Annotated in this window: 50 protein-coding genes and 1 rRNA gene (2 of these 51 cut by a window edge); 27 read left to right on the forward strand and 24 right to left on the reverse strand. The window is 69.7% G+C overall.

The features are described 5' to 3' along the window. Positions 1 to 392: the 3' portion of a GbsR/MarR family transcriptional regulator gene (locus tag ACFW2Y_RS00265; protein WP_384871197.1), read on the forward strand. It extends 136 nt beyond the left edge of the window; 392 of the gene's 528 nt are visible here — the last part of the coding sequence; its start codon lies beyond the left edge, outside the window; the stop codon is at positions 390 to 392. 116 nt (positions 393 to 508) lie between these two features. On the opposite strand, the gene ACFW2Y_RS00270 is transcribed toward ACFW2Y_RS00265, so the two are convergent. Beyond that, entirely contained in the window at positions 509 to 1,333 is an 825-nt protein-coding gene (locus ACFW2Y_RS00270; RefSeq protein ID WP_384871199.1) for a diacylglycerol kinase, read from the reverse strand. A 143-nt stretch (positions 1,334 to 1,476) separates the two neighbouring features. Between ACFW2Y_RS00270 and ACFW2Y_RS00275 the strand changes: the two genes are divergently transcribed. After that, on the forward strand, positions 1,477 to 2,760 hold the full coding sequence (locus ACFW2Y_RS00275; RefSeq protein WP_093875340.1) for an adenylosuccinate synthase: 1,284 nt from the start codon (positions 1,477 to 1,479) through the stop codon (positions 2,758 to 2,760). Between the two features lie 165 nt (positions 2,761 to 2,925). Here the strand turns inward: ACFW2Y_RS00275 and ACFW2Y_RS00280 are convergent, their stop codons facing one another. Together ACFW2Y_RS00280 and ACFW2Y_RS00285 are read right to left on the reverse strand one after the other, a co-directional pair. Then, complete coding sequence (locus tag ACFW2Y_RS00280; RefSeq protein ID WP_384871202.1) at positions 2,926 to 3,441, reverse strand: hypothetical protein; 516 nt, start codon at positions 3,439 to 3,441, stop codon at positions 2,926 to 2,928. After that, the gene (locus tag ACFW2Y_RS00285) at positions 3,438 to 5,204 is read right to left on the reverse strand and encodes a substrate-binding domain-containing protein (protein ID WP_384871205.1); all 1,767 of its coding nucleotides are present in this window, start codon (positions 5,202 to 5,204) and stop codon (positions 3,438 to 3,440) included. Before ACFW2Y_RS00285 ends, ACFW2Y_RS00280 begins: the two co-directional genes overlap by 4 nt. A gap of 180 nt (positions 5,205 to 5,384) precedes the next feature. Between ACFW2Y_RS00285 and ACFW2Y_RS00290 the strand changes: the two genes are divergently transcribed. The 6 genes from ACFW2Y_RS00290 (at position 5,385) to ACFW2Y_RS00315 (ending at position 11,447) form a co-directional block, all read left to right on the forward strand. Then, positions 5,385 to 6,326: an NADP-dependent oxidoreductase gene (locus tag ACFW2Y_RS00290; protein ID WP_384871208.1), complete on the forward strand. Its 942-nt coding sequence runs from the start codon at positions 5,385 to 5,387 to the stop codon at positions 6,324 to 6,326. A gap of 199 nt (positions 6,327 to 6,525) precedes the next feature. Then, positions 6,526 to 7,176, forward strand: a complete 651-nt coding sequence (locus ACFW2Y_RS00295; protein WP_384871211.1) for an FMN-dependent NADH-azoreductase — start codon at positions 6,526 to 6,528, stop codon at positions 7,174 to 7,176. A 238-nt stretch (positions 7,177 to 7,414) separates the two neighbouring features. Next, complete coding sequence (locus ACFW2Y_RS00300) at positions 7,415 to 8,314, forward strand: glycoside hydrolase family 19 protein (protein ID WP_384871214.1); 900 nt, start codon at positions 7,415 to 7,417, stop codon at positions 8,312 to 8,314. 229 nt (positions 8,315 to 8,543) lie between these two features. Then, entirely contained in the window at positions 8,544 to 9,905 is a 1,362-nt protein-coding gene (locus tag ACFW2Y_RS00305) for an aspartate aminotransferase family protein (protein WP_384871217.1), read from the forward strand. 68 nt (positions 9,906 to 9,973) lie between these two features. Then, complete coding sequence (locus tag ACFW2Y_RS00310) at positions 9,974 to 10,672, forward strand: GntR family transcriptional regulator (RefSeq protein ID WP_384871219.1); 699 nt, start codon at positions 9,974 to 9,976, stop codon at positions 10,670 to 10,672. A 124-nt stretch (positions 10,673 to 10,796) separates the two neighbouring features. Then, positions 10,797 to 11,447 carry a hypothetical protein gene (locus tag ACFW2Y_RS00315; protein WP_384871222.1) on the forward strand — a complete coding sequence of 217 codons (651 nt, stop codon included), beginning with the start codon at positions 10,797 to 10,799 and terminating at the stop codon, positions 11,445 to 11,447. Positions 11,448 to 11,544: 97 nt separating this feature from the next. Here the strand turns inward: ACFW2Y_RS00315 and ACFW2Y_RS00320 are convergent, their stop codons facing one another. Further along, on the reverse strand, positions 11,545 to 12,249 hold the full coding sequence (locus ACFW2Y_RS00320) for an SLATT domain-containing protein (RefSeq protein WP_384871352.1): 705 nt from the start codon (positions 12,247 to 12,249) through the stop codon (positions 11,545 to 11,547). A 266-nt stretch (positions 12,250 to 12,515) separates the two neighbouring features. Between ACFW2Y_RS00320 and ACFW2Y_RS00325 the strand changes: the two genes are divergently transcribed. The 7 genes from ACFW2Y_RS00325 to ACFW2Y_RS00355 all read left to right on the forward strand — a co-directional run bounded on the left by ACFW2Y_RS00325 (position 12,516) and on the right by ACFW2Y_RS00355 (position 19,328). Further along, on the forward strand, positions 12,516 to 12,851 hold the full coding sequence (locus ACFW2Y_RS00325) for a YbaB/EbfC family nucleoid-associated protein (RefSeq protein ID WP_384871356.1): 336 nt from the start codon (positions 12,516 to 12,518) through the stop codon (positions 12,849 to 12,851). 71 nt (positions 12,852 to 12,922) lie between these two features. Beyond that, complete coding sequence (recR, locus tag ACFW2Y_RS00330) at positions 12,923 to 13,522, forward strand: recombination mediator RecR (protein WP_384871225.1); 600 nt, start codon at positions 12,923 to 12,925, stop codon at positions 13,520 to 13,522. A 47-nt stretch (positions 13,523 to 13,569) separates the two neighbouring features. Further along, positions 13,570 to 14,238, forward strand: coding sequence for a DUF5063 domain-containing protein (locus ACFW2Y_RS00335; RefSeq protein ID WP_384871227.1), 669 nt, complete (start codon positions 13,570 to 13,572; stop codon positions 14,236 to 14,238). A gap of 351 nt (positions 14,239 to 14,589) precedes the next feature. Then, the gene (locus tag ACFW2Y_RS00340; protein WP_384871231.1) at positions 14,590 to 15,870 is read left to right on the forward strand and encodes an aspartate kinase; all 1,281 of its coding nucleotides are present in this window, start codon (positions 14,590 to 14,592) and stop codon (positions 15,868 to 15,870) included. Further along, the gene (locus tag ACFW2Y_RS00345) at positions 15,867 to 16,925 is read left to right on the forward strand and encodes an aspartate-semialdehyde dehydrogenase (protein WP_384871234.1); all 1,059 of its coding nucleotides are present in this window, start codon (positions 15,867 to 15,869) and stop codon (positions 16,923 to 16,925) included. Before ACFW2Y_RS00340 ends, ACFW2Y_RS00345 begins: the two co-directional genes overlap by 4 nt. A gap of 262 nt (positions 16,926 to 17,187) precedes the next feature. Then, positions 17,188 to 17,919 carry a SigE family RNA polymerase sigma factor gene (locus ACFW2Y_RS00350; protein ID WP_384871237.1) on the forward strand — a complete coding sequence of 244 codons (732 nt, stop codon included), beginning with the start codon at positions 17,188 to 17,190 and terminating at the stop codon, positions 17,917 to 17,919. Positions 17,920 to 18,035: 116 nt separating this feature from the next. Beyond that, positions 18,036 to 19,328, forward strand: a complete 1,293-nt coding sequence (locus ACFW2Y_RS00355) for a hypothetical protein (RefSeq protein WP_384871240.1) — start codon at positions 18,036 to 18,038, stop codon at positions 19,326 to 19,328. Between the two features lie 52 nt (positions 19,329 to 19,380). Here ACFW2Y_RS00355 and ACFW2Y_RS00360 read toward each other — a convergent pair whose 3' ends face one another. Beyond that, a complete protein-coding gene (locus ACFW2Y_RS00360) occupies positions 19,381 to 20,121 on the reverse strand; it encodes an SURF1 family protein (RefSeq protein WP_384871242.1) in 741 nt (246 codons plus the stop codon). A gap of 23 nt (positions 20,122 to 20,144) precedes the next feature. Further along, positions 20,145 to 21,968 carry a prolyl oligopeptidase family serine peptidase gene (locus ACFW2Y_RS00365; RefSeq protein WP_384871245.1) on the reverse strand — a complete coding sequence of 608 codons (1,824 nt, stop codon included), beginning with the start codon at positions 21,966 to 21,968 and terminating at the stop codon, positions 20,145 to 20,147. A 71-nt stretch (positions 21,969 to 22,039) separates the two neighbouring features. On the opposite strand from ACFW2Y_RS00365, the gene ACFW2Y_RS00370 reads away from it, so the two are divergent. Then, positions 22,040 to 22,870 (forward strand): class I SAM-dependent methyltransferase, encoded by an 831-nt coding sequence (locus ACFW2Y_RS00370; protein ID WP_384871247.1) that lies wholly within the window; start codon positions 22,040 to 22,042, stop codon positions 22,868 to 22,870. A gap of 63 nt (positions 22,871 to 22,933) precedes the next feature. On the opposite strand, the gene ACFW2Y_RS00375 is transcribed toward ACFW2Y_RS00370, so the two are convergent. Beyond that, positions 22,934 to 23,233 (reverse strand): DUF6191 domain-containing protein, encoded by a 300-nt coding sequence (locus ACFW2Y_RS00375; RefSeq protein WP_384871250.1) that lies wholly within the window; start codon positions 23,231 to 23,233, stop codon positions 22,934 to 22,936. A 221-nt stretch (positions 23,234 to 23,454) separates the two neighbouring features. Here ACFW2Y_RS00375 and ACFW2Y_RS00380 point away from each other — a divergent pair, with 221 nt between their 5' ends. Continuing rightward, on the forward strand, positions 23,455 to 24,846 hold the full coding sequence (locus tag ACFW2Y_RS00380) for a tetratricopeptide repeat protein (protein WP_384871253.1): 1,392 nt from the start codon (positions 23,455 to 23,457) through the stop codon (positions 24,844 to 24,846). Positions 24,847 to 24,938: 92 nt separating this feature from the next. Then, positions 24,939 to 25,946 (forward strand): YdcF family protein, encoded by a 1,008-nt coding sequence (locus ACFW2Y_RS00385; RefSeq protein WP_384871254.1) that lies wholly within the window; start codon positions 24,939 to 24,941, stop codon positions 25,944 to 25,946. 39 nt (positions 25,947 to 25,985) lie between these two features. Here ACFW2Y_RS00385 and ACFW2Y_RS00390 read toward each other — a convergent pair whose 3' ends face one another. Beyond that, entirely contained in the window at positions 25,986 to 27,824 is a 1,839-nt protein-coding gene (locus ACFW2Y_RS00390) for an alkyl/aryl-sulfatase (RefSeq protein WP_384871257.1), read from the reverse strand. Positions 27,825 to 28,013: 189 nt separating this feature from the next. Between ACFW2Y_RS00390 and ACFW2Y_RS00395 the strand changes: the two genes are divergently transcribed. After that, the gene (locus ACFW2Y_RS00395) at positions 28,014 to 28,295 is read left to right on the forward strand and encodes a hypothetical protein (protein WP_384871258.1); all 282 of its coding nucleotides are present in this window, start codon (positions 28,014 to 28,016) and stop codon (positions 28,293 to 28,295) included. A gap of 111 nt (positions 28,296 to 28,406) precedes the next feature. Here the strand turns inward: ACFW2Y_RS00395 and ACFW2Y_RS00400 are convergent, their stop codons facing one another. Further along, positions 28,407 to 29,507 (reverse strand): protein kinase, encoded by a 1,101-nt coding sequence (locus ACFW2Y_RS00400; RefSeq protein ID WP_384871261.1) that lies wholly within the window; start codon positions 29,505 to 29,507, stop codon positions 28,407 to 28,409. 387 nt (positions 29,508 to 29,894) lie between these two features. On the opposite strand from ACFW2Y_RS00400, the gene ACFW2Y_RS00405 reads away from it, so the two are divergent. Both ACFW2Y_RS00405 and ACFW2Y_RS00410 read left to right on the forward strand, forming a co-directional pair. Beyond that, positions 29,895 to 30,773, forward strand: coding sequence for a glycosyltransferase family 2 protein (locus ACFW2Y_RS00405; RefSeq protein WP_384871264.1), 879 nt, complete (start codon positions 29,895 to 29,897; stop codon positions 30,771 to 30,773). Between the two features lie 22 nt (positions 30,774 to 30,795). Beyond that, entirely contained in the window at positions 30,796 to 31,509 is a 714-nt protein-coding gene (locus ACFW2Y_RS00410; RefSeq protein WP_384871266.1) for a 4'-phosphopantetheinyl transferase family protein, read from the forward strand. Positions 31,510 to 31,551: 42 nt separating this feature from the next. On the opposite strand, the gene ACFW2Y_RS00415 is transcribed toward ACFW2Y_RS00410, so the two are convergent. Further along, a complete protein-coding gene (locus ACFW2Y_RS00415) occupies positions 31,552 to 32,562 on the reverse strand; it encodes a helix-turn-helix transcriptional regulator (RefSeq protein ID WP_384871268.1) in 1,011 nt (336 codons plus the stop codon). A 367-nt stretch (positions 32,563 to 32,929) separates the two neighbouring features. On the opposite strand from ACFW2Y_RS00415, the gene ACFW2Y_RS00420 reads away from it, so the two are divergent. Next, positions 32,930 to 33,124 (forward strand): hypothetical protein, encoded by a 195-nt coding sequence (locus tag ACFW2Y_RS00420; RefSeq protein ID WP_384871271.1) that lies wholly within the window; start codon positions 32,930 to 32,932, stop codon positions 33,122 to 33,124. Positions 33,125 to 33,463: 339 nt separating this feature from the next. Here ACFW2Y_RS00420 and ACFW2Y_RS00425 read toward each other — a convergent pair whose 3' ends face one another. Both ACFW2Y_RS00425 and ACFW2Y_RS00430 read right to left on the reverse strand, forming a co-directional pair. Next, complete coding sequence (locus ACFW2Y_RS00425) at positions 33,464 to 35,407, reverse strand: hypothetical protein (protein WP_384871273.1); 1,944 nt, start codon at positions 35,405 to 35,407, stop codon at positions 33,464 to 33,466. 99 nt (positions 35,408 to 35,506) lie between these two features. After that, positions 35,507 to 37,486, reverse strand: a complete 1,980-nt coding sequence (locus ACFW2Y_RS00430; RefSeq protein WP_384871276.1) for an N-6 DNA methylase — start codon at positions 37,484 to 37,486, stop codon at positions 35,507 to 35,509. A 776-nt stretch (positions 37,487 to 38,262) separates the two neighbouring features. Here ACFW2Y_RS00430 and ACFW2Y_RS00435 point away from each other — a divergent pair. Both ACFW2Y_RS00435 and ACFW2Y_RS00440 read left to right on the forward strand, forming a co-directional pair. Next, complete coding sequence (locus ACFW2Y_RS00435) at positions 38,263 to 38,466, forward strand: restriction endonuclease (RefSeq protein ID WP_384871279.1); 204 nt, start codon at positions 38,263 to 38,265, stop codon at positions 38,464 to 38,466. Beyond that, positions 38,408 to 38,701, forward strand: a complete 294-nt coding sequence (locus ACFW2Y_RS00440) for a restriction endonuclease (RefSeq protein ID WP_384871282.1) — start codon at positions 38,408 to 38,410, stop codon at positions 38,699 to 38,701. Before ACFW2Y_RS00435 ends, ACFW2Y_RS00440 begins: the two co-directional genes overlap by 59 nt. A gap of 34 nt (positions 38,702 to 38,735) precedes the next feature. On the opposite strand, the gene ACFW2Y_RS00445 is transcribed toward ACFW2Y_RS00440, so the two are convergent. The 4 genes from ACFW2Y_RS00445 to ACFW2Y_RS00460 all read right to left on the reverse strand — a co-directional run bounded on the left by ACFW2Y_RS00445 (position 38,736) and on the right by ACFW2Y_RS00460 (position 45,668). Continuing rightward, complete coding sequence (locus ACFW2Y_RS00445; RefSeq protein ID WP_384871285.1) at positions 38,736 to 42,500, reverse strand: AAA domain-containing protein; 3,765 nt, start codon at positions 42,498 to 42,500, stop codon at positions 38,736 to 38,738. Then, positions 42,497 to 42,913, reverse strand: coding sequence for a hypothetical protein (locus tag ACFW2Y_RS00450; protein ID WP_384871288.1), 417 nt, complete (start codon positions 42,911 to 42,913; stop codon positions 42,497 to 42,499). Before ACFW2Y_RS00450 ends, ACFW2Y_RS00445 begins: the two co-directional genes overlap by 4 nt. A gap of 223 nt (positions 42,914 to 43,136) precedes the next feature. After that, the gene (locus ACFW2Y_RS00455; RefSeq protein ID WP_384871291.1) at positions 43,137 to 43,550 is read right to left on the reverse strand and encodes an HNH endonuclease; all 414 of its coding nucleotides are present in this window, start codon (positions 43,548 to 43,550) and stop codon (positions 43,137 to 43,139) included. A 51-nt stretch (positions 43,551 to 43,601) separates the two neighbouring features. Beyond that, positions 43,602 to 45,668 carry an ATP-binding protein gene (locus ACFW2Y_RS00460; RefSeq protein WP_384871294.1) on the reverse strand — a complete coding sequence of 689 codons (2,067 nt, stop codon included), beginning with the start codon at positions 45,666 to 45,668 and terminating at the stop codon, positions 43,602 to 43,604. A 366-nt stretch (positions 45,669 to 46,034) separates the two neighbouring features. Between ACFW2Y_RS00460 and rrf the strand changes: the two genes are divergently transcribed. Continuing rightward, a 5S ribosomal RNA gene (rrf, locus tag ACFW2Y_RS00465) occupies positions 46,035 to 46,151 on the forward strand. A gap of 59 nt (positions 46,152 to 46,210) precedes the next feature. Here the strand turns inward: rrf and ACFW2Y_RS00470 are convergent. Then, on the reverse strand, positions 46,211 to 47,188 hold the full coding sequence (locus tag ACFW2Y_RS00470; RefSeq protein ID WP_384871297.1) for a BsuBI/PstI family type II restriction endonuclease: 978 nt from the start codon (positions 47,186 to 47,188) through the stop codon (positions 46,211 to 46,213). Beyond that, positions 47,189 to 48,736 (reverse strand): Eco57I restriction-modification methylase domain-containing protein, encoded by a 1,548-nt coding sequence (locus ACFW2Y_RS00475; RefSeq protein WP_384871301.1) that lies wholly within the window; start codon positions 48,734 to 48,736, stop codon positions 47,189 to 47,191. Between the two features lie 635 nt (positions 48,737 to 49,371). Here ACFW2Y_RS00475 and aspS point away from each other — a divergent pair. Beyond that, entirely contained in the window at positions 49,372 to 50,688 is a 1,317-nt protein-coding gene (gene aspS / locus ACFW2Y_RS00480; protein ID WP_384871304.1) for an aspartate--tRNA(Asn) ligase, read from the forward strand. 63 nt (positions 50,689 to 50,751) lie between these two features. On the opposite strand, the gene ACFW2Y_RS00485 is transcribed toward aspS, so the two are convergent. The 5 genes from ACFW2Y_RS00485 to ACFW2Y_RS00505 all read right to left on the reverse strand — a co-directional run bounded on the left by ACFW2Y_RS00485 (position 50,752) and on the right by ACFW2Y_RS00505 (position 54,567). Beyond that, the gene (locus ACFW2Y_RS00485; RefSeq protein WP_384871307.1) at positions 50,752 to 51,534 is read right to left on the reverse strand and encodes a hypothetical protein; all 783 of its coding nucleotides are present in this window, start codon (positions 51,532 to 51,534) and stop codon (positions 50,752 to 50,754) included. A 15-nt stretch (positions 51,535 to 51,549) separates the two neighbouring features. Next, on the reverse strand, positions 51,550 to 52,428 hold the full coding sequence (locus ACFW2Y_RS00490) for a radical SAM protein (RefSeq protein ID WP_384871310.1): 879 nt from the start codon (positions 52,426 to 52,428) through the stop codon (positions 51,550 to 51,552). Next, positions 52,425 to 53,726 (reverse strand): radical SAM protein, encoded by a 1,302-nt coding sequence (locus ACFW2Y_RS00495; protein WP_384871312.1) that lies wholly within the window; start codon positions 53,724 to 53,726, stop codon positions 52,425 to 52,427. Before ACFW2Y_RS00495 ends, ACFW2Y_RS00490 begins: the two co-directional genes overlap by 4 nt. A gap of 4 nt (positions 53,727 to 53,730) precedes the next feature. Further along, positions 53,731 to 54,090: a hypothetical protein gene (locus ACFW2Y_RS00500; RefSeq protein WP_030025824.1), complete on the reverse strand. Its 360-nt coding sequence runs from the start codon at positions 54,088 to 54,090 to the stop codon at positions 53,731 to 53,733. A gap of 213 nt (positions 54,091 to 54,303) precedes the next feature. Next, positions 54,304 to 54,567 carry a hypothetical protein gene (locus tag ACFW2Y_RS00505; RefSeq protein WP_384871315.1) on the reverse strand — a complete coding sequence of 88 codons (264 nt, stop codon included), beginning with the start codon at positions 54,565 to 54,567 and terminating at the stop codon, positions 54,304 to 54,306. A 752-nt stretch (positions 54,568 to 55,319) separates the two neighbouring features. Between ACFW2Y_RS00505 and ACFW2Y_RS00510 the strand changes: the two genes are divergently transcribed. Further along, positions 55,320 to 56,339, forward strand: coding sequence for a DNA-binding protein (locus tag ACFW2Y_RS00510; RefSeq protein ID WP_384871317.1), 1,020 nt, complete (start codon positions 55,320 to 55,322; stop codon positions 56,337 to 56,339). A gap of 14 nt (positions 56,340 to 56,353) precedes the next feature. Here ACFW2Y_RS00510 and ACFW2Y_RS00515 read toward each other — a convergent pair whose 3' ends face one another. Next, positions 56,354 to 56,825, reverse strand: partial view of an NAD-dependent epimerase/dehydratase family protein gene (locus tag ACFW2Y_RS00515; RefSeq protein ID WP_384871320.1) — the 3' end only. The gene runs 551 nt beyond the window's last position; the window shows 472 of its 1,023 coding nt (coding positions 552–1,023); its start codon lies beyond the right edge, outside the window; the stop codon is at positions 56,354 to 56,356.

Genomic DNA, 56,825 nt, shown 5'->3' on the forward strand with positions numbered 1-56,825 from the left:
CCTCCGAGACCGCTTCCCTGACCGCGGCCGAGCTCGCCGAGCAGTTGCAGATCAGCCCGGCCGCCGTCTCCGGCGCGATCGGCTACCTCACCCGGGTCGACATGGTCAGCCGCGAGCGCGACCCCGGCACCCGCCGCGACCGGTACGTCCTCCACAACGAGCTCTGGTACGAGACCTTCACCCGGCGCGACCAGGTCCTCGTCCGCTGGGAGAAGGTCCTCCACGAGGGTGCCGAGGCCCTCGGCCCGGACACGGCGGCGGGCCGCCGCACGGCGGAAACCGCCGAGTTCTTCGCCTTCCTGCACACCGAGATGCTCGGGATCATGGACCGCTGGCGCGCCCACAAGGAGGCGCGGGCCGCGGACGGGCCCGGGTCCGCCCGGGCGTCCTGAGCCGTCGGCTGACGGACGCCCCGCCTTCGGCCCGCCGGCCCCGCGCCGGTCCGGGCCCCGCGCCGGTCCGGGCCCCGCGCCGGTCCGCACCTTCGACGGTCGCCCGCCCCCCCCGCTCACCGCGTCGCACGGACCTCGTGGGTGACCTCCCGGGGCAGGGTCAGCCCCCACGCCCCCGCCAACACCGTCCAGGTGCGGCGACGGACCGGGCCGGTCAGCCGGCCGTCCGCGCGGTAGCGGAAGTCGGGGCCCGAGACCGTGAGGGTGCGGGCGGTCGCCCGCCGGGGCGGAGCGGCCTGGGGGCGGACGGTCACCTCGGCCGCGCCCGAGACGGGCCGGACCGTCAGCCCCTCCACGGGGGCGTCGACATCGGCGAGCAGCACCCCGTCCGCCTCCACCCGCAACCGGTGGGTGCGGACGGCCAGCGTCGCCGGGTCCGGCCGGACCAGCGTGCGGACCAGGGAGCGGCAAGCGTCCCAGACGGACGGGGCCGTCGGGGCCAGGGCGGGCACGGCCGGCACCAACAGGTCGCCCAGGACGACGCCGTCGCTGTCGTCGACGAGCAGGTCCAGGCGGCGCACGGCCCCGCGCAGCACCGCTCGGGCGGCCGTGGGCGTGGAGCGCGGCACGCCGAGCGCATGGGCCACCTCCAGGGTGTCCGGGGCGCCGATCGGCACGAGCGAGAGGGCCCCGTCGGCGAGGTCCCGTCCCTGGTGCAGCAGGGCCACCGTGCGCAGCAGTGCGCGGTCGTCGCCCAGCACCACGAGCCGTCGGGAACCGCGTCGGGCCAGGGCCCGGGAGAATTCTTCGGGGCCGTCCGGCAGGCAGATCTTCGCCTCTGCGCCGGCGGACAGCACATCCTTCGCGATCCGTACGGACTCGCCGTCACTTCGGCGGGCGACCGGGTCGACGATGACCAGCAGCTGGTCGTGATCCGACACCTCGGTCCTTCCTCGGGTAGCATCTTTGTGCAAGAGCCCCTTGCGCTATTGCGCCAGGGGCTTCGTCTATTCCGGGGCACACCGGTGAGGCGGCGTACGCCCCCTGACCTTGGACATGCCCCACCCGGAAGGGGTGTACGCCTGTGCCCGCACTTGTGCTGCTCGGTGCTCAGTGGGGTGACGAGGGCAAGGGAAAGGCCACCGACCTGCTCGGTGGATCCGTGGACTACGTGGTGCGTTACCAGGGCGGCAACAATGCCGGCCACACGGTCGTCGTCGGCGACCAGAAGTACGCGCTCCACCTCCTCCCTTCCGGAATCCTCTCCCCGGGGTGCACCCCGGTGATCGGGAACGGTGTCGTCGTCGACCCGGCGGTCCTGCTCTCCGAGCTGAGCGGACTGAACGAGCGTGGCGTGGACACGTCCAAGCTGCTGATCAGCGGCAACGCTCACCTGATCACTCCGTACAACGTCACCCTCGACAAGGTGACGGAACGGTTCCTCGGCAAGCGCAAGATCGGGACCACCGGCCGCGGCATCGGCCCGACCTACGCCGACAAGATCAACCGCGTCGGCATCCGGGTCCAGGACCTGTACGACGAGTCGATCCTCACCCAGAAGGTGGAGGCGGCGCTGGAGGGCAAGAACCAGCTCCTCGCCAAGCTCTACAACCGACGGGCCATCGACGCCGCGCAGATCGTCGAGGAGATGCTCCAGTACGCGGAGCAGATCAAGCCGTACGTCGCGGACACCACGCTCATCCTCAACAACGCGCTCGACGAGGACAAGGTCGTGCTCTTCGAGGGCGGCCAGGGCACGCTCCTCGACGTCGACCACGGCACCTACCCCTTCGTCACCTCCTCGAACCCGACCGCGGGCGGCGCCTGCACGGGCGCGGGCGTCGGCCCCACGAAGATCTCCCGGGTCATCGGCATCCTGAAGGCCTACACGACCCGTGTCGGCGCGGGCCCGTTCCCGACCGAGCTCTTCGACGAGGACGGCGAGGCGCTGCGCCGCATCGGCGGCGAGCGGGGCGTCACCACCGGCCGTGACCGCCGCTGCGGCTGGTTCGACGCGGTCATCGCGCGCTACGCGACCCGGGTCAACGGCCTGACGGACTTCTTCCTCACCAAGCTCGACGTGCTCACCGGCTGGGAGCAGATCCCGGTCTGCGTCGCGTACGAGATCGACGGCAAGCGCGTCGAGGAGCTGCCCTACTCGCAGACCGACTTCCACCACGCGAAGCCGATCTACGAGATGCTGCCGGGCTGGTCCGAGGACATCACCAAGGCGAAGACCTTCGCGGACCTGCCGAAGAACGCGCAGGCCTACGTGAAGGCGCTGGAGGAGATGTCGGGCGCCCCGATCTCGGCCATCGGCGTGGGACCGGGCCGCACGGAGACGATCGAGATCAACTCCTTCCTCTAGGCGACCGCGCCTGCCCGCCCTTCCGCCCCGGCGGAACGGCGGGCAGACGTCACGGGGGCGACGTCCGGGATCCGGGCGCCGCCCCCGCGGCCTTTCCGCGGCCGAGCCCTGCGGCCCGCGGGCCCGGACCCCGCCGGGGAACGCGGGGACCCGTGGAGCCGCGGGCTAGTCGCGGACGAACTCGGCCGGCTCCCCGTCCAGGTCCATCCCGTACAGGTGGAGCTCCTCCTTGCCTTGGTGCTGGACGATGCGGAGGTTGCCGGAGCCGTTCTCGGCGCAGTCGGGGTCCCAGACGTCCCGGTCGCGGGTCTCCGGGCCGATGACGAGGAGCGTGCCGGAGCCGCCGACGACGGCCGTGGAGATGCAGTCGACGTTCTCGGCGAGCAGGTTGCCCTGGTCGTCCATGCGCGGGTAGGAGTGCTCGAAGCGCACCAGGGGGGCGCCGATCGGGCCCTGGCTGACGGTGAGCCGGTAGGACCAGCGGTCGGGTTCCGGCTGGGTCACCGTGTCGGGGTCCTGCGTCCAGGAGCCGACGAGGGCGGCGGGCACGACGTCCGCTCCGGCCCTGACCCGCTGGAAGGTGCCGGCGGCGACGCCCGATCCCCAGGACACGACGTCGGCGGAGAGCAGTCGCAGGCTCTGGCGGGCCGCCGGGGTGCAGCGCTGGGCGGGGACGCTCACGGTGACCTCCGCCTCCCCGAGGACCAGTTCGCCGTCGGTGGCGGAGAGCAGGGGGGCCCGGCCGATGCACAGCAGCTCGCCGGTGACGTGGGTGTAGACGGCCGTCCTGGCGCCCGCCGGGCCCTGGGCGATCTCGATCCGCCGGGTCTCCTTCGGGGCGTTCGGACCGCCCTTGAGGACGCCTTCCCAGCTGTCCCGGCCGTCCCTGCTGTCCCGGCGGGCCCTCCGCCCGCCCCGCACGCCCACAGCCCCTTCGGGGTCCCGCAGGGCAGGTGCCCGTGGGCTCCGATGACGTCCTGGCCGCGGCCCGAGCGGAGGTACGCGAGGAAGCTGGACGTTAGGGAGTCGACCTGGGGCACGCCCCAGGTGTAGGCGTACTCGACCTCCCGGTACGGATAGCCGGACTCGCCCAGCTCCTCCACGACGGGCCGGCGTCCGTCGACGGCCACCCGGTGCAGGCCCTTCCGGCCGTCGGTGGCCCGGAGCTCGGCGTAGCCGATGGCACCGGGGAGTTCGGCGACGGTGCTCAGGACCTGCTCGGTGGAGTCGAGCTCGCAGCGGACGACCGGTGAGGCGGGGTCGTCGAGGGTCCGGCAGTCCTGGGAGGAGTTCGCGGGTTCGTTGCGGTCGAGGACGCGGCGCTGGAAGACCTGCCGGGTGCCGGAGTTGGCGTCCCGGCTGATGAGGAGCACGGGCTGGTGGACGCCGGGGACGAGCTGGCCCCAGTCGGTGATCTCGCCCCGGTAGATCCGGCGCACCTGCTCCAGGGAGAGGTCTTCGACGGGCACTCCGTCGTGGACGACGAGGGTGAAGAGCGAGACGGCGACGGCGGTTTCCCGCAGCTCCGGGAAACCGCCCGGCTTCTGCCCGTCGGAGAAGGAGATCACGGCCGGCGAGCCCTTCCCGGCCTTCGCTCCCGCCTCGGCGAGCCTTCTCGTGCCGGCGGTGGAGCCGTGCACGTCCACGGCCACCGTCGAGCCCTCGCAGTCCTTCTCGTACTGCCGCGCGACCTCCCGCAGGGCGGGGGCGAAGGCGGTCGACCCGGTGAGGGTGACCCGGCCCCGGGCGCAGCCGATCGGCGGTGGGGTCCGCTCGCTGACGATGATCGCGGCCAGGGCGATGACACAGGTGGTCAGGACGACGGTGACGGCCCGGGCGGTCGGGCTGAAGCGGGCGGGCTTGTCATCCGGGGAGGCGCTCCTGTTGCGCCGGATCTTGCCGCCCTGGAGGCTCCCGTCGATCTTGACGTGCTTGTCGGCCACCCCGCCGGAGAGCTGGACGAGCAGCTTGAAGTACTGCCCGCGCTCCAGGGCGACCTTGGGGACGAGGACCGCGTTGCCGCTCCGGCCGAGCGCGGGGGAGCGCTCCAGGTCGTCCCGGATGGAGTCCCAACCGGCCGAGACGGTGGCGACGACGCCCTGTACGGTCCGGTCACCGAAGGTGACCTTCAGCCCGTGGGGTTCGGCGGCGGGCCCGTAGTCCTCGGAGCCGATGTCGAGTTCCCGGTCGTTCTCGATGCGCAGGAGGACGAGGGTGGAGCCGTCGGCGGGCGTCGCCATGCCCACCACCTGGCCCTCCCGCACGGTCATGACCTCGCTGTCCCGGTTCTCCTCCCGGTGGAGCGGGGTGTTGAGCTGCACCCGGTAGCCGAGCCGCTTGCGCTGCGGTGAGAACCGGTCGATCCAGACGACGGCGAGCGTGACCAGGACACCGACGAGGGCCGTTCCCACGGCGATCACGTTCTCTGCGGTTATCCACTCCATGGCCGGGACGGTACGGACGCCCGTGCGAAGACGGGGGCGGCGTAGCGGCTCGCCACGTGGGCTTCGTCGTTCGTTCAGATCGTTCGGCAGCACCTCCCCGGGTGGACGGACAGGGGTTGCCGGGCGTCTGGAGCGTGGGTGTAATGGCCAGCAGGGGGCCTTCCGTCTGAGGAGTACCCCATGCGTGTCGTCGAAGTGACCGCCTACGGCGGACCCGAGGTGCTCAGTATGGCCCGCCGGCCCGAGCCCGAGGCCGGGGACGTTCCGGGCAAGGTGAGGGTGCGCCTGAAGGCGGCCGGAGTGAACCAGGCGGACCTGCGCATCCGCGCGGGGCTGTACGCGGACGCGGTCGGCGCGCTCAAGCCGCCGTTCGTCCTGGGCACGGACTTCGCCGGCAGGCTGCTCGACCCCGTGCCCGGGATGGAGCCCGGGACCCGGGTGGCCGGTTTCCACCCCTGGTTCGAAGCCCTGACGGGCGACGGCACGTACGCGGAGGTCATCTGGGCCGAACCGGAGTGGCTGGCCCCGGTCCCGGACGACGTGGACTTCACCGTTGCCGCTTCCCTTCCGCTGGCCTCCGCCACCGCCCAGCAGGGCCTCGACCGACTCGCGCTCCCGACGGGCGCGACGCTGCTGGTGACCGGCGCGAGTGCCGTGGTGGGCCGCTTGGCGGTGCAGTACGCCTCGGCCGCCGGGCTGCGGGTGGTGGCCGTCGCCCACGAGGGCGACGAGGCCGAACTGAGGGTCCTCGGCGCGGAGCAGGTCGTGACGCGCGGCACCCCGGAGGACGTGGTGGCGAAGGTGCTCGCGGGCGAACCGGAGGGTGTGGACGCGGTCTTCGACGGGGCGATCGTCGGCGATGCCCTGCTTCCCGTGCTGAAGGACGGCGGCGTGTTCGCCGCGCTCGCCCCGGACCGGGTGCCGGTCACCGAACGTGACGTCCGCGTCGAGGTCGTTCGGGCCGTGCCGGACGCCGCCAGGCTCGCGGAGAGCCTGCGGAAGGTGGCGGACCGGGAGCTGATCACCAGGGTGGCCGATGTGATGCCGCTGGAGGAGGTCGCGGAGGCCCACCGCAGGGCGGAGGCGGGGCACCGACCCGGCCGGATCATCCTGATGATCTGACCAGACCGTCCCGTCATCACCCGTTTTCCCTTGCCCCGAGCGACGCCCCGGACGTTGCTCGGGGTTCGGCGGTCCGGTGCGCGGGACGCGAGGGGCTTCGTGATCTGAGTCACGGTCGCTGGACCTCAACTTTGGTTGAGGAAGCAGGATTTCCCCTGCCTTCCCAGAACACGCACCGTGAGAACCAGGAGACGGACCCATGGCCACCCTGCTGCACATCGACACCTCCTTCAGCGGCGAGGACTCCCACTCCCGTGCCGTCACCGCCGCCTTCCGCGAGGCGTGGGAGGCGGCGCATCCCGGGGGTGCGGTGATCTACCGCGACCTCGCGGCCGACCCGATCCCCCATCTGGGAGCCGCTGCCCACTACGCCGGCGACACCGCCCCGGCCGACCGGTCGCCCGGGGAACGGGCCGCGCTCGCGCTGCGCCGGCAGTTGATCGAGGAGGCCGAGCGGGCGGACGTGATCCTGCTCGGTGCCCCGATGTACAACTACTCGATCCCCTCCACCCTGAAGGCGTGGATCGACCACGTCTTCGTCGTGGGGCGCACCGCGCTGACCGAGAACCCCTCGCTGGCGGGGAAGCGGGCCGTCGTCGTCGCCAGCCGGGGCGGCTCCTATCGCGAGGGCACCCCGCAGCACGGCAACGACCACGTCGAGGGCTATCTGCGGCAGGCCCTCGGCGGCGGCTTCGGCCTGGACGTCACCTTCGTCCTGCCCGAGCTGACCATGGCCCCCTTCGTTCCGGCGATGGCCGAGCTCGTCCCGCTGTTCGAGGACTCCCGCGCCGAGGCCCTCGCGACCGTCGAGTCCCTCGCGAAGGGGCTGGCGCTGCAGCCGGTCGCGTAGCGGTCGGTCCCGTCGGGGGGCGGGACCGCTCCGGGGCGGCCCCGCGGTGGACGCGGGGCCGTCCCGCGCTTCCGCGGCACCGGGGACGGCCCGTGGGGGCGGTGTCGCCACCGCACCCGTCCGCAGGGTCCCATCCGTTCCATGTTTTGGTCTAGACCTTGACAGGTTCAGACCAATACCGCTTCGCTGTGCCTTCCCGCCCGGAATCCGCCCGGACCCCACCCGGAAGGAAGCACGCATGCTGCGCAAACTGGTCACCCTGATGGCTGCGCTCTGCACGGCCGTCGGTCTCGTCGCACTCCTCCCCGCCGCCTCGGCCGGAGCCGCCCCGGCCTGCGTCGGCACCTGGAACTCCGGCAGCGTCTACACCGGCGGCATGACCGCCTCGTACAACGGCCACAACTGGTACGCCAAGTGGTGGACCCTCAATGAGCGGCCCGGCTCCTCCGACGTCTGGCGCGACGAGGGCGCCTGCGGCACCGGTGGCGGTGGTGGTGGCGGCACCGACCCGAACCCCTCCGGATTCGTCGTCTCCGAGGCCCAGTTCAACCAGATGTTCCCGAACCGGAACCCCTTCTACACGTACGCCGGCCTCACCGCCGCCCTCGGCTCCTACCCCGGCTTCGCCACCACCGGCAGCGACACGGTGAAGAAGCAGGAGGCCGCGGCCTTCCTCGCCAACATCTCCCACGAGACGGGCGGCCTCGTCCACATCGTCGAGCAGAACACCGCCAACTACCCCCACTACTGCGACACGAGCCAGCCCTACGGTTGCCCCGCCGGCCAGGCCGCCTACTACGGCCGCGGCCCCATCCAGCTCTCCTGGAACTTCAACTACAAGGCCGCCGGCGACGCACTCGGCATCGACCTGCTCCACAACCCCTGGCGCGTCGAGCAGGACCCGGCCGTCGCCATGCAGACCGGGCTCTGGTACTGGAACACCCAGAACGGTCCCGGCACCATGACCGCCCACAACGCCATGGTCAACGGCGCCGGCTTCGGCGAGACCATCCGCTCCATCAACGGCAGCCTGGAGTGCAACGGCGGCAACCCGGCCCAGGTCCAGAGCCGGGTCACCACCTACCAGCGGTTCACCCAGATCCTGGGCGTCCCCACGGGAGCGAACCTGTACTGCTGACCACGCCCCCCCGCAGCCGGGAGGGGCGGTCCGCACGACTGCGGGCCGCCCCTCCCGCACGCCGGCCCGGCCCTGGTGCCACGCCCGCTTCCCGGCGCCCTCCCGTCCGCTTCCCGAGCTCCTTCCGCCCGGGCGACGAGGCGGACCGGCAACGTGTCGGGTCCGCCGCGGTCTCGGTGGACAAGATGGCCATGGCCCGTCCCACCTGCGGTTCCTTACCCTTCGATGCATGACCCCTCATGTCGAACCCGATCCCCAGGCCGGCGCGGCCGTCAAGGCCGCCGACCGCGCGCACGTCTTCCACTCCTGGTCCGCACAGGGACTGATCGACCCGCTCGCCGTCGCCGGCGCGGAGGGTTCGTACTTCTGGGACTACGACGGAAACCGCTACCTCGACTTCACCAGCGGCCTCGTCTACACCAACATCGGCTACCAGCACCCCAAGGTCGTCGCCGCCATCCAGGAGCAGGCCGGGAAGCTCGCGACCTTCGCGCCCGCCTTCGCCGTGGACGTCCGCTCCGAGGCCGCACGCCTCATCGCCGAGCGCACCCCGGGCGACCTGGACAAGATCTTCTTCACCAACGGCGGAGCCGAGGCCGTCGAGAACGCCGTCCGCATGGCCCGGCTGCACACCGGCCGCACCAAGGTGCTCTCCGCCTACCGCTCCTACCACGGCGCCACCTCCACGGCGATCAACCTGACCGGCGACCCGCGCCGCTGGCCCTCCGACACGGCCTCCGCGGGCGTCGTGCACTTCTGGGCGCCGTTCCTCTACCGCTCGCCCTTCTACGCCACCACCGAGGCGGAGGAGAGCGCCCGGGCCCTCCAGCACCTGGAGGACACGATCGCCTTCGAGGGTCCGGCGACGATCGCCGCGATCATCCTGGAGACCGTGCCCGGCACCGCCGGCATCATGACCCCGCCGCCCGGCTACCTCGCCGGCGTCCGCGAGATCTGCGACAAGTACGGCATCGTCTTCGTCCTCGACGAGGTCATGGCCGGCTTCGGCCGCACCGGCACCTGGTTCGCCGCCGAGCACTTCGATGTCGTGCCCGACCTGATGACCTTCGCCAAGGGCGTGAACTCCGGTTACGTGCCGCTCGGCGGCGTCGCCATCAACGCCGAGATCGCCGCCACCTTCGACAAGCGGCCCTACCCCGGTGGACTGACCTACTCCGGTCACCCGCTGGCCTGTGCCGCCGCCGTCGCCACCATCAACGTGATGGCGGAGGAGAAGGTCGTCGAGAACGCCGCCCACATCGGCGAGAACGTCCTCGGGCCCGGGCTGCGCGAACTCGCCGAACGCCACCCGTCCGTCGGCGAGGTCCGCGGCACGGGCGTCTTCTGGGCCCTCGACCTGGTGAAGAACAGGGAGACCCGCGAGCCCCTCGTCCCGTACAACGCGGCCGGCGAGGCCAACGCACCGATGGCCGCCTTCGCCGCCGCCGCCAAGAAGAACGGCCTCTGGCCCTTCGTGAACATGAACCGCACCCACGCGGTTCCCGCCTGCAACGTTTCCGAGGCCGAGGCCAAGGAGGGCCTCGCCGCCCTCGACGCGGCCCTCTCGGTGGCCGACGAGCACACCGCGTAAGCACGCAACGGAGAGGCCCCTTCCGTCTGGACTAGGGTGTCCGGAACCGGACGGAGGGGGCCGAAACCATGCCCGCGAGCGGAGCTGTCACCCGCAACACCTTGCGACAGCAGATCGCGGACGCGCTCCGTGACGAAGTGCTCGCAGGCCGTCTCCAGCCGGGCCGGGAATTCACCGTCAAGCAGATCGCCGAGCAGTACGGGGTCTCCGCCACGCCCGTGCGGGAAGCGCTCGTCGACCTCTGCGCACAGGGCCTCCTCGACTCCGACCAGCACCGCGGTTTCCGGGTCCACCAGTACTCGGTCGACGACTACCGGCGCATGGTCGAAGCCCGGATGCTCGTCGTCGACGGCATCTTCCGCCGGTACGCGCCCGCGACGATCCCCGCCCCGGAACCCGAGCGGGGCATCGGGGTCGCGCTCGTCTCGGTGCGCCGCCGCGGCGAGGCCGCCGCCCGCGCCGCCCGCGCCGGTGACCTCGACGTCCTCATCGGCTACGACATCCGCTACTGGCGCGAGCTGGGTCGGCTGGTCGCCGCCAACGACTACATCGCCGACTTCCTCCACCGGCTCCGCGTCCAGGCCTGGGTCTTCTCCGTGCCCCACCTGCGTTCCGAACGGGACCTCCTGGGCTGGCTCTGGGGCGGGCACGTGGACCTGGTCGACGCGATCGCCCGCGGTGACGCCGGGGCCGCGGTCCAGGTCGTCCGGGACTACAACGCGCACTCGATGGAATGGGCGGACCGCCTGGAGCAGCGGGCGCGGTGATCCGCACCGCGGCATCGGGCCGGGTTGAGCCCGGGCCTTCGGGGGCAGGTCCCCAGCGGGTGGGCCTCGCCGGCCCGGCCGACTACCCTGGCCGTCCCTGCAACTGACGGAGAGCGAGCCTCCCTTGGCCTGTGACCTGTGGCTGGTCCCCCTCGTCGACGTGCTGTGCCACAGCCCCGACAACCCCTTCGCGGAAGAGATCGCCGCCTACGACGCCGTGCTGACCGCCTCGGGCCTGCCGACCGTGCCCGTCTACGCGTACATGCCGGGGCTCTCCGGCGACGTCGCTCCGGTCGCCGGCTTCGACTACACCGCCCTGCACTTCCTGCGCCGCGCCTATCTACTCCAGATGTGCGGACTGCCGGTCGAGCCGGTCGGCGAGCTCGGCGGGGACTACGAGCAACTCCTGGAGATGTTCGAGGCGACCGCCCAACAGTCGCACCTGGTCTGGCACTACGACCATGCCGGCGCGTACGTGCCGGTGGACTTCCCGGTGCCGCTCGCCAGCGACGAACTCCTCGAGGGCGGAGGCCCGCTCGGCTCCTCGTACGGGCTGCTGCGGGAGCTGGAGTTCGTGGCGCCGGCGATAGGAATCGACCCGGCGAACCCGCCGGCGGCGCCCGAGCCGCCGGAGCGGCCGACCACCCTGGAGGAGCCGGCCGCGGCCGTCCCCCAGGACGACCACCCCTTCGCACGGGAACGGCACGTCTGGCTGGGCCTGCACGCGGCGGCGACCCGGAGTCTGGCCCAGGGATCGATGATCATCCTGAGCTGAGGCGTCGGGTTCCCCGGAGGCTTTCCGGCGGGCTCGGGGGCCGCCCCCCCAGGGGGGCGGGCCACGCCCCTAACCCGTCGGAGCCTCCGGGGCCGGTCTAACGTGCCTCCGGGGGGCGCTGGCGCGGCATGTTGGGACGCGTGCCCGGGGGCAGGGGGAAGCGACCCGAGGGGGGCGGGCTCTCCGCCCGGGGCGGCACCACGCCGACCGACTGGAGCGCCAGCGGCGCCGGACCCGAGCGGAACTCGACCATCCAGTCCGCGGTCTCCGCCCGGACCAGCTCCGTCACGTCCTCCGAGAAGCGCCGCAGCACCCCGAGGCACCGCCCGGCGGCCTCGCTCGCGGTTCCCTCCGTGGGACCCAGGACCTCGCGGACGCTCTCCGAGGCCCAGTCGAACTGCAGCGTCTGCAGTCGGCGCTGCACGGCCTGGGCCGTCGCCACGTCCCTTATCCAGCCGGACGTCAGTCCGAAGTACCGGTCACAGGCCATGCAGGCGGCACCGAGCAGCAGCGACAGATAGCCCCAGCCGGCGGTGCCCTCGGCGGCTCCGGTCAGGTCGAGCAGCGGGAGCGCGGCTCCCGCGATCACTCCGACGGCCGTGCCGACCCGCAGGATCCGGGCGCAGCGGCGCTTCCAGACGCGGTCGGAGAGGTACCACTCGACGGTGCGCAGGGCATTGCCCTCGACCCAGCGGTACAGCTCGTCGAGCCGCTCGGCCGGCTCTCCCCAATCGCCCAGGGGGAACGGCGTACCGGTCAGATCACGTTGGACGTCGCCCCCGGGCTGCCCCGGCGGCTGCATCTCCGGCTGCTGGCTCACCGGGGGACTCCTCTGTTCAGCTCAGCGCTCGTGTCCTTCTGTGACGTGCGGTGCACGTGGTGCCTGCCCTTCCTACCGCCGAATGGTGGGCGATGGGCCCGGAATCCCGGGATCTCCGCCCGCAAGAGGGTGTTGATCAGGTAGAGGAGCCCGCAGTTTCTCACTCGAAAGTGTTGCGTCGGCACCCCGGTCGGCAAGCACGTAGGCTCGGCGTACCGACGTCCGAAGACCCGTAGGAGTGAGTGACCGTGATCCCCGGTGGTGGCCAGCCCAACATGCAGCAGCTTCTCCAGCAGGCCCAGAAGATGCAGCAGGACCTCGCCCGGGCCCAGGCGGAGCTCGCCGCGACCGAGGTGGACGGCCAGGCGGGCGGCGGTCTGGTCAAGGCCACCGTCACCGGTTCCGGTGAGCTGCGCGGCCTGGTGATCGACCCCAGGGCCGTCGACCCGGAGGACACGGAGACGCTGGCCGACCTGGTCCTGGCCGCCGTCCAGGCCGCCAACGAGAACGCCCAGCAGCTCCAGCAGGCGAAGCTCGGCCCGCTGGCGCAGGGCATGGGCGGGATGCCGGGCCTGGGCTTCTGACCCGTACACCTTCTAAGGCTGGTTTCCAGCCACTACCGTAGGAATCAAGCACCTCCGAGAAGGGCGTTCCGTTGTACGAAGGCGTGGTTCAGGACCTCATCGACGAACTGGGCAGATTGCCCGGCGTCGGTCCCAAGAGCGCGCAGCGGATCGCCTTCCACGTCCTCCAGGCCGAGCCCACCGACGTCCGGCGGCTCGCACAGGCGCTCCTGGAGGTCAAGGAGAAGGTCAGGTTCTGCGCGGTCTGCGGCAACGTGGCGCAGCAGGAGCAGTGCAACATCTGCCGGGACCCGCGTCGCGACCTCGCCGTCATCTGTGTGGTCGAAGAGCCCAAGGACGTCGTGGCGATCGAGCGGACGCGCGAGTTCCGGGGGCGGTACCACGTCCTCGGCGGCGCGATCAGCCCGATCGAGGGCGTCGGCCCGGACGACCTGCGCATCCGCGAACTGCTCGCGCGGCTCGCGGACGGCACGGTCACCGAGCTGATCCTCGCGACCGACCCGAACCTGGAGGGCGAGGCCACCGCGACGTACCTGGCGCGGATGATCAAGCCCATGGGCCTGAAGGTCACCCGACTCGCCAGCGGTCTCCCGGTCGGCGGCGACCTGGAGTACGCCGACGAGGTGACCCTCGGCCGTGCCTTCGAGGGGCGGAGGCTGCTAGATGTATGACGACAGGGCCGGCGCGCTCCCCCGAGCGCTCTCAGGGAGGCTGCTCGATGTCTGACGCCACACTGCACTCCGTCACGCAGGATCCGGACGACTTCGCGGTCCAGATCGCCGACTCGATCGAGAGCTTCATCGTCGCGACCACCGAGGTCGCCAAGGGCGACGAGCCGGACAGTGCGGTCCCCTTCCTGCTCCTGGAGGTCTCCCAGCTGCTCCTCGCGGGCGGCCGGCTCGGTGCGCACGAGGACATCGTCCCCGACGAGCGGTACGAACCGGACACGGGCCCGGAGCCGGACGTGGACGAGCTGAGGGAGCGGTTCGCGGTCATCCTGGACCCGGTCGACGTCTTCTCCGAGGTCTTCGACCCCTACGAGCCGCGCAAGGCCCCCGTTCCGGCCCGGATCTCCGACAACCTCGCCGACATCATCACCGACCTGCGCCACGGCCTCGCCCACTACCGGGCGGGCCGTACCAGCGAGGCGCTGTGGTGGTGGCAGTTCTCGTACTTCTCCAACTGGGGTCCCACCGCCTCGGCCACCCTCCGCGCCCTCCAGTCCCTCGTGGCCCACGTCCGCCTCGACCAGCCGCTCGCGGCCCTCGACGGCCTCGACACGGACGAGGACCTCACCGAGGACGATCTCGCGGAGGAGGCGGGCCGCGTCATGCTGGAGGAGATCGCCGCCCCGCTGGGCCTGCGCGCCCGCACCGTCCGGAAGTAGCGGACCGCAAGGCCCGGACCCCGCCCGGGGCGGGGTCCGACACGCGCGTCCCGGCCCCTCGGCCCCCATCGCCCATCCGGCGGCGGGGGCCGGCGCCGTTCATCCGCCCGGCCGGTCACCGGTACGGCCTCCGCGGGCCGGTGCGAAGGGCCCTCGACGCCTCCGGTCGTGGCGAACCCGCGGCCGGGGGCCGGGCCCGGGAAACGGTCCGATGTTCGGAAGATCGGCTCATGTGATCACTCTCCGAGCACCTCATCTCAGCATGCGATATCACGCTGGCGTTTCCGGGGCCCTCGATAAACTGAGGCGATCGCAGCGCCGGCTGCGGCACAAACTGAGCGAGGAGCGCACGTGGGCCTTGTCGTGCAGAAGTACGGAGGCTCCTCCGTTGCCGATGCCGAAGGCATCAAGCGCGTCGCCAAGCGGATCGTGGACGCCAAGAAGAACGGCCACCAGGTGGTCGTCGTGGTTTCCGCGATGGGCGACACGACGGACGAGTTGATCGATCTCGCCGAGCAGGTATCCCCGATCCCTGCCGGGCGTGAATTCGACATGCTGCTGACCGCCGGAGAGCGGATCTCCATGGCCCTGCTGGCCATGGCGATCAAAAACCTGGGCCACGAGGCCCAGTCGTTCACGGGCAGCCAGGCCGGTGTCATCACCGACTCGGTTCACAACAAAGCGCGCATCATCGATGTCACACCGGGGCGCATCCGCACCGCCCTCGACGAGGGCAACATCGCCATCGTCGCGGGCTTCCAGGGCGTGTCCCAGGACAAGAAGGACATCACCACGCTGGGCCGCGGCGGCTCCGACACCACCGCCGTGGCGCTCGCCGCGGCGCTCGACGCCGAGGTCTGCGAGATCTACACGGACGTCGACGGCGTCTTCACCGCCGACCCGCGCGTGGTGAAGAAGGCGAAGAAGATCGACTGGATCTCCTTCGAGGACATGCTGGAGCTCGCCGCCTCGGGCTCCAAGGTGCTGCTGCACCGCTGCGTCGAGTACGCACGCCGCTACAACATCCCGATCCACGTCCGCTCCTCCTTCTCGGGGCTGCAGGGCACCTGGGTCAGCAACGAACCGCTCTCCGACGCAAAGGACCAGAAGGTGGAGCAGGCCATCATCTCGGGTGTCGCCCACGACACCTCGGAGGCGAAGATCACCGTCGTCGGCGTGCCGGACAAGCCGGGCGAGGCCGCGGCCATCTTCCGCGCCGTCGCCGACGCCGAGATCAACATCGACATGATCGTGCAGAACGTGTCCGCCGCCTCCACCGGTCTGACGGACATCTCCTTCACCCTTCCCAAGGCCGAGGGCCACAAGGCGATCGAGGCCCTGGAGAAGGCGAAGGTCGCGATCGGCTTCGACTCGCTCCGCTACGACGACCAGATCGGCAAGATCTCCCTGGTCGGCGCGGGAATGAAGACCAACCCCGGCGTCACCGCGGACTTCTTCCGCGCGCTGTCCGACGCGGGCGTGAACATCGAGCTGATCTCCACCTCCGAGATCCGCATCTCGGTCGTCACCCGCGCCGACGACGTCAACGAGGCCGTGCGCGCCGTCCACACCGCCTTCGGCCTGGACAGCGACTCGGACGAGGCCGTCGTCTACGGAGGCACCGGTCGATGACGCCGAAGCCGACGCTCGCGGTCGTCGGTGCGACCGGAGCCGTCGGCTCGGTGATGCTCCAGATGCTCACGCACCACGCGGACGTCTGGGGTGAGATCCGTCTCCTCGCCTCCTCCCGTTCGGTCGGCCTCAAGGCCTCCGTGCGGGGGGAGGAGTGCGAGGTCCTCGCACTGAGCGAGGAGAACCTGGAGGACGTCGACCTCGCCCTCCTCCTCGTGCCCGATGCCGTCGCGGAGCAGTGGGCACCGATCGCCGCCGCCAAGGGCGCCGTCGTCGTGGACACCTCCGCGACCTTCCGGGACGATCCCGACGTGCCGCTCGTCGTCCCCGAGATCAATGCGCACGCGGCCCGCGTCCGTCCTCGGGGCATCGTCGCGAGCCCCGGCTGCACCACCCTTGCGCTGATCGTCGCCGTGGGCGCCCTGCACGCCGAGTTCGGCCTCTCCGAACTGGTCGTCACCGCCCAGCAGGCCGCCGGTGGGGCCGGCGCCGGGCAGGCGGGCGTGGACGCGCTCCGCGCCCAGCTCGGCCTGGTGGCCGGCGACGGAGACCTGGGCACCCATCCCGGAGACGTGCGCCGCGTCGTCGGGGAGAACACCGGACCTTTTCCCGGCCCCCTCGCCCTCAACGTCCTGCCCTGGGCGGGCACCCCCGGCTCCGACGGAGCCTCCTCAGAGGAGGAACACGTCCGCGACGAGACCCGCCGGATCCTCGACCTCCCCGCCCTGCGGATCGCCGCCACCTGTGTCCGGGTGCCCGTCGTGACGGGCCACTCCGTCTCGGTGCACGCCCGTTTCGAACGCCCCGTTCCGGTCGGGCGCGCCCACGAGGTCCTGGCCACCTCGCCCGGCGTCGTGCTCTACGACGACCCGGCAGCGGGCGACTTCCCCACACCCGTGGACGTCGTCGGCACCGACCCCGTCTGGGCCGGTCGGGTCAGGCGTTCCATGGACGACGAGAAGGCGCTCGACTTCTTCGTCTGCGCCGACAACCTCCGCAAGGGCGCCGCCCTCAACGCGCTCCAGATCGCCGAATCGATCGCCACGACTTTGTAGGATCGGTGCACGTCCTGTGAGCAAAAAGGCGTCAAATAGCTCTTGAACTGCGGCGATGCCGTGTTCGACGATGCACTTCCCCCGTGCCGCAACCAGAGTCGGGCGGGGCGCGTCTCTGCGCGCACCCACAACCGTGTGGCGCAGGACACGCTGAAAACGGGGGCATCGGGGGAGAACGGTTACGCATGAGGACGAACGGATCGTCGTCGAAAAGCGTGGCGGACGCGTACAACCCTTTGGGGGGGACGCGTGTCCAACAGGCGTGGCAGAGGTACTCGACATCGCGACCATCGCCCCGCTGCGCCGCGCGGGCACGGCGGTGCTCCCCGTGCGGAGCGGCGCCGTCGGCCCCGTGCGCGGTTCCGCGGTCCGGCCGTCCCGGCGCCCGCGCGCATTCGGCGGCATGCCGGTGATCGCCCCCGTGCCCACCGAATCCCGCACCGTCGGGGCGGACGGCATCCCCGGGCCCCGGAAGAGCGCCGAGACGGCCGCACCGGCCACCGGCACCACCGTCGACCACCTGACGGAGACCTACCGCGCCCATTACCGGTCGCTGCTCGGCCTCGCGGCGCTCCTCCTCGACGACACGGCCTCCTGCGAGGACGTGGTCCAGGAGGCGTTCATCCGCGTCCACTCGGCCCGCAAACGGGTGCGCGAGCCCGAGAAGACGCTCGCCTATCTGCGGCAGACCGTCGTGAACCTCTCCCGGTCCGCACTGCGCCGCCGCATCCTCGGCCTGAAGCTGCTGTCCAAGCCGATGCCGGACATGGCCAGCGCGGAGGAGGGGGCGTACGAGCAACTGGAGCGCGAGGACCTGATCAAGGCCATGCGCGGACTTCAGCGGCGCCAGCGCGAGGTGCTCGCCCTGCGCTACTTCTCCGACATGACCGAGGTCCAGGTCGCGGAGACGCTCGGAATATCCCTGGGCTCGGTGAAGGCCTACGGCTCGCGTGGCATCGCGGCACTGCGCGTCGCCATGGGAGCGACCACGTGAGCCAGCGATCAGACAGGGACGGAGTCGCCCACGAAGGCCGTGGGGGCGACGACGTCCCCGAGAGGCGTGCCGTCGAAAGCGCGCCCGAGGGGGATCCTGTCCCTGGCGCGGAGCCGGTGTGTGACATCGAGAAGCCCGGTGGCGCAGAGACGGTGTGTGGTACCGGAACGGCGCGCGCCGCGGAAGCGGTGTGTGACGGGGGCGCGGTGGGGGAGGGCGAGCGCGATGCTGCCGTCCCCGCCGCAGATGAGCAGGACGCCCTGGAAGAACGTGACGAGCTGAGTGGACAGCGCATGGTGAAGATCGAGCCCGGGCCCGGCGAGGGCGACGAGGAGCTCGCGCTGCGGCGGCTTTTCCAGGACGCGGTGAGCGGCCTGGAACCCTCCCTCGGCTCGCTGGAGCACCTCCACCGTGCCGTGCCGGCCCGGCGCGCCCGCAGGCGGCAGGTGGTCGTCGGCGCCGCTGCTGCCGCCGTCCTCATCGGCACGGCCATCCCCGCCTTCGTGCACGTCGCCGCGTCCGGCGGGATCTCCGCCGCCAACCCCGTGAACGCCGGCCACGGCGAGCAGTCCCAGGGCGGCACCGGCATCGAGACCGGCACCGAAGGGGGCCAGAGCACCAAGGCCCCCACGAGCAGCGCATCGCACGGGCCCGGCGACGGCGCTTTCAGCGCCGGGAAGGCACAGAGCCCCGGCACCGGTGCCACCGGCGGGGGCCAGCCGGATTCGCAGGGTGAGAAGCCCAGCGACACCCCGCGGTGCGCCGTCGACCAGCTCGCGGTCACCGCGGTGCGCACCGCGGCTCCCGGCAGCGGGGGCAGGGTGCAGGGCAGTTTCCGCACGGTGAACGTCTCGGACCGGAACTGTCTGGTCGACGGCTCGGGCATCGTCGGCTTCGAGGCCCGAGGGGCGGCTGACCCGGGGCGGATCTCGGTGGTCCGCCACACCGCGGGGGACGGCGGCAGCGGACTGCCCGACCCTTCGCAGGAGCTGTCGTCCCTCGTGCTGAAGCCGAACGAGGGCTACGAGGTGAAGTTCGTCTGGGTGCCGAGCGACACCTGCCCGAGCTCCCCCGTGACGCCGACGCCCACCCCGACCGCTCCGTCCGAGCCGCCGGTCACGCCGACCCCGACGCCCACCCCGACGGGCGGGACGGCCACGCCGGAGACGAGCGCGGGCACCAATTCCGGAGGCACGGGCACGGGCACGGGCACCGGCACCGGACCGGCCGCCGAAGCGGAGGACGGCACGGGCCTCGGCCCCCAGCTCGTCCTCGACGACGGGGCACCGGCCGAGGGCAGCGTTCTGGTCAGCCACACCGCGGAGCCGGGTGGGCCGATGGCCGCGGCGACCATTCCGAACGCCTGCTCCGGGACCATCTACCGGACCGGGGTCCTGGCCGCCTCGTGAGCGCAGCGACCCCCGCCCCCACCGGGGCGGGGCCCTGCCGGCCCCGGGTGCGCTACAGGCCCAGCGCCTCGTCGCGGGAGGCCTCCGCCTCGCGGCGCACGAGACGGAACCACATGAAGACGACGAAGCCCGCGAAGACGAACCACTCCGCCGTGTAGCCGAGGTTCTGGAAGGCCTTCGCGTCCAGGCCCGTGCCCGCCGCGGCCACCGCCGGGACCGGGGTGAGCCCGGCGGGGGAGTCCGTGAGGGTGATCCACGCGTCGTAGACGTCGTCCGTGACCAGGTTCACGAGGGATGCCGCGCTGATCATGCCGAGCTGCCCCTCGGGCAGCCCGCCCGCCGTGCGGACGCCCTTCGTGCCGGCGTTCTCCGAGGCCTGGAGCGCGCCCACCACCGTCACCTCGCCGGTCGGCGGGGCGGGGGCCTCCGCGCCCTTGGGGAGCCAGCCCCGGACCACCGGCAGGGATCGGCCGCCGTCCGTCCTCAACATGGTCAGGACGTACGAGCCGGTCCGGCCGTCCAGCTCGCGGTCCGGCACGAGGAACTGCTCCCCGAACCGGCCGCTGGCCCGCGCCGAACGGCCCGAGGTCTCCTTGTCCACCGGCAGCAAGGACTCCAGCGACTCGGCCTCCAGGGCGCTCGCGGCCGGCCGCTGTTCGGCCTCCCGGTGGGAGTCGACGCGGTCCTCGAACTTGCCGAGCTGCCAGGTGCCCATGAACACGCAGAACGGGATCGCGAGGAGGACGAAGACGTTGATCCCCCACCAGCGGGGTGTTCTCAGGAACCGGTACACGCCCCCACGGTACGCAAGCGGACTCAGCCCCCTGCAGGCCGGGTCCCCAGGTGTCTGGCCGCGAAGTCCAGGTCCAGGGCGACCTGCTTGATCCGCTCCTCCACCACCAGGGAGCCGTGGCCCGCGTCGTACCGGTACACGTCGTGGGTCGCGCCCCGGGCCACCAGCCGGTCGACGTAGTTGTCGATCTGGCGGATCGGACAGCGGGGGTCGTTGACGCCCGCCGAGATATGCACCGGGGCCTTCACCGCGTCCACGTAGGTGAGCGGTGACGAGGCCGCATAGCGCTCGGGCACTTCTTCGGGGGAGCCGCCGAGGAGCGTCCGGTCCAGTGCCTTGAGGGCCTCCATCTCGTCCTCGTAGGCCGTCACGTAGTCCGCGACCGGGACCGCCGCGAGGCCGACCGCCCAGTCGTCCGGCTGGGTGCCCAGACCGAGCAGCGTGAGGTAGCCGCCCCAGGAACCGCCGGCGAGGACGAGCCGCTCCGGGTCGGCGAGGCCGCTGTTCACGGCCCAGGCACGGACCGCTGCGATGTCCTCCAGCTCGATCAGTCCGACCCGGTGCTTGAGCGCGTCCGTCCACTCCCGGCCGTACCCCGTGGAACCCCGGTAGTTCACCCGCACCACCGCGTACCCGTGGTCCACCCAGGCAGCCGGGCCGGACGCGAAGGCGTCGCTGTCGTGCCAGGTGGGGCCGCCGTGCACCTCGAAGACCGTCGGGAAGGGGCCCTCGCCCTCCACCGGCCGCTGCACGAGGGCGTGGACCCTGCCGCCGGGACCCTCCACCCACACGTCCTCCACCGGCACGGACGGCGGGGCCTTCGGGCCGGGCGGGTCCAGGACGACGCCACCGGCCGTGGAACGCACCACCGGCGGCTCGGCGGTGGAGGACCACAGGTACTCCACGGAGCCGTCCGGCCGGGCCGTGGCGCTCGACACCGAACCGGTCGGGGTGTCCACCCGGACCAGGGCGCCCGTCGAGATCTCGTACCGCCACAGCTCGCTGCGGGCCTCGAAGCCGTGCACGACCAGCAGGCCCGAGCCGTCCGGGTACCACTCCGCCGACACGTCGCCCGGCAGGTCGAGCCGCAGGTCCGTCTCGGCGCCCGTCGCCACGTCCCAGAGCATCGGCTCCCAACGGCCGCGCCGCTGGTGGCCCACGAGCAGTCGGGTGTCCCCGGCCAGCGGGGCGAAGCCGAGGACCGTCAGGCCCAGCTCCTCCGTACCGCCCTTGGTGTCGTCGAGCTCGGCCACCACCTCCACGCCCGGGCCGGTGACCCGCAGCACGCGCAGCGCGGAGTGCATCGCGTCCCCGTGCTCGGTGTGCTCGACCGCGACCAGCGAGCCGTCGTGCGACAGGTCGCCGACGCCCGCCGACTCCCGGTGCCGGTAGACCTCCACCGGTGCGGTGGCCCCCGGGCGCACCAGGTGGACCGTCGAACCGTCCTCGTCCGTGGACCGGCCGACGACGACCGTGCCCTCCCGGCCGAGGGCGAGACCGGCCGGATAGGAGGCGGCGAGACCGGGCACGGCGGGCTCGTCCGGGCCGCCCGCGAACGGCTGACGCATCCACACCCCGAACTCGTCCCCGTCGGTGTCCGCGAACCACCAGATCCACCTGCCGTCCGGCGACAGCGTGCCGTCCGTCGTCCCGTTCGGCCGGTCGGTGGCCTGCCGCTGCTCGCCGCTCGTCCGGTCCCAGGCGTACAACTCGTACGTCCCGGTCGCGTTCGACACGAACAGCGAACGGTCCGGGGCCTCCTCGGCCCACTCGGGCAGTGAGACGCGGGGCGCCCGGAAGCGCTGCTCCCACAGGGGGACGTCGATGTGCTTGCTCTCCGTGGTCATGGCTCCCATCATGCTCCGGGCGGCCGACAATCGGGTCGCGTCCCCCTCAACCTGTGGATAACCTCGCCGGCATGTACTCCCCGACCCCCGAGGACTGGCGCGAGGCCAACCGTGCGCGCTGGGACGAGCGCGTCCCGATCCACGCGGCGGGCGCGTTCTACGACCTCGACTCCTTCCGCGCGGGCAAGGACGCCCTGCGGGGGTTCGAGCTCGCCGAGGTCGGCGACGTCACCGGGCGCTCCCTGCTCCACCTCCAGTGCCACATCGGTCTGGACACCCTCTCCTGGGCCCGCCACGGCGCCGCCCGCGTCGTCGGCCTGGACTTCTCCGAACCGGCCGTCGAGGCGGCCCGCTCGCTCGCCGCCGACCTGGACCTCTCGCAGGACCGGGCCGCCTTCGTGGCCGCCGACGTGTACGACGCCGCGGAGGCCGTCCCGGACCGCGCGTACGACATCGTCTACACCGGCACCGGAGCCCTGTGCTGGCTGCCCGACATCGACCGGTGGGCCGAGACCGCGGCCTCCCTCGTCGCCCCGGGAGGCTTCCTCTACGTGGCCGAGTTCCATCCGCTGACCGATTCCCTCGACGACGAGACCGGCAGCCGGGTGGTGCACGACTACTTCGTCCGCGATCCATGGGTGGACACCACGCCGGGAACGTACGCCGACCTCGACGCGGTCACCGTCCACAACCGCAGCGTGGAGTGGGTGCACCCGGTCGGCGCGGTCGTCACGGCGCTCGCCAAGGCGGGCCTGCGCATCGAGTTCCTGCACGAGCACGACGTCTCGCTCTTCCCCCGCTACGGTGCCCTCCAGCGGCACGAGGACGGGTACTACCGCTTTCCCGTGGACCGGCCCCGGGTTCCCCTGATGTACTCGATCAAGGCCTCGCGCCCGGTCTGAGGCCGCTGCCGAAGACCGCCGGCGGGCGGTCCGGGCCGCTGCCCGGCCTTCCGGGGCCCTGGGTCAGGGGGCGCCGTCGGGCCCGAGCCTGATGACGGCCCGCCCGCTGCCGAGGTCCACCGTCGAATGGCGCGGCGGGGCCCCGTCCTCCTCGTCGTCGCGCACCAGCAGGGCGCTCTGCCGTTCCTTGAGCTCGTTCTTCCTGCCCTGCGAGAAGGTGGCGTGCAGCTGCTCGAAGCCCGTCGAGGAGACCTGTCCGGTGCGCTTGCCGCGCCCGGTCAGGCGCAGGAACTGATCGGCGAAGGCGATCGCGGTCAGCACGACGACGAGGCCGGGAAGCGTCATGAACACGGCGAATTCCACCGGTCCATCAGAGCACGCGGGGCCGCCTCCGGTCGGGCGGATTCCCCGGTGTGCGCGGGTCTCTTCGGCCGATCCCCCGAAAAGCCTGGGCCTGGACACCGGGAGGCCCCAGGATGTGGACCAGGGCGTATAGGTTCAGGCCGCGAAGCTGGCTGGTTTTCAATGGGCCCGTTTCCCGTCGCCACGGCGGGGACGGGAGAGCGACACGGGGGCTGACACACATGGCGGCAGGAGAGCCGGCGGAGACCGAGCGCCTGTGGGGCGAACCCGTCAGCGCGGCACAGATCGCCGCGGCCGAGCACGGTTACGAGGGCTGCGGGCCGGTCGAACGGCTGCTGTGGGAGCGCTTGTCGGTCTTCGAGGGGCCCTTCGCCCGGGAGGCCGTCCGCGAGGTCTGTGCGGCCGGCCCCCTGTCCGCCCGGACCGTCGAGGTCGCCCTGGACCGTCTCGCCCCCTTTGCCCTGCTCCCCGTGGACGACCTGTTCGACGGCGAGGACGGACCGTCCCGCTACTGGATGCCGCATCCGATGCGGGCCGTGGGCGCCCGCCGGCTCACCGCACGCGGCGAACGCCCGGCGGTGGTGCTCCGTCACCGGCGGTGGTGCGTGAAGGTGGCCCGACGGGCCGCCGACTGGTGGCAGCGGGGCCGTCAGCTCGATGCCCGGGACCTCGCGCTGCGCGACCTGCCCGACCTGGCTGCGGCCATGGACCCGACCACCGCACCGTCCTCGCCGGGAACCGAGGCCGGGACGTCCGTCGAGATCGCGGTCTCCCTGTGGTTCCTGTGGGTGGCCTGCGGGAGGAACGCCGAGGGCCGCGCCCGGTTGTGGCACGCCCTCAACCTGCAATCGGGGCCGCCACCCGCCCGCGCCCTCTGGCTGGCCGCCTTCTTGGAGTTGGAGGCGGGACGCCCCGAGGACGCCGACCCGCTTCTCGCCCGGGCGTGGGCGGCGGCCGTACGGGACGGCGACGGGCACTGCCTGGCGGTCCTCGCCCATCTGCGCGGCGCCACGGCCCTCTACCAGGGGCGCACCCGTGCGGCGGCGGCCGAGTTCCGGGACGCACTGGACCAGATGGACGGCCAACCGGAGTTCGGACCCACCCGGCGGGCCTGCTGGGTCGGCCTCGCGCTGGCCCTGTGCCGGTCCGATCCGGAGGCCGCGCAGGAGGCGCTGGACGAGGGGGACCAGGACCGTGAGAGCCGATGGGTCCGGGTGGGCCGCGACCTGTTCGCCGATGCCTGGGCGTACCACGTGCGGGCCGAACTCGGCGCTTGGGAAGGGGACCGGGCGCGGGCCGCCGAGTACGCCAGGACGGCGCTGCGGGAACACCTGCGGCTCGGTTCGGCGGCGGGCGCGGCCTGTGCGGCGGAACTCCTGGCCCAGATGCGGGTGATGGAGGGGAAGCGCGACTCGGCGGCCCATCTGCTCGGCGCGGTCGACCTGTTGCGTTCCTCGGTCTTCGACGAGTCGTACCGACCGGCGGAGCACTGCACGGTGACGCGGAACCGCGGCGAGACGGCCCTCCGGTCGCTGCTCGACGATCCGGAGCTGCGGAGCGCGTACGAAGAGGGAGCACGGCGCGGCCTGTTCGCGCTGGCGGGCGAGGCGTAGGGCCTGGGATCCGCTGCGACGGACGGGGCGCGGAACCTGCTGTCGGGGGTGGGGCGCCGCGCGTTGTCCGTGCCGGTGTCTACGATGCCGGAATGTTCGCCTTCGCCGTGGCCGCCGCCTTTCTGTTGCTCTTCGGGATCGGTGTGCTGCGCGACCGGCGCCGCTTCGGCAACGCCGTCTACCTCGGTCTCGCCGTCACCTTCCTCGGGATCGGCCTCCTCGCGAGGATCGACGAGACCCGGCCCGGGCTCGCCGAGACCGTGATGGTCGCCCTGCTGCTGGTGCTCGGCATCGGACCGGTCGTCCTCGCCGGGCTGCTCTGTGCGAACGGAGTGAAGATGGTGCGCAAGGAGGGCAGGCGCCCGGCCAACCTGCTCGCGCTCCTCGCCGGCCTCGGCATGTTCGGGGTGATGGCCCTGACGGTGGTGACGGCCGTCACCGGCTCGCCGGTCCTGGGACTGCTCACGAGCACCACCCTGCTGGTCCTCGGCTACGTCTCGTTCCTCTTCGTCTGCTTCGTCGGCTACGCGTTCCTGTACGGCCGGATGAGGATCCGCCGGGACGCCGACTACGTGGTGGTCCTCGGCTCCGGCCTGATCGGGGGCCGTCGGGTGCCACCGCTGCTCGCGAGCCGTCTCGACCGGGGGCGGCAGGTGTACGAGAAGCTCGCCGAACGCGGCGGCGAGCCGCCCGTCCTCATCACCTCGGGCGGGCAGGGCCCCGACGAGGAGTTGCCCGAGTCCCACGCGATGGCCGACTACCTGATCGACGGCGGCTTCCCGGCCGCGGCGGTCGTGCGCGAGGACCGCTCGCGCACGACCGAGGAGAACATGCTCTTCAGCAAGGAGTTGATGGAGCGCGAGCGGCCCGGCTCCTCCTGCGTGATCGTCACCAACAACTTCCATGCCTTCCGTGCCGCCCTGATGGCCAGGAAGGCGGGCCTGGACGGCCAGGTGGTGGGTTCGCCGACCGCCGCCTACTTCTGGCCCTCGGCGACCTTGCGGGAGTTCGTTGCCGTCTTCCTCCAGTACAAGGTGGTCAACTTCGGGATCTGTCTGCTGCTGGTCCTGCTGGGGGCCCTGGCGTGGGGGGTGCGCTGAGCAGGTGCCGTCCGGCCCGTCGTGGTCTCCAGGGTCCGCTCACGGGGTGACGATCGGGAACTGGGCGTCGGGCTTGGTGACGTACGAGAAGAGACGGGCGAGCAGCGCCGGGTCGCCCTCCACCCCGATCCCGAGTTCCTGGAGGTCCCTGCCGGCGAGGAGGCCGAGGAGCTGCACCTTCGCGAGGGTGAGGCCCAGCCCGGCGGGCGTGCGCGGCTCGTCGACCACCCGGTGGGTGAGGACGCCGTTGCGCAGGGTCAGCCGCCGTCGTTCACCCTCCTCCGGGGGACCGTCGGTCAGGATCAGATCGATCGTCAGGTCCTCGTCCCAGGCGCGCGGTCCGTCGATCGCGACGGCGATCGAGTCGATCAGCATCGGGACGGTGAGGGCCACCGACATCTCGGGGTTGGTCATGTCGACCATGTCGCCGGTGACGCCCTCCCGGAGCTCCTGGGCGCCGCGCAGGTAGAAGTTGCGCCAGGTGGCGTTCTCGGCCCCGTACCCGAGCTCCTCGTACACCCTGGCGAGGGCCCGCTTCGCCTCCTCGTTCTCCGGGTCGGCGAAGACCACGTGGTTGAGGAGGGTCGCCGCGAACCGCGGATCGCCGTCCTCGGCGTACCCGCGGGCCTTGGCGACGGCCTCGGCGGGCCCGCCCGCCACCTCCACGTACCGCCGCCCGAGTTCCACCGGCGGATGCTCCCACAGGTGGGCCGGGTTCCCGTCGTACCAGCCGAGGTACCGCTGGTAGACCGCCTTGGCGTTGTGGCTCAGCGAGCCGTAGTAGCCGCGGGCGTGCCAGGCCTTCGCGAGGGCGGGCGGCAGCTCGATCCGCTCGGCGATCTCGACGCCCGTGTGCCCCTCGTTGAGCAGCCGGACGGTCTGGTCGTGCAGGTACGCGTAGAGGTCGCGCTGCTCCTCCAGGAACCGCACCACCGCGTCGTGTCCCCAAGTGGGCCAGTGGTGGGAGGCGAAGCCGACGTCGTACCTTCCGTGGAAGTACTCCACGGCCTCGTCCAGGTAGCGGGCCCAGATCCGGGCGTCGCGGACGACCGCGCCCCGCAGGGTCAGCACGTTGTGCATGTTGTGGGTGGCGTTCTCCGCCAGGCACAGGGCACGGTGGTCGGGGAAGAGGAAGTTCATCTCGGCCGGGGCCTCGGTGCCCGGCGTCAGCTGGAAGACGATCCGCACGCCGTCGACGGTCTCCTCCTGACCGGTCGCGGTGACGTCCAGGGTCGGCGGGATCAGGCTGATCGTGCCGGTGGAGGTGTTCTGCCCGAGTCCCACGCCGATCTGTCCGTCCGGCGCCGTCGGCAGGCCGACGCCGTACATGTAGCTCGCCCGGCGGGTCATCGCGTTGCCCGCGTACACGTTCTCGCTGATCGCGTGCTCCAGGAAGCCCACCGGCGCGAGGACCGGGACGCCTGCCTCGGTGCCGTGCGGCAGGACGCCCCGGACCCCGCCGAAGTGGTCGGCGTGCGAGTGGGTGTAGATCACGCCGGTGACCGGGCGTTCGCCGCGGTGCTCCCGGTAGAGCGCGAGGCCGGCGGCTGCGGTCTCCACGCAGATCAGCGGGTCGATGACGATCACTCCGCGCTCGCCCTCGACCAGCGTCATGTTGGAGAGGTCCAGGCCGCGGACCTGGTAGATCCCCTCGGTGACCTCGTAGAGGCCCTGGCGGGCATTGAGCTGGCCCTGCCGCCACAGACTGGGGTGCGCGGTGTCCGGGCACTCCGCGTCGAGGAAGGCATAGGCGTCGTTGTCCCAGACCACCCGGCCGTCGTCGGCCTTCACCACACCTGGCACGAGGGCGCCGAGGAAGCCCCGGTCGGCGTCGGCGAAGTCGGTCGTGTCCTCGAAGGAGGGCAGGGAGTCGCTCATGTGCCTGGTGCTCCGTTCCGCGCGGGCGCTGATCGGCGTACCGCACCATCTGACCACCGGGCCCCGGAGGCCGCACGTCGGCGCGGAGTCCCCTGCTGGCCCTGCGGGAGCGGCGGACCGTACCTAATCTGGAGGTACGCGTGTCCTTCCGGCGACGCGCGCACCACCCCTGCGGTACGGAGGTGGCCCATGGGGCGACGCCACCACTTCCACATCGACTACCTCGGGCACTCGGTCTCCGCGACCGTGCAGACCGGTCACACCACGGTCGTCGAGGTGCTCGTCGACGGCAAGGAGACCGGTTACGCCACGACCAGGGACGACCGGCCGGTGACCGTCGAGGTCGAGCTGCCGACCGATCCGCCGACGCCGCTGTCCGTACGGGCGACTCCTGGACCCGGCGTGCCGCGCTGCCTGCTGCTCCCGGCGGACGACGGGGCCCCGCAGGTGATGGCGCCGCGACTGTATTGAAGGGGGGTGCCGGGCACCGCTGCCGGGCACCGCTGCCGGGCGCTGCGGCCGGGTGCTGCCCAGGAGAGCTGCGTAGAGGGGCTGCCCAGGAGAGCTGATCAGGGTCGCTGCTCAGGAGAGCAGCGACATCCCGATGAGCAGGAAGACCACGAAGGCGATCGCCCCGGCCACCGCGGCGGTCTTGCGGGGACGGCGCCGGGAGAGCTCGGCGAGCCCGCTGCCGGCACTCGACGTGCGCTCGCGCCGACGGCCGGAGGACGCGGCGGCGGACCTGCTCCGCGGCGCGGGGGGCCTGTTCACGGGAGGCGGGGTCGGTGCGGCGACGTGCACCGGTGCGGTCATCGGAAGGGGCGTCGATCCGGCGGCCCGGGGTGCCGAGTGGGAGGGACGGGGTGCCGAGTGGGAGGGACGCGGTGCTGCGGCCCCGGGGTAGGCGCGCCAGCTGCCGGCAGAGAACCAGTCCGCGATCGCCTGCGCAGGAGGGCGCTGCTCCGGTTGCTTGGCGAGCAGGCTCAGCAAGTACGTCTCGAAGTCGGGGGACAAGGACACCCCGAGCTGGCTGGGCGGCGTCGGCGCGGCGTCGATGTGCTGGTAGAGCAGGGCGGTCGCGGTGTCCGCCCGGAACGGGGCGTTCCCAGTGAGGAGTTGATAGAGCACGCAGCCCAACGAATACACGTCGGAGGCGGGCGACGCGGGCTGGCCGAGGGCCCGCTCGGGCGCCAGGTAGAGCCCCGTGCCCACGATCTGACCCGTCGTCGTGAGGGCGGCCGAAGGGTCGTCGACGAACCGGGCGATGCCGAAGTCGGCCAGCTTCACCGTGCCCTCGGCGTCGACGAGGAGGTTGCCCGGCTTGATGTCCCGGTGCACCACGCCCTGCCGGTGAGCCGCTGCGAGCCCGGCAGCGGCATGGGCGGCGACCACGGCGACCCGCTCGGCCGGCAGGACCAGCGGCTGGGAAGGGCTTCCGGCGAGACTGTCGCCCTCCACCAACTCCATGACCAGGAAGAGCTTTCCGTCCCAGGTGCCGAAGTCGAAGACGCCCACCACGTGCGGATGGCTGAGCCGCGCGGCGGTCTGCGCCTCCAGGCGGAACCGGTCACCGGCGGAGGGGTCGGCGACCTGGGCCAGCATCAACTTCACGGCCACCGGGCGCCCCAGGACCTCGTCGGTGGCCTGCCACACCTCGCCCATGCCGCCCCGGCCGATACACACATGAAGCCGATATCGGTCCGCGACCAGCACCTGGAGACCACCCTTTCGACAATCGATCAACCTGATGGAAGGGAACCAGCCTAGAGCCGCCCGACTCCCCTTCTTGCCGCGCTCCCCCTCTCCAGCCCCCCACCGCCACCACCCGCCCCCATCGGCCCTCCCGCCCGAGCCCCTTCCCGGTGCCTCCCCACCCCGTTTCCGACCGGTCGCCGGAGCCCCGCCGCCCCCGTCCGCCCCGCTCCCGCACGGCTTCGACCCCCGCCCGGTGCACGACACCCGAGGCGGGGGTGAACGGAAGGTGTCGCGGCCGGTTAGCATCGCGCCCGGAGCGAACTCCGGTGAACAGGCCCGGAACGGCTCCCGGTGAACACGGGAACGGAGTGGGTCGTGGCACGACCTCGTGTGGGTGTGGCGGTACTGACGATGGGCACGCGCCCTGCCGAGCTGCGGGCGCTGCTCGACTCCGTGGCGCGCCAGGACGAACCCGCCGCCCGGATCGTCGTCGTCGGCAATGGCACCGGCTCGCTCCCGGAGCTTCCCGAGGGCGTGATGGGAGTCGAACTCCCCGAGAACCGGGGCGTCTCCGGCGGCCGGAACGTCGCCATCGAGACGCTGCGCGGGTTCGGTGACGTCGACATCGTGGTCGACCTCGACGACGACGGCCTCCTCGTCGACACGGACGTCTTCCGCCACCTCGTCGACCTGTACGAGGCGGACCCGGCCCTCGGCATCGTCTCCTTCCGCATCGCCGACGAGACCGGCGAGACCCAGCGCCGGCACGTCCCCCGTCTCGGTGCGAAGGACCCGCTGCGCGGCGGCGAGGTGACCACCTTCCTCGGCGGTGGCCACGGCCTGTCGATGCCGATGCTCGACCGGATCGGCGGCTGGCCGGAAGACTTCTTCTTCACCCACGAGGAGACCGACCTCGCCTGGCGGGCCCTCGACGCGGGCTGGAAGGTCCTCTACGCGCCGGAGCTCCTGCTCCAGCACCCCAAGACCAGTCCCGCCCGGCACGCCGTCTACTACCGGATGACCGCCCGCAACCGCGTCTGGCTGGCCAAGCGCAACCTGCCGGCCCCCCTCGTCCCCGTCTACCTGGGCGTGTGGACCCTGCTGACCGTGGCCCGCACCCGCTCCCTACCAGGCCTGAAGGCATGGTTCGGAGGCTTCGTGGAGGGCCTCCGCCGCTCCGCGGGACCCCGTACCCCCATGCGATGGACCACGGTCCTCCACATGACCCGTCTGGGCCGCCCACCGGTCATCTGAGTCCTCTGGGAACATGGCGCCCATGGGTAAGGCAGCGATATCCCGCGGCGACACCGGAGCGGACGACGGAATCGGGGCACGGGTGTGGGTCCTGCCCGTCCCGCCCTCGGCATCGGTGAACGAGTTCGACCTGACCGTCCTGGACGAGGATGAGCACCGCAGGGTGGCGGCCTTCATCCGGGACGCGGACCGTGCCCTCTACGCCTTCGCGCACATCGCGCTTCGGACCGTCCTGTCCCACCTGACCGGTGTGGCGCCGGGCGAACTCCGCTTCGCCCGGGACCCCTGTCCGTGCTGCGGCAAGCCGCACGGACGGCCCGTCCTCACCACCGGGGCACCGGAGTTCTCCCTGTCCCACACCCGGGGGCTGGTCGTGATCGGAACGGCGTCGACCCCGATCGGCGTCGACGCGGAGACCGTGCCCGCACCCGAGGCCGCGGAACAACTCGCGAAGGTGCTGCACCCGGCGGAGCGGGCGGAGCTCGAAGCCTCCCGGCCGGAGGCCCGACCGGGCGTCTTCGCCCGTCTGTGGTCGCGCAAGGAGGCCTACCTCAAGGGCCTGGGCACCGGCCTCGGCCGTGACCTCGCGGCGGACGACGTGCGCCACGGGGTCGAAGGATGGCAGCTCGCCGACCTCGCCGCGGGGCCCGACCACGCGGCTGCCGTCGCGGTCGCCTCCTCGACGCCCTGCGGGGTCAGCGTGCACCACGCGCTTCCGCACCGAGCCCGCGGCTGAGCGCCCTCGCACGGGGGCGGCCCGACCGGATCCGTCCGTGGTCTAGATCCATCCGCGGTCGCGGGCCAACAGGGCCGCCTGGAAGCGGTTCGCCGCCCCCAGGCGCTGCAACAGGTCCGCCACGTACTTGCGGTACGTACGGACCGAGACGCCCACCTCACGGGCCCCGCTCTCGTCCTTCTCCGCCCGGTACATGGTCGCCAGCACCCTGCGTTCGATCTGGCTCAGCTCTCCCTCCGGGCCCGGCCGGGTCGCGACCGCCTCCGCGAGCGTGACGGAGTCCGACCACATCCGCTCGAACAACGAGACCAGATGGGCCACCAGCCCCGCCTCACGGATCACCAGTGCGCCCAGGCGCGGGTTCTGCGGGTCGATCGGGGTCAGTGCGACCCTCCGGTCGAAGACCAGCATCCGCTCCAGCGGCTTCTCCGAGATCCGGATCTCCGCCCCCATCGCCGAGAGCTCCTGGAGGTAGGCAAGCGTCGGGGCGTCCTCCACCGCCGCCGGACGCATCAGCGTGCGCATCGTGATGCCCCGCCGCAGGATCCGGGCGTCCAGCGGTCGTGACGCCTCGATGCTGGCCGCGCTGAGCGCCCCGTGCGGCTGCGTGGTCAGCCCCTCCTCCCGCGTGAAGAAGGTCAGCTCGTCGATCACCGCCCGGACGTTGGGTGTCCCCTCCACCCGCTCGACGGCCGGTCGCTCCGATGCGTCGCGCGTGACCGGACGTCCCGCGTCCCGCTCCGCCAGCAGCGATTCGACGACCCGCTGCTCGGCCGCCACCCGCCGCAGCTCCTCCTGCAACTCCCGCAGCCGCAGGTCGATCAGCCGCTGTACGGCGATCGCGGGCGGCGCCGGCCGGATGCTCCCGTTGTCGGCCAGGGAGGTCAGCTCCATCGAATCCAGCCGCTCCAGCCGCTCCTCCACCTGCGGAACCGGCACCCCGAGGTGCTCGGCCAACACGGGGGGCGCTCCCTCCGCGAGGCGGAGCAGGCACCGGTACAGCTCTTCGTCCTCGGCCGGCATTCCCAGGTGTTCGAGGCTTCCGGCGCGCAATGGATCCCCCTTGTGATGGTGCTCCGCGTGGTCAGCACGGTGGGCCGATCATAGGAACGCGGACACCGGCTGGCCAGCGGGGACGGAGCGGCCCCCACCGGTTTCGCTTCCGCCGCCCCCGCAGCTTGCTGCACGCACGGGTGCAGGAAGTTGCGCCCGGAACCACTCGAACACGACCCTTCGAAAGGGCAGTTTTCTCCCTGTCGGAACGACGAAGGGCCGCGGGCGGAGCAGCGACGCAGAAGGCCGGGCCCGGCGGGCACGCGCGCATCGCGTCGACCCCGTGGAACGGGTCCGCGCCCCGCCCGCCCCCGCCCCGCTCCGGCGGCGGCAGGACGGCGGAGCAGAGAGGAAAGGGACGAGCGCGATGTCGGAGGAGAACCCCCGCAGGGGGACGAACGGTCAACTGGGTGCGACCGCCGCGCTGCTCGCGCTGGCACTCGCCGCCGCCAACGCCTGGCTCTCCGGGGCCGCGCTCGTTGCCGTCATGACGATCGCCGGGCTCGGCTTGGTGGCTTGCGCGGCCAAGGCGGGAGCCGGCATCGCCGCGCGCAGACGATGAGCGACGCCGGCGCCGTGCGGACACCGGCCCCAAAAAACCACTCAGGGGCCCGACCCGCTCTCGCGGATCAGGCCCCTGACCTGGTCTTACTCTGTCGGGGTGGCGGGATTTGAACCCACGACCTCTTCGTCCCGAACGAGGTTCGGTCAAGATCGCTACCGGGTCAGATGGGAATCTTCCCTGGCCAGAGGGGTGGAGTGGGGCGGTCTCGCGTGGCCTGGGCAGGCTTTCGGTGGAAGATCATCTCCCAGATTTCTCCCAGACGGCGGCACGGCAGCGTGTGGCGGAGACTGCGCGCTGCATTGCGTGAGCAAGTTTGCACGGCACAGGCCGATCGGGCTATTTGGCGCTCGGCGGCTTCGGCCACGCTGTGCCCTGTACGGAGGCATCGATGACATCACCGAGCCGAAGCCAAGCAGTGGGACCGGCGTATGAGGCCGGACTGCTGGCGAAGCGGGACCATGCTTCGTCGTTGTCGCCGAGCGCGGACAGCACGACCGCGGCGACGGCCTTGTGGGCGCTTCTGCACCGGTCGCCCCCGACCGTGAGGACCGTCCATGCGGGAAGGGCGCGTATGAGTTCCGGTGTGCAGTCCTGCAACTCCAGCACCAGCCGAGCCCATGTCTCCCGGAGATGGGGACCTCCGCCAAGATGCCTGCGCAGGTTTGTGGTGATCCGAGACAGCGCCGTCTCTGGTGCGGAGTGGCGTGCCAGGACATCCGAGAAGGAGAGCTTCGGCCGGTACGCGTGCGAGGCGAAGGAGAGCAGGGCCTTCTCGACGAGGGTGTCATTGCCTGAGTGGCGGTCCAGATAATCGAGCAGCACTTCTTCGGAAGCGCGGCTCAACTCGGCCACGGTGACCTGCTCGGGATCCCCGAGTGCCGACTTGCGTGCTGCCGTGGCGGGATCGCCCAGGATCCGTTCGATGGCGGCGCGCATCTCGGTGAGCTGTTCATCGTCGCGCTGCTGGGCGAAGTCGCGGAGTTCCCACCGGCTGCGGGAGCGCGGACGGATGTGGCGAACCACTGCACGTGCTTGGTCTTTGACCTCCTCTGATACGTGCGGAAGGTGCAGCAGCATGGCGTGCAGCCAGCGCAGGTTCCGGGGGGTGGGGCGGCTCGGCTTCGATTCGGGCTCCCAGAGCCGCAGGGCCTTGACGGCTGTGGCCGCGAAGCGCTGGCCGAGTGAGGCGAGTAACTCGTCCGACGCGAGCCAGGTATGTGGTTCGCCGTAACGAGGCTTCGCTTCAGAAGGGGCCAGGATGTACCGCCAGGTGCCGTCCGCTGCGGATTCAACCCAGGAGACAGCGGCACGCAGACCGTAGTCCAGCTCGTCGGTGGAGTCTTCGAAGGTGCTTTCAACGTGCTGACGGCTCTTGGGCCCCAGCGCTTCGAGCTCGTCGGCGAGACGGGAGCGCACCTCCTGCTCGGTCATGCCGTCCCTCATCATCCGGCACACCTGCGTCATCAACTCGCTGGCGGCGAACCTCGACAGGTCATCGTCGGCGACCTCCTCCAGCAAGGAAGGCTCGACGTCCCACGGAACGGTGCCGAGTAGGTGCCTACGGATGATGTGGTCGGCGATGCCGTCTTCGGCCCACGCAACCAGCTGCCGGTGGCGTCGGGTGTGACGCGTCACCACGTGCTCCCACATGGTCTCCCAAGCGTCCCTGGCAGCCATGTACTTGTCGAACCACTCCATGACGCCGTCCGCTTCGGACCGGTCAGCATGGCTGGGACGCGGGCGGTCCGGGAGGAGGCCGAGTGCGGCGAAGAACACTGCATCGTGCAAGTCGGTCTCGCGAAGTATCAGCTGCGCGGTACTGGCCTCCTTCAGGAGCTCCGGCGTCATCGGCTGCCCGTGTGGTCCACGACCCTGGAGCTCGGCCACGATCGCCTGCGCCAGCGCCTCGCCACATCGTTCGCGGCCGAGGACGCCGAGCTGCGGCACGGAGCAGCGCCTCAGCGTTTCCTCGCGGAGCGCGTTCGTGCAGGAGGGGTGGCCGATCGCCGCAGCGGCCAGACGCATTGAAGGGCCCAGGTACGACGGGCTCTCTTTCTGCAAGTCGCTGTCCACAGCGGCCTGGAGCATCCACTCGGGAGCCGAGTCGCTGAGGGCACCAAGCAGCAGCGCCAGCAGGAGGTCGTCGCGGTCGCTGCCTGCAGGCAACTCCCGCGCCCTTTCTGCCGCCATGCGGATGGGAGGAGAGCCCGGGGCGGCCTGCGAGGCGATCACATGCAGAAACGCGATGGGGAGCCTGGAACACGCCTCGTCACTGGTCATGGAATCCCCCGGGTCGGTGTGGCTGGACTCCCTATGCTGGACCACGCCACTGACAGTTCGTGGCCCAGCTTGGGAAGCCCTCGATGTTCGAGTGCTGATCTATGAAGCCGGCAGGATTCCCTTCAGTGCGTCACTGTGGATCTTCTGCGTTAGCGTGAGCTGCTCTCGCAACAGTCGCTCGTGTTTGTCCAGCCGCGTCATCGCGTCGGCGATCGCCTGCTGTGTCCCGAGATCAGGCAGTGCGACCGGCAACTTGCCCAATACGTTGAGAGAGATGGTTTTCATGGTCATACTCCCGGTGGAGTGGGACTCAAGCCACTCACGCGCTTCCGGGCTGCGGAGATACGCCGCGAGATAGTCGGCGTTGAGCTCGGCGGGGGGCCGAAGCATGAAGCAGCCGGTTCCGCAGACCCAGCCCCGTTGTTCCTCGCGGACGACAGCACATCGCCCCAGCTCTCCACGGCGTGCCAGCACCATGTCACCACGGCGGAGGCGAAAGCGGTCCAGCCCTTCCGCGTGCTGCTCGGTGATGTATCGGATGTTCGCCTCACTGAAACCGTTGCCCGTGAGGTCCTTGGGCATCACGACGGGCACACCCGCGTCCACGTAGTCCTCGGCGCGGATGAGGCTTCCCGAAGGACCGGCGAGGAGCAGACCCGGCATTGAGTTCTCGAACCGGTCCGTTGTGGCGCCACTCACGATGTCCCGGAGCGGCACTCGCGGATGTTCGATTCCGCTGCGTGTCAACCGCTGACACATGGTGATGCTCTTCCGGACGCCGACGCTTGATTCGGATGTGGCCAAGCCACGCCGATCCAACTCATCGAGCGTACGGTTCATGTCCAGTACCGTCGCCGGGTGCTCCCGCTCGGTGTAGACGTACAACCGAGGGTCGAGACTGCCGTCGTGTATGAGGATTTCTTCGTGTGTGACCGAACGGGAGAATCCTGGTTCATGGGCCGTTGTTTGAGGGGACCGCTGCCAGGCGTGAAGCTGGCTGCTGATGCGCCCCCGCTCTTCTGCGGTCAAGGTGCGCGGTCGCCGAGGCAACTGCGTGCCGAGACGGCTGGCGTCGATGAAGAGGACGTCATTCGCATGGCCGACCGGCAGGTGACGGGACTTGTCGCGGGCGAGTACCCAGATGTGCACGGGGATGGACGTATGGGGAGCGAAGAGATTCGGCGGTAGCGCGATGATGCCCAGGAGCGCGCCGCCAGCGATCATCCTTTTACGGATCTCCGCCTCACGACCGCTGGACCAGGCGGCCCGCGGCGGCATGATGACCGTCGCGAGCCCGTCCTCGCTCAACCGGGCCCATGCGAGCTGAAGCCAGGCGAAGTTCGCATTGGACTCGGGCGGCTGGCCGAAGGGCCACTCGATGGCATGAACGTCCTCGATGTGCTGGTTGAACGGCGGATTGCTCAGTACTCGGTCGGCAAGGCCGGCACCTCGGCGCTGGAACAGAGACACCGAGTCGGAGGTGTCGACGATCGGCTGGTCCACTCCGTGGATGGCGAGGTTCAACGTTGCCAGCCGCGGATTGCTGCGATCCGTCGCGTGCGCCTCGAAAGAATCACCGTCGATGCGGCCGGCCCCAGCGATGTGTTGTGCCGCGGCCGCAAGTATGCCGCCGGTACCACAAGCAGGATCAAGGATCCGATCTCCGGGTTGCGGGGATGCGGACTCGACGAGCAGGCGCACCACCTCACGCGGCGTGTAGAACTCCCCCGCTGAAAAGGCGCCTTCCTGAACGTGGCGTTCGAGGAGGAGCCCACCGACTTCCGGCAGACTGGCTTCGGCCAGTGTCGGGCGCTGAGTCAGCGCGGTGAGGAAAGCGGCTGCCCACGGTACGTCGTCGGATGCCTCGCCACCGTCGAGGAACTCGACGTCCAGCTTGTGGATGTCAGGCACAGGGAAATGCGGATGCCTGCTGGCGCTCCTCATCGCAGAGCGCAGATCCATCAGCGGTGAGATGCCGATTCGCGCCTCCGAAACCGCGCGGGCCCACCGCTGGACGAACTCGTCTTCCGGTTCGCCCACCGACTCGACGAATCCTGCAAGCATCAGGATCGCGAGCATGGACGTCAGGTCGCCGAGAGTGTTCCGGCCTCGCTGGAAGGGCGCGTACGCTCGCCAAAGCCGGTCAACCACGTCCGCGGCGAGGCTCTCCGTCCCTCTGGTTTCCACGTGTAGGTCTCCTAGCTCTAGACCGGACTCAGTTGTCTGGCGACTGCCAACGCTGTCACGGCAACAAGGATCAGCAGGCACAAGCGCAGTGTCATGCCTGTGCTCTGCATCGCCTTCCCAAGTAGCTCGAAGAACGCTTTCACTCTGCGGTGCCCCTGCCTTCGATCTTGAGCCAATATGTGCGCACTCTCATTGCGCAGGTCCCCGTCTGTGACCTTGGTCGCGCCGAGCGGCGTCAGGTCTGAGATGGAGATCGAATAAAGAGGAATCTAGCAGTAGCAAGCGGAGAGTGTGGGTCGGTTAGCTCCTCGTCGAGTGAAGGGCAGACTCTGCGCAGCAAGGCTGCGCAGTGACATGGAAGTGAGATGGCTGCTCACGGGCGCGCATGGGGAAGTGTGGTGCTTGTCAGCCAGTCGCGGAGGCGGCCCAATGTGTGATGCAGCGCACAGGGCTGACCCCCGGTGGGTGGCCGCTGGAGCCGTGTTCGGCTCGTGATGTTCCGCAGATCGCGGACGGCTGCGCTCGGTGCGCGTTCGAGTGATCTCGGTGCTGGCTGACGGGAGTAACTGGGGAGGCGGGACATGCATACGGACCGAAGAGTCCGCGAGCAGGACCGCCTATGGCGGCAGGCTGACCGGGTCGAGCGCGGGCGACGGACGCTCGCGGAGATGGGCGCGATGACCGGTACGGAATTCGAGGAGCAGGTCGCGGCCCTGTGCCGGAGGAACGGGTGCACCGGCGTACGTTGCGTCGGCGGCGCGAACGACAACGGCGCTGACGTGGTCCGGCCGTCTCCCGAACGGCCGGACCACGGTGATTCAGTGCAAGCGCTGCGCGCCGACCAGGGCGATCGCGAGCCGCGAGATGCGTGATCTGCTGGGGGCCAAGGTGCACTTCGGGGCCGATCTGGCGGTGTTCGTGACGACCACGCGGTTCAGTCGGCCTTCCGAAGCGTTCGCCGTACAGCACAGCATTCTCGCTGTGCACCGTGACCACCTCGGGTTGTGGAACAGCGGAGCCTTGCTGCAGTCGCTTGGCGAGGTGAACGGTGGCGGACAGGGCGATCCTCGGCACCGAACGGGTTGGAGGCAGGCGTACGGAGAGTGAGAGCCCCGCCCCGGATCAGGGAGCGGGGCCTGGCTCACCGCTGCTGCCCTTCTGTTTCGTACAGCCTCCAGGCCGGCCATCGAGCGGCTTCGACTTCGCCGTCCCCACTGCCCAGCAGGTTCCGCCGGTGCAGCATAAGCCGGAGGTGGCGCGCCGCGTCGGCGCCCTCTTCGACCCCTCTGTCGAGCAGCACAGCTCTAGTGGCGGTGTCGCCGACGCTTCCCACCAGAGCGTCCGCCGGATGCCCGTGAACGGTCTTGCCCAGCGTGACGGTGGCTCCCGCCTCGCGGGAGAGGACCTGGTACAGACGTTTGAGGAGCACGTCTTCGCTGCTGTCACGCGGGGGCACGCCGTCGCGCTCCGCGGTCTCCAGCAGCGCGGCGGCCACGCCTCCCCGTTTCCGCCAGCGCTCCTTGTCTCCCACCACGATGAGGTGACTTCGCGCTCGGGTGACGGCGACGTTCCAAAGATTCAGCTGTCCGCCGACCCACTCGACGGCACCGGGGTGCATACCGTCCCCGGCGACGAGGGTGAACACCATGACATCGCGTTCACCGCCCTGGAAGGTATGTACCGTACCGATGCGCAGACGCTCCTCGTCGTACGGTCGCAACCGTCTCCGCAGCGCTTCGGCTTGCGGCGCGAAGGGAGTGACGACGCCGACGGTGGCTTCGGGCGGCAGCTGTTCCAGCAGGTAGTTGACGCTGTCGTGCGCTTTTCGGATCTCGTCTTCGTTGACCCAGGAGCCACCGAACGGGGGGCGGGTGGCCCGTCCGGGCACGTCTGTCCAGATGACGGCGTGACGCGGCAGAGCGGGCCGGCCGCGGGTGTCGGTGAGGACGGTCAGTCCGCCATCGTAGAAGAGGTCGTTGGAGATCGCTGCGATGTGCGGGTGGCAGCGGAAATGCTCGTCGAGAAGCAACGTGCCGCCCGCGGAGCGTTCGGCGGCGTGGAAGGCGGAGTGGCGCCGGTAGGCAAGGCGGTGTTTCTCAAGCCATTCGGACCGCAGCCCGTTCCCGCGGCGAATGAGCGCCTCGCGGTGCGGGCTCGTCTTCGTGATGTGCGTGAGTTGCATGGGGTCGCCGATGACGAGGGCGCGCCGCGCGCGGAAGAGCAGCGGCAGGACATGCGGGATCGCGCACTGGCTGGCCTCGTCGATGACGACGAGATCGAACAGGGCCGGACCGAGAGGGAAACGCCGGGCGGAGAGGCTGGTGACGGCCCACCCGGCCACCGCAGGCGTATCCGTCGAGCCGTCTGAACCGGCCAGAACCCTCCGCATCTGCGGCCAGTCGCTGCGACTGCCGTCCTGAGCGGTCAGCAGGTCGAGAATGCGACGGCGCCCAGCTCGAGCGGCGGCTTGCACCGTGGTGGCGAGGAGGGTGCGTGAAGCGTCCTGAACGCTGTTCTCGGCGTCGCGCAGTGCGCACGCGAGCGCTGTGTCGTCCACGGAGCCCGCGTGCTCGCGCCCGTCACACCATTCCGTCTCGGCCGCGGCGAAGCCGGCGAGCGCGAGGCAGCCCGCGACGGAATCACCGTCGTGCCCGTCCAGACCGACCCTGTGCAGGAACCGGGCCCGGCGCCACGACCCGAGGAAGCGCGCGCGGGAGAGGCGGCGCGCCTTGTCCTCCAGTTCCCTCGGCCGGGGCAGACGGCCGAGGAGGTCCTGGAGTTCGGCGACGGTGATCCCGAGCTGGTCCGCGTGGTTATCGCGGGCCTCGCCTGCTCGGCGGAGCCGCAGCTCCGTCTCCGCGATGTCCGCCAGGTCCCGCCGTACTTGTGCCAGACGGTCGGCGGCCAAGGCGGCCTCCACGGACGCCGTGGCCACCGTGGACGACGGTTCCGGGCCGGTGCGCAGTGCGTGCAGCGCGGCGGCCTCGTGCTCCGCGTTGCTCTTGGCGTTCTTCCGCGCCGAACCCGTCCGTACGATGCTGCCTGGCACCAGTGTGTCGCAGCGGCGCCACACCTCGTCCACGGCTTCGTTGTTGGTGGACGCGACCAGTACGGTCTGACCGGCGGAGATCGTGGTGGCGACGAGATTGGCGACCAACTGACTCTTGCCGGTGCCGGGCGGCCCGGTGGCTACCGTGAGTCGGCGGGTCATGGCGGACCGGATCACCGCGGTCTGCGCCTCGTTGCAGGGCAGTGGCGTCACGAGGCGCGCCGGTTCGGGCTCCGTGTGGCCGAGGGCTCGGTCACGCTGCGAGGCTTGGGGCGCGAGGGCCCCGAGGGCGGTCTTCTCGATCTGGTCGGTCCGCTTGGCGATGTCGGCGAAGTCGTTGAGTAGACGCTTGGTGAAGCCTGTCTGAGGGCGCGCCGAGAAGAGGACTGCGGTGTTGCGCGCGCCGTGGCCGGGCGTGCGGACGTCGATGCGGTCGGCGAGTTGGTCGGGCTGGAGCTCCTGCACGCACGGCAGCTCAAACTCCTGCGTAAGAAGGTTGCGTACCTCCAACGCCATGCGGTCGTGCTGCCCTCGATGCCAAGACGGCTGGAATGTGTCGATGAGCTGGGTGGCCTCCTCCTCGCCGAGCCAGTCGAGAGCCAGCTGAGGATGCGGCTGGACCGGACCGTACGGCTTCAGCCTCACCTCGCCCTCGCCTTGGACGATCTCGACACGGCGCACCAGAAGCGGCGCGAACTTCGGGTGTCGCCAGGGGCGTCCGGAGCGCGGCCCGGTGAGGACCACGGCCGGGTAGCCCGCCCAGAGCTCAGCGTCCTCCTCGGCCGCCGAATCCACCAGCGCGTCCGCTTCTTCGGGGAGCGCGGTGCATCCGTCGTCGTCCACATCGCCTGAGATGAACCTCTCCGCGCCGTCCAGACATACGTACGACGTGTTCTGGTGGCCTACCTCCATCAGAGGCGTCTCGGCGCTTTCGGCCAGAACGCACTCCCGGTAGTAGTCCAGCAGCCCGGCCCAGGCGGGCGGTGCATGAGGGGACTTCGTGGCGTGCGGCTGCGGCGGCTGCTCGGCGCCGGGGCGGGGTCGCGGACTCAGAGGATCGAGGGTGGGGGCCCGGCCGAATGGACTGTCCGCGATGACGATTCGGTCGTCGACGCCGAGCGCGGAGTGCACCGGCACCTGACGGCCACCGTCCTGGGCGCGCATTCGCCGGTTCACATAGTGGAACAGGTCGCTGACCTGTACCGCGCTGCCGCCGTCCTTGCTGACCTTCCCCGTGCGCAGCGCCTCGATGACCTCACCGGTGAATGCCGACGGCTTCACGTCATCGCCGCCGCCCGCGTCAGCGAACGAGTCTTCCCCGGCCCGCGAGGACGACAGGACGTACACACCCCTGCTGGTCAGCGGGGGCTGCTCGCCGGACTTCGCCACGGAGCTGTCAGGCCGTCGGTCCGATGTGCGCAGCCCCATGGCGAACCCGCCGCTGCGACAGCAGTCGATCATCACGATCTTCTGTGGTGCGACGCACTCTTCCAGCGAATCATTGAGGAACCCGGCGCTGACAGCGGTCGCGGCCACTCTGTCGTAGTCGGTGTCCTTGGCGACGAAGTGGAACTCGCCGCCGTCACGCACCGTGCGTACACCATGCCCGGAGACGTACACGAGGGCGAGCTCGTCCTCGTCGCGATCCTGAAGGAACTCGCCGATGACCGACCGCATGTCGTCTGCGGTGAGATCTGATTCTGTCTGGACGGAGACGAAGTTGCCGATGTTGCGGTGCTCCAGGACCTGGGCGAGTCCCCATACGTCCGCTCGGACGGAGGCGAGTGGCGAGAAGCGGCCGTCGTCGTAGTGCTCGTTGCCGATCAGAAGAGCCCGGCGCTTATGGAGGCGGGTCACGCCGCGCTGTCATCCGGTCCGGGGCCGTCATCGTGAGAGACCCGGTCCTGGAATTCGCGGACCATGCGCTCCTGTGCGGCGTCGGGGCGCCCGGTGATCTCGACGGAGTCGCCCGCGATGGTGACCACGACCTTGCGGTGCCGTTCCTTGGCGCACCACTCCTTGATCAGGGTGATCAGGACCTGGGACGCCGGGCGAACGACAGCGGCAGTGGTAGCGGCCCAGAGAGCCACCTCGCCGACGCCCGTACCCTTACGGTCCGGTTCGGCGGGCCCTTCGGCGTCATGAAAGCCGGCGACGAGACCGTCTGCTCTCACCAGGCTGTCATGCAGATCCCGGGTGAGGCGCTCCTGCCGGAGTGTGTCGCCGCCTGTGGGCACGGTGAGTGTCCACAGCGGTCCCCCGTCGCGCATGTGCTGCTCCTCACGTTCACCTATTTGCTTGCCCGGTCAGTCCGTTCAGCGACTTTGGCACGAGGACGTTCGCCGGTGATAGCCGGGGTCGACGGGAAAGGCGCCATCCGGCCACCTCAAGCGCTTTGGAGGAGCGGGGTCTCAGCCACCGACCGGCGTCTCTTCGGGCGATTGCAGGCATCGAGGTGGGAGAGACGTTCTGCCAGCATCCTTTCGGCGCTGCTCAGGAGTGAGACTTGCGGATGTTGCAGATCCAATGGGTCGCCTGCAGGTTCTCGGCTGTGTATGCACCGCTCTCCGCGACGGACTTGATGTGGTCATCGGAGCGGATGGTGTACGCCGGGGTCCAAGGCGAAGGAGTTGGCCGCCCAGGAGCAATATGCTGAGGTACTCCGTGCACAAGCTGGCCAGTGGCAGGAAGCGGCAAACCTGAGCGCGTACTGCATCGCCCTGGAGCGCCGACTGGAAGAGGAGGCCGGGGAAGACGAGGCAGCGGTGGCCTCGGCGCGAGCGTGGCTAGCCTGGGCACGCCGTTACGTTCAGAGCCTCGACCCACTGACCCGTCTACCCGCCATGCCCTCCGCTCGCGAACCGAAGCCCGAGGAGCTCGCGCCCTACCTGAACGGCTGGAGCCCACACGGCCCCGAAGCGCACCGCGGATGGGGCGCTCGCTGAGGAGAGATCCGGGCTACTCGCTGGCGGTGCGCAGAGGAAGGCGGATACGGAACGACGCGCCCCCCAGCTCCCCGTACGCGTCGGCCACGAGATCCCCATCCTCAACCACCGACCTCCTGCCACACATGCCAGCAACGGCATCACGGACGACTGTCAGGCCGAGTCCGGCGCTCTCGGTCCCCGGCCCAGTCACACCCGGACGCCACATGTGTGCGACGTCGACGTCGACAATCCCCGGACCTGAATCGGAGAAGTCGAGAGCCGCGCGGCCCTCCTCAACCCGAGTCCGGACCTGCACGGCTCGATCACCCAACAGATCGCCGGCACGCGCGAATGAGCTCATGGCATTGGCGGCCAGATTGAAGACGATCGCCTCCAGGTCCGATACCGCGGCCGCGACACGGACCGGCTCGTCCCAGTACTTCTCGTTGATAGAGATGCCGCGTCGCTCCAGCTGGGGGCGTACCGCGCCCAAGGCACGGCTGACCACTTCATTCAGGTCGACGATGTCAACGCGGAAGCCATCTGACCGGGCCGCTCGCGTAGCCATTCCCACAAGGTCGATCACCCCGCGACCTACTTCGCTGGCATCGCTTCCAGCTGCTGTCTCACGCCCAAACGCGGAAGCAAGGATCCCAGCAGTGGCGAGGGACCGGTACAAGAGGTGCTCCGGTCGCATCGCTGGCAAGGGTGCCTCGTCGCGCTGCGCGGGCAAACTCGGCACCAGCGTCAACAGCTCCGGCTGCGGTGCCGTGTCCCAAGCCCTACGGTCGTCCGCCGAGCTCCTGGCTGCCTCTGGGCGGTCAGTGATAGGGGCAAGCGCAGGCCGCTGGGCCGGCGAAGGGCGCTGAGCGGGCGAAGGAATCCCTAGCTTCTCACCGTCTCGGATCCTCTTTCGTTCCCTTGCTGCCCACTCCGTGGCGCCTCGGGCAAAATCGCGGAGTTCAATGAATGCGGCGTTCTCCTGGAAGCCCATCCGGTCTGTCTTCGGGATGAGAAGGCCATCCGGGTCATCGACCGATACACGCCCGATGCTGTTGTTGGTGGAGGGCCGAAGTTGCGGGTTACGAGCCCGCAAGAGGTTCAGGTCTAGCCAATCGAAGCCGGGATCGCCATAGGGATGCACACGCAACCCTCGGTGGAAGAGGTGAACGCCACCAACAACCTTGAGCCACGGACGCAGAGCAGCAAACTGGTTCTTCGAGCCCCGAAGTTCGAACGAGCGCTTGTCCAACAGGAACATCCACAGCTCGAAGGACGCCGCCGGCGCCTGGTACCTCAGTGGGGGCTGGAGTCGCCCCTCGCGGCTATCCGGCGCAATGTCGACGTGCTCCCCTCGGGTAATTGCGCGGCCTTTCCAGTCATAGAGGACGGTACTCGCGTACCCCTCTTCGTCGAGATTGGCTTCGAGCTTGTATTCATACTCGTCGAAAAAGCTTCGATTGACTGCGTCCGAGACCCGATCGAACTGGGGCGCGATGAGCATCGCGGTGAAACCTGTGTCCTCGTCATTGAAGAACCCGGTGAGCAAGCGCATGGCACGAGCAAGCCGATCCATCTGCTCCTTGTCGAAGCCCTGCCGCAGCTGATGCACAGTCAATGAGGTGCCGGGCTTTTTCGATGTTGCCTGGGTGACAACCGTGAGCTCGACCTCTTCGACCGAGCCAACCGAGTCGTAGTCAGACCAGTCGATGACGAGCCTGTGCTCCACGCCAGGCTCGCTACGCGGGCGAGACAGCAGCTCCACCCGGCGCCCAAGGCGCAGTGCCGCCAGGCGACCCAGCCCCTTCTCGCCGATGCGACGCCGCTTGGAGCGGCTGTCCGTTGCACCGGACTTCTGCGACCTCCCGATGAGGAGGAAGCCCTCGCGAATGTCCTCGGCCGTCATACCGTCGCCATCATCCTCAACCACAAGGGTGCCGCCGGCTTGGGTGGCATTGTGGAGCTGAACGATGGCCTTCGTCGCATCCGCGTCGTAGGCGTTGCGGACGAGTTCGATCACCCCGAGGTCGGGGTGCGGGATCAGCTCCTCCCCCAGGCGGATCAGGATCTCCGGCGCAAAGCGCAGATGCGTGTTCAAGTGTCCTCCTTCGGGCCTCAGATCCGCCCGCGTCACAAGATCTCGGGAGGCACGTAGCGTAGCCACCTGCGCGCAGAGCGCAGGCCGAGTGGCTAGATAACCTCGCTACCAAGCGGCACACTTGGCCGGTTCTCACCCATTGCCGACACACGGACCACGACCGTCTGGCCATCACCTGCCGCTTTGCGGACTCCCGGGAGCCGGGAGGCGACCAGCCCATCGGCCGGGGCCGGCGCCGTCACCAGCCGCCTCCCCGCCAGCCCTGTCGGCCTTCGCGGCGGTACAAGCCAGGTGCACAGCGGCCACTATTCGCCTGTATACTCAGCCAGCGAAAGTGCTTCTACGCTAGGAAGCGCTCACCAGATTTTCGGTGACCATAGCGGCGAGGAAACGCCCGGTAACATTTCGAACCCGGAAGCTAAGCTTGCCAGCGCCGATGGTACTGCGAGGGGGAACTCGTGGGAGAGTAGGTCGTCGCCGAATTAGACTTGAAGGGGCCGTTCCGCAATCTTGCGGAACGGCCCCTTTTCTTTGCGTCGATCCTAGCTGTACGGACCCAAGAAGCGCTCGCCGTTAAAATGAATCAGGTGTGTGGGGTTATCCGCGCACCAGACATCCGTCTCCCAAGCAATTTCCTTCAGGTACTTCCGCAGCTCAGCGCGCGACGGCAGTGCCGAGATGAAGACGAGGCCAGCCGATGAACCTCGGAAGAGCTCGCTGAGCTCCCTGTGCCTTTTGGCATCCACCGGGCCATGGGAGGACGCCGCTTCAATCAGGACGAGCCAGTTCCGATCCCGAAGAAAGACAACAACGTCCGGCATTTTTCCGTGCGAATCAACCTCGACACCGAGCTCCGCGAGTGAACCTTCTTCGAAGATCGCCCATTTGTTGTCGGCATCACCGACATAGAGCACCTCACCATTGGGCGTGTACCGCTCGCAGAACTCGTTTATGATCTGCACGATCAGGGTGTTCTGACCACCGGGGCTGAGGTCAATCTTCTTTCCCCCGGGAAGCTGGACCGGGATCCTGTTCATCTCCCGCTCCCGCGCGTACAACGCCTGAAGACCGGGGCGCTCTGCAAGGTACTCGGCAAGCCGCTCATCGAACCCCTCCTGCCCGAACGATGTAATGAGGTCATGAGCAGCGGGCTCTATCTGGTAGCACCACTTCGGCGAGTTCACCGGCCGGTCCGGCTGATCGGGATTCTGCACAACGAGGCCAGCATCGACGAACTGGTGCAGCGTGAACCGGCGGATCGTCTCGCGGCTGTTTGCAGCGTAATCCTTCTCGTAGGAGTCGCGCAGCCACTGCATGATCTGCACAGTCCGAAGCATGGACCTTTCAGCTTGCGTCCAGTCCTGATCAGGGCCGAGTTCTAGAAGGGCTAGGAGCACATAGGCCGAGCGCTCATTAGAGCGCTCCGAGTCGAAACCAAGAAGCTGGAGAAGCCTGCGGGCCTCCGTAAGCTTATTTTCACGCGCGCCTCCATCAAATTCAATGACGGTCTGCTCAGTCATTTAGTTTTCAGTCTCCGCTTTCTCGATATTCCGCTCTACGACTTCGTCGATCTTTTCCTGTCCCAGCCAGACGCCACTATCCCAGCTCCGCCCCATTTCGGAGAGCTGCTTTCTGCTTGGATAGCGAAGGTTTCGCAGGTCTGTAGCGTTTACCTGGGTGTGGCCGCTGAACCGTCGAATGAACCGGTCCAGTAGTGTTGAATTCAGCCACAAACAAAGGCCCCTCGCAACGTCTTCAGGCAAGCCTTCGCCGCCCTCGTGGAAGACGTTTACATGATTCTCAAACCCAATCCTGTCGCAAGGAGCCTGGCTCGGATCGAATACGGCAGCCACCACGCGACGCTTCTCCTCCTTGGAGGATAGGCGCTTCACTACGACGTAATATCCACGGGGGAACATCATCTTCTCGGTTTCCCCGTTAAGCATGATGGCATTATTCTTCTTCGCACCCGGGACGGGCCATGAAATCCCCCCCTCGCGCATATGCAAGGGATAGATCAAAGGAACAGACCCAGGGACGGGGTCAGGCCGGAGATGCTCCTTACTGCGGAAGTCGACCACACGTCCAGTAGAGACCTGACAGTGAAGCTCGGCAAGGGCGGCCGGCAGGCTGGCATGGGCCTGCGCAAGCTGCGTGTCCTCTTCGTCAGCGCTGATGTGAATAAAGAATTCTCGATCCTCCGGGTGCACCATTTCCGCATAACGAACACTGCGGCTTCGAATCTCGCTCGAGTAGCTCTTGCTGGTTGAAACCGTTACGGGACCGCGGTCACTTGCGTCGGTGCGCGTCGCCGAGAAGATGACGTTCTCTTGCAGTACGTCAGTGTCGGCGAAGACCTTATTGCGAGCTTCGAATACATGCACATGGTCGAGGTGCATTCGATCTAGGAAATATTTCCGGAACGGACGGAAGTAGGGTCCATTAGCAAAGCTCCGAGGCGTGATCGCCGCCAACTGGCCGCCAGGCGCCAGCAGATGGACACCAAGCGCCATGAAGGCCGAGTAAAGATTCGACGTCTCGGTGCATTTCTCGGTGACCGCCCTGCGCTCTCGCGAGTTTGCAGCCAGTTTCTTGTAGGGCGGATTCATGATCACCAAGTCGAAACGCTCTCGCGTCTCGGCGAACAAGCCTTCGTCCTCGGTAGCCCACGCGATGAAGTCGCCAGGTACGAGGTTCACCTCGACGGAACCGCCTACTGCCTCCGCCGTGCTGACGCAGTCGGCGAGCGTGGCAGCCAGAGTTGCATGCAGCTGCGGATCCACCTCGCATGCCGTTACCGAGATGTGCGACCGCGGTTGCTCGCGCAAGATCCGCATGACAAGGGATGCCGTGAGGGAGCCGGCACCAGCACCAGGATCCAGAACTCGGATCGTCTCAGACGCTTCCAACCTGGCGAGGGAAGCGATGAAGTCCGCGGCAGGGGCAGGGGTGAAGTACTGACCGAGCTTCGCACGCTGCTTAGCGTCCAACGCCGAGGACGATTCCTGCCTGCGCGCTTCCGTACGGATCACAAGATCCGTTACCGCTGCTGGTGTTCCTGTTGCCATAGACACAGCCTAGCCAGTAGTGGCTCCAGCCCTGCGCGCCTGTGGATAACGCGAGGGGGTGGCTGCCGTCCGTGACGGGCCAAGGGGAGTGGGTGACGACCTGAGCGGGCTTCGAAGATCATGAACAACCAGTGGCTCCTGGCGTATGGGACGGTCATTCAGCGGGCGCTACCGGTGATCTGCGCCGCGCTGGCTTCGCGCCCCTGGGCGTAGCGGTCGTGGACTCTCGTGGCGCCGCGCCCCGCTCGCTGCGAAGCCCGAGCAAGGTGACGATCCAGGTTGGGCTAGACGAGGGCGTAATTCGGCCAGGCCGTGCGCCATCGCCGTGATTGCGTTGCGGGGGACTTTCAGGATCCCTATTCTCGTGGGCAACGCGTAGACGGAGACGAGTAGCCAAGGATCACGCGAGCAGAGAGAGCCGCCGGTAGCTGGGAAGGTGGACTCGTGCCCGAGGTGAAGACCCTCCTGAGCGCGGGGAGGAACGGCTCCATGGCCCAATGCCCCGCCGGTTCGCCCCCGTCACTGGGCTGAATGAGGTCGCTGCCCTCGGGTGGCGGCGAAAGTGCGGTGGTACCGCGAGTTCCCTTCTCGCCCGCACTCCCAAGGGATCATGACGACGCCCCTGGAGGGCTGCGATGATCCACACTACGAGCCGCGTTCTGACCTCTGACCTACGCGGCCACATCGACCAGACCGTCTCTGTCTCCGGCTGGGTGAATGCACTCCGGCTGCAGCGCAAGATGCAGTTCGTGATCCTGCGCGACCACTCCGGCATGGTCCAGGTGACCCACAAGCGCGACGGCGGCCCGCTGGAGGCGGTGCTCGAGTCCCTCACCCCGGAGTCCGCCGTACGGATCACCGGACGCGTCGTGGACGCGGCCCAGGTCAAGCTCGGCGGTCTGGAGCTCGTCCCCGAGTCGGTCGAGGTGCTGAACCTGGCCGAGACGCCGCTGCCGATCGACGAGCTCACCGGGCCCGAGCACCGGCTCGACTGGCGGTTCCTCGATGTCCGCAAGCGGGAGACCGCGCAGCTGGTGTTCGCCGTGCAGACGACCCTCGAGGAGGGACTGCGCGAGTACGCCATGGAGCATGGCTGCACGGAGATGCACACCCCGAAGCTGATGGGGACTGCCTCGGAGTCCGGGGCGGAGGTGTTCAAGCTCGGGTACTTCGACCGGTCGGCGTACCTGGCGCAGTCGCCGCAGTTCTACAAGCAGATGGCTGTGGCGGCCGGCATCGACCGGGTCTTCGAGATCGGGCCGGTGTTCCGGGCCGAGCCGTCGTTCACCTCCCGGCACGCGACCGAGTTCACTGGTGTGGACGTGGAGTTGTCGTGGATCGACGGCGTTGAGGACGTGATGGCCTTCGAGGAGTGGATGCTCGCCCACGCCATCGCCAAGGTCGCCGAGGTCCACGGGGAGCGGATCCGGGAGGTCTTCGGGGTCGAGGTCACCGTGCCGGAGACTCCGTTCCCGCGGATCACGATGGCCGAGGCGCAGGAGGTGCTGCGGGCCGGTGGGTGGGACCCGGAGGGGCTGAAGGAGGACCTGGACCCGGACGGTGAGCGCAGGATTGCTGCGCACATGAAGGAGCAGACGGGTCACGAGTTCGTGTTCATCACGCACTACCCGGCAACCATCCGGCCCTTCTACCACATGCGCCCGGCGGACCGGCCGGACCTGACGCTCAGCTTCGACCTGCTCTGGAAAGGGCTGGAGGTCACCACCGGGGCCCAGCGCGAGCACCGCTCCAACGTCCTGCTGAAGCAGGCCGAGGACAAGGGCATGAACACCGAGCCGATGCAGGACTACCTGAACATCTTCCGCTTCGGGTGCCCGCCACACGGCGGCCTCGGCGCCGGCCTGGGTCGGATCCTGATGGTGATGCTCGGGCTGGACTCCATTCGCGAGGCGGCCTTCCTCTTCCGCGGGCCGAACCGCCTCACCCCCTGATCGCGGCCGGGCGTGCCGCTGCCCCCGCCGCCGGTCTGGCAGTGGGGGCAGCGGCAGGGGCGCTCAGTAGCGGGTGTGGCCCAGGTCGAGGGTCCATGCCTCGGTGGGGTTCTTGTCCCAGTGGGACCGGAGCGCCAGCTCACGCTCGGCGTAGCGGCCCTGGTGGCACAGGCCGCCATGGGACAAGGTGACGCTGAGGGCGAGCGGGGACTCCGTGGTGACCCAGTGCGGGGTCAGGGCGTGGCTCCACAACTGGTCACCGGGGTGCATGGTCACGGACTGCCGGTCCGTCTCGTCGTGGGCCGGCGGTTCCTCGGCTGTGGTCTCACCGAGGACGGCGGCTTCGGCCGACAGGTGCTTGTCGGGGTTGTGGTAGCTGTGGAAGGTCTTGGTGCCGTGGACCTGCCAGACGAGGCCGTGCGAGTTGTCGTTGTGGTACGTGGAGGTGGCCCCCTGCGAGGACAGGAAGAGGATGGGCGCGCACCGCTGCCAGGTGAATCCCTGGGAGGCGAGGTACGTGCGCCAGGGGATCATGACCTCGTCCTGGAAACCCTCCAGGAGTTCGCCGTAGAACCGGGAGAGGTTGAAGTGCACCAGGCGGAAGGGCCAGGTGATGATCTCCTCGACCGGGGCCGTCCGGAAGGCGGCAGTGCGGTCCATGCGGACCTGCCAGTCCTCCTCGCCGAGGATGGTGAACCGCACCTCTTCGTCCTGGCGGATGTGGTCGAGTATGTCGATGGCGGGCATGAAGAGGTAGTCGAACGGGACGTGCAGGCGAAAGTTCGGCGGCTGCCTCCAGCAGGCGGTGAAGTTGTGCGGGTCGGTGACAGAGACCGGTGCGTGCACGATGGCTCCCTGGGCTCAGGCCGCCGCGCAGGCGTGCGACGCGGGGCGGCAGATGGCGGCGCAGTCGGGTCCGACACGGTCCTTCGACGGCGCTTCGAGGAAGCCCCTGATCTCGGCACGCGGGGCCTGGACGCTGACCCCGTCCGCGCCGTAGGGGCAACGTCGCATCTCGCCTTCGGCGGACATGTAAAGGGTCGCTGACCGGCAGGGATGGCCCTCGTCGTCGGACAGCTGCATCCGACGTAGATCATCGAGGTAGGACCGGTACGCGTTGGACAGACGGAAGCGCCCGGCAAGAGTCGCCGTGTCAGCCTCTCTGAGCTTCACAGAGTCCTGGAGCGATCCGCCGGCCCTGATCAAGCCCTGCTCGTTCAGGAGTACGGGGCTGAGCTGGACCTCAATGCCTGTCCCGGCGACGAGGCCGGCGATCTGCGCTGCCTCCTCCTCCGCCACGTCCAAATAGGTCAAGTGGAGGACCTTCGCGGGAACGTCCACGGCCAGCAGCGTCGCAACGGCGGAGGCCACGGTCCGGGTTGTCCGACCAAGGGCCATCGCGCCCTCGGAATCGGCCGAGACGGTGACGTTGGTCAGAAGGTGCTCGACCTCCGCGAGGGCGGTGACCTCGGCCTCGGCTCGCGCCGAGGTCACCATGGACACCGCCATGCCGAACTGGTGGGCCAAGCGGACGAGCTGCCGGAGCTGGGGGTGATGGGTCGGCTCGCCTCCGGTCAGGCAGACGCCCTCCACCCCGGTCTCCTTCAGCCTGGACAGGGCCCGGGTGTAGGTGTCGATGCTGAGGAAGCCGTGGGCGCGGTCGGCGCGGAAGCAGAAGCCGCAGGCGACCTTGCAGTGGCCGGCCGTCGAGATCAGCGCGGTGCGGGCGGGGGTGCTCATTGGACCCCCGTGTTGTCCCAGACCGCGATGGACACGGTGCTCGTGTAGAAGGCGCACATCTGCGGATCCGGGGTGTCGCCACCGATGAGGGCCTGCTCGTTTCGGGACGGGCCGCCGCAGACGGCCAGTGCCGGGCAGTCGCCACAAGCGGGGATCGGGGCGACCTTCTTCGCCGCGGCGGCCAGCAGGCCGGGCTTCTGGCGGAGCTCGTCGACGGTGTGGAGGAACGAGGGCTCCGTGAAGTTGATGTCACACACGCTGACCCTGTTGCCGGGCAGCAGGGCGGCGTTCAGGCTGCGGTCGCCCTGCATGTGGTCGAACAGCATCGGCCGTCGGGTGTCGAGGGCCTGGAAGGCGCGGTCGAGGACGGAGAAGAGCATCCCGCCCCTGCCGAGCGCGGTCAGGCGTGCCTCGTACAGCTCGCGGGCCAGCTCGGCGCCGTTGACTCGCCACTCACCCCCCGTGGGGATGGGGGTGTTGACGTAGATGAACTTCAGGCCGAGGTCGTCGGTGATCCACCGCACGGTCTCGGCCAGGCGCCCGATGTTCGATGCCGTGGGAGTGAGGTTGCAGCCGACGTGCAGGCCCTTGGCCGCGATCAGGCGCCCGACGTTGCGGCGGATCCGGTCGTCGGCAGGCTGGCCGCCCAGGAGGAGCCGGTTGGCGGAGTTGATCCCAGGCGGGCCATCGATGGAGATCCCGACTCCGTACTCGCGCTGCACGAAGTGGTCGAGGGCCTCGTCCGTGAGCCGGGCGCCGTTGGTGACGACGGTGCGGCGGACGCGTGCGACGCCGTAGCGGGCGGCGAGGGTGTCAGCGAGTTCGTCGCCGTACTTCATGAGGTCGAAGCGGATGGTCGGCTCGCCGCCGAACCACTGGATCGACACTTCCTCCTGGCTGGCGTTCTGCTCGAACAGGAACTCCAGGCCGGTGGCGAGCTCCTCCTCGGTCATGTCCGGCTTGCCGGTGTTGGTGTCGACGAAGCAGTACGTACAGGCCATGTTGCAGCGGTCGGTGAGGACCACCCGTAGCCCGCTGATCCGTTGCGGTGTCGGGTCGAACCCGAGGGCGTTGAGGCGGTTGTGGAGTGCTTCACGGCGGTCGGCGGCGGGGCCGTCCTGGGTGAAGCCGAGCCCGGCGAGGGCTTCATGGGTCGCGGTCGGGGAGACTCCGGCGAGGTCAGCGACCTCGCCGGAGTCGAGAAGCACACTTTCCAGGGTGACCGGGTCGAGGAGGACAGCCTCCCCGGCCCGGTCGTACTGGAAGTACTTCCCCCACAGCAGCAGGGGAGCGGTCACTGGGTCAGGCCGCCGTTTCCTCTTCGGCGATGCCCAGCTCGGCCATCACGGCGCGGACCTGCTCCTCGGCGCCGGCCTGGAGCTGGGCCGAGGCCGCGGGGCTGCCGCCGTCGGAGAGGACGATGACGCCGGGCAGCGTCGGGTTCGGCACGATGACCGTGAGGCCGGCGGGCTCGGTGCTGATGACCATGATCGCGTCGTTGAGCTCGACCCAGTCGGTGCGGTCCTTGAGCGCGTCGAGGATGCGGCCCTGCTTCTCGCGGAAGGAGGCGCGCTCGCCCATCCACACACCCGCCTTGGACTTGGAGTCCACGACGTCCGCGTAGATCAGGTGGTTCTGCTTCTCTTTCCTGGGTGTCGGCATGCCGATCTCCTTGATGGAAGGGTGACTGCCCGGGTTGGGCAGCTCTGATCCGCTCTGCTTGCCGCCGGTCGGAGTGCCGACTGCACTCCGACCGGATTCTTGCTCGGCGCCCAGGGGGCGCCGTTTCCCACGCGTGGTCGTCTGGTTGACCGACAACGGGTGGGAAGTCTGCTCAGCTCCGGGTGCCGTTGCCCCGTGCCGACTGGAAGGTGATCACCGGGGGTCTGCCGCCACGTTCGAAGCGATCGGGCGCAGAGGCTGGAGCGAACCGGGATCAGCCGTCCACTCGCGACCCGAGTCGTCCATCGGACGCATGTGCGCCACCCTCTTGACCACCTTGTCGGTGGTCTTCGAGGTGTAGACCAGCACGACGCCGACGGTTCCGCGCCGCCCGCTGGAGGGCTGGGCGACCTCTCTGCCGAGGAGCCGGTGCTCAGGGTCGTCCGCCACCCAGAGATTCGCGTCGTTGGCCGTCATCACTGAGCACCCCCGAGGCCGAGGAAGGCGTCGAACTGAGCAGAGCTCCAGTCGGCGGGATCGCCGTGCTCGGTTCGGAACGCTTCCGCTGCCTGCGGCAGTCGTCGCCTCTCCAGCGGCAGACCAGCGTCTGTCTCCGCGTAAGGGGCGACGACCGCCTCGTAATTCGGAGTGGTCGCGCCGGGGGTTCGGCGGGGAAGCCGGGGGCTGCTCACGGTCCGTTCCCTTCGCTGGGCTGTTTGGGTGGCGTAAGCGTCGCTCCGGTGCGGGTGTCACGGCCATGACGCGGCGGATGTCATCTGGTGCCCACTTGGGTGTGTGGGGTGTCATGGAGGTGGCATCGGCATGTCATGTGCGCGGATTCCATTGCAGATCAAGCCTGTTGGCCGGTAGTCAACGGATAGGGACGGGGCGATGTGGCCCGTCTCCTGACTTTGAGGGAGCGACCGATGCAAGACCCGGCCACGCTGCTGCGGGTATTAGTCCAGCAACGACGCTGGCGGTACCGGGACTTCGCAACCGCCTTCGTGCGGGCGGCCTCACAGACCGGCTTACCGGGGCTGTCGGTATCGGAGGCGCAGTTCCGGCGGTGGACGTCGGGTCGGATCAAGACCCTGCCGGGACCGGACACGTGCCGGGTGCTTGAGCACCTGTTCGGGGTGGAGGCCGTAGTGCTCTTCGGTTCTCCTCCCGCGCCCTCTCCGACGGTGTCGGGGGCTCCTGCTGTGTACGACCTCGAAGGTGATATTGCTATGACCGCACGTGACGCCGCAGATGAGGCGGGTGCTGCCGCCGCGCAGTGCGTATCCGACACCACTATCGACCAGCTTCGCGACGATGCTCTTGCCCTCGCCCGCTCCTACGGAGCGGTGAACGCGTTCGACATCTTCCGCCGGGCCAGGGTGCTTCGCACGGAAGCGGAGCACCAGCGGGGGCTCACGCAGGTGCCCGCCCAGCAACAGGACCTGCTGATCGTGGCGGGGCAGGCGTGCGCGCTGCTGTCGACCGCCGCATTCGACCTCGGCTCACTGGACGACTCGGCTCGCCTTGCTCGGTCGGCAGCCCTGTACGGGGAGATGGCTCGGTTCGATCCGCTGCGCGCCTACGCGACCGGGTCCTTGGCGATCTGCGCCTACTTCACGGGGCGCCCCTCAGAGGCGGTACGGCAGGCCCGGACAGCGCTGGCCTACGCCGGATTGGGGGACACGGCTCGCCGTCGGCTGCTGTCCATCGAGGCACGCGCCCACGGACACCTCGGAGACCACGAGCGGGCGACTCGGGCGCTCGTCGCATCGACCCACCAGGATCGCGGGGAGCGCGACGAGCTGCACGACGGTGTGGGCGGCGAGTTCGGGTTCGGCGAGGAGCGGCTGTTGATGTCCAACGGCACGACGGCCCTGCTCGTTGGCGACGGGGCAGGCGCCGAGGCCACCGCGCAGCGGGCGCTGGATCTCGTCTCGTCCCGGCCGCCGGCCCGGCAGTCGGTGTCGGTACGCGGGAAAGCCGCGGCTGACCTCGCCGCCGCGCAGCTCCTGCGGGGCGACCTGGACGCGGCGACCGTGACGCTGGAGACGGTCTGGGCGATTCCCGAGGACCAACGCGTGGCGGGGCTGCTGGAGCGCACCGGGACCTTGAGGCGGGCGCTGACCGCCCCCGCGTTCAGGGGGGCGGGCGCGGCGATCACGCTGGGCGAGCGGATCGAGGAGTTCGGCCGCCGCTCAGCGCCGAGGCAGCTGGGTACGGGGCGAGGACTGCTCGCCATCGATTCCTGATCCGCTCGCCCCTTCTACGCATGGTCGAGGGCAGCGAGGATCCGGGCCTCCTTGTCCGGGGCCACGCCGTGTTCGGACCACCTTGGGTGGTCGACGGGTCGTCCGTCCGCCCGCATCCACGCCCAGGTGTCGGCGATGGTGTCCGCGAGCGGGCGGCACCGGAGCCCGGCTGCTGAGGCACGGGAGGCGTCGACGGACCACACGCCGGCATGGGTACGCCACAGCGGAAGCTCCGTCCACTGCTTGACGTCGTGCGCTGTGAGGGTCGCAGCGTCGGTCCACACCGGATGGCCGACGCCGCCCGTGATCGCGAGGCATGCGCTGATGAATTCCGCCCAGCTGATGCCCTTGGGGTGGGCGATGTTGAAGGCCCGCCCTGGGGTATCAGCTGTGGCCTGATCGACGGCGAAGGCGGCGACGTCGCGCACGTCGACGGGCTGAATGCGCTGCTCGCCCGGAGCCGGCACAACGATCGGGCCGCCGCGA

Origin of the sequence: Streptomyces sp. NPDC058877 (assembly GCF_042742855.1) — a bacterium.
Taxonomy (GTDB): Bacteria; Actinomycetota; Actinomycetes; order Streptomycetales; family Streptomycetaceae; genus Streptomyces.

Bases quoted from the DNA above. Each gene is read 5' to 3' on its own strand.
- ACFW2Y_RS00380 (WP_384871253.1), top strand. From the start codon at position 23,455: ATGGCGGCAGGAGAGCCGGCGGAGACCGAGCGCCTGTGGGGCGAACCC.
- ACFW2Y_RS00365 (WP_384871245.1), bottom strand. From the start codon at position 21,968: ATGACCACGGAGAGCAAGCACATCGACGTCCCCCTGTGGGAGCAGCGC.
- ACFW2Y_RS00320 (WP_384871352.1), bottom strand. From the start codon at position 12,249: ATGCAGCCGCCGGGGCAGCCCGGGGGCGACGTCCAACGTGATCTGACC.
- aspS (WP_384871304.1), top strand. From the start codon at position 49,372: ATGATCCACACTACGAGCCGCGTTCTGACCTCTGACCTACGCGGCCAC.
- ACFW2Y_RS00505 (WP_384871315.1), bottom strand. From the start codon at position 54,567: ATGACGGCCAACGACGCGAATCTCTGGGTGGCGGACGACCCTGAGCAC.
- ACFW2Y_RS00475 (WP_384871301.1), bottom strand. From the start codon at position 48,736: ATGGCAACAGGAACACCAGCAGCGGTAACGGATCTTGTGATCCGTACG.
- ACFW2Y_RS00430 (WP_384871276.1), bottom strand. From the start codon at position 37,486: ATGCTCGCGATCCTGATGCTTGCAGGATTCGTCGAGTCGGTGGGCGAA.
- ACFW2Y_RS00385 (WP_384871254.1), top strand. From the start codon at position 24,939: ATGTTCGCCTTCGCCGTGGCCGCCGCCTTTCTGTTGCTCTTCGGGATC.
- ACFW2Y_RS00470 (WP_384871297.1), bottom strand. From the start codon at position 47,188: ATGACTGAGCAGACCGTCATTGAATTTGATGGAGGCGCGCGTGAAAAT.
- ACFW2Y_RS00420 (WP_384871271.1), top strand. From the start codon at position 32,930: ATGTCGGAGGAGAACCCCCGCAGGGGGACGAACGGTCAACTGGGTGCG.
- ACFW2Y_RS00425 (WP_384871273.1), bottom strand. From the start codon at position 35,407: ATGACCAGTGACGAGGCGTGTTCCAGGCTCCCCATCGCGTTTCTGCAT.
- ACFW2Y_RS00410 (WP_384871266.1), top strand. From the start codon at position 30,796: ATGGGTAAGGCAGCGATATCCCGCGGCGACACCGGAGCGGACGACGGA.
- ACFW2Y_RS00310 (WP_384871219.1), top strand. From the start codon at position 9,974: ATGCCCGCGAGCGGAGCTGTCACCCGCAACACCTTGCGACAGCAGATC.
- ACFW2Y_RS00390 (WP_384871257.1), bottom strand. From the start codon at position 27,824: ATGAGCGACTCCCTGCCCTCCTTCGAGGACACGACCGACTTCGCCGAC.
- ACFW2Y_RS00345 (WP_384871234.1), top strand. From the start codon at position 15,867: ATGACGCCGAAGCCGACGCTCGCGGTCGTCGGTGCGACCGGAGCCGTC.
- ACFW2Y_RS00290 (WP_384871208.1), top strand. From the start codon at position 5,385: ATGCGTGTCGTCGAAGTGACCGCCTACGGCGGACCCGAGGTGCTCAGT.
- ACFW2Y_RS00335 (WP_384871227.1), top strand. From the start codon at position 13,570: ATGTCTGACGCCACACTGCACTCCGTCACGCAGGATCCGGACGACTTC.
- ACFW2Y_RS00300 (WP_384871214.1), top strand. From the start codon at position 7,415: ATGCTGCGCAAACTGGTCACCCTGATGGCTGCGCTCTGCACGGCCGTC.
- ACFW2Y_RS00370 (WP_384871247.1), top strand. From the start codon at position 22,040: ATGTACTCCCCGACCCCCGAGGACTGGCGCGAGGCCAACCGTGCGCGC.
- ACFW2Y_RS00295 (WP_384871211.1), top strand. From the start codon at position 6,526: ATGGCCACCCTGCTGCACATCGACACCTCCTTCAGCGGCGAGGACTCC.
- ACFW2Y_RS00305 (WP_384871217.1), top strand. From the start codon at position 8,544: ATGACCCCTCATGTCGAACCCGATCCCCAGGCCGGCGCGGCCGTCAAG.
- ACFW2Y_RS00500 (WP_030025824.1), bottom strand. From the start codon at position 54,090: ATGCCGACACCCAGGAAAGAGAAGCAGAACCACCTGATCTACGCGGAC.
- ACFW2Y_RS00450 (WP_384871288.1), bottom strand. From the start codon at position 42,913: ATGCGCGACGGGGGACCGCTGTGGACACTCACCGTGCCCACAGGCGGC.
- ACFW2Y_RS00395 (WP_384871258.1), top strand. From the start codon at position 28,014: ATGGGGCGACGCCACCACTTCCACATCGACTACCTCGGGCACTCGGTC.
- ACFW2Y_RS00435 (WP_384871279.1), top strand. From the start codon at position 38,263: ATGGGCGCGATGACCGGTACGGAATTCGAGGAGCAGGTCGCGGCCCTG.
- ACFW2Y_RS00285 (WP_384871205.1), bottom strand. From the start codon at position 5,204: ATGGAGTGGATAACCGCAGAGAACGTGATCGCCGTGGGAACGGCCCTC.
- ACFW2Y_RS00510 (WP_384871317.1), top strand. From the start codon at position 55,320: ATGACCGCACGTGACGCCGCAGATGAGGCGGGTGCTGCCGCCGCGCAG.
- ACFW2Y_RS00490 (WP_384871310.1), bottom strand. From the start codon at position 52,428: ATGAGCACCCCCGCCCGCACCGCGCTGATCTCGACGGCCGGCCACTGC.